Source organism: Bowmanella denitrificans, assembly GCF_002887595.1.
Taxonomy (GTDB): domain Bacteria; phylum Pseudomonadota; class Gammaproteobacteria; order Enterobacterales; family Alteromonadaceae; genus Bowmanella; species Bowmanella denitrificans.
This window is the reverse complement of the sequence record NZ_PEBU01000018.1, coordinates 1-56,483: the sequence shown is the minus strand read 5'-3', so window position 1 is coordinate 56,483 and position 56,483 is coordinate 1. Positions and strand designations below refer to the sequence as shown.

The following is a 56,483-nucleotide window of genomic DNA, read 5'->3' as shown; positions in this document are numbered from 1 at the left end:
TTTAAGTATGCTAGAAGTCCTACAAGCCGCCGCCCTGCGCCCGGAAGACTTTAACGAAAGCGTTGATTTTATTCTGCCCGGCTTCCTGGCCAAGCGGCAAATTACCATGCTGTTTGCCGACGGCGGTAACGGGAAAACCTGGGTTGGTTTTGCCCTGGCCAACTACTGCGCCGCCCAGCGTTTAACCGTTGTTTATATGGACTTTGACAACCCGTTGAGCGTACTGGCCGAGCGCGGGGTGGAACGCAAGCTGGTACGCCGTTACGCCAACCTGCATTACATACAACGCAGTAAAAGCGCCCTGGGTGCCGGGGAGCTGTTGGAACAACTGGCCAACGCCGCCACCGCCAGCCGCTACGAAAACATGGTGTTCATTTTCGACAGCCTGCGTAACTTTGGCGACGTCGCCCACGACAGCCAAATTATGCGCGTCATGGACCGGCTAATGAACATTCGTGAAGCCGGGGCCACCGTTGTGGTGCTGCACCACAGCAACAAAGACGGCCGCAACTACCAGGGCAGTAACAATATTCGCAACTCGGTAGACAACATGTACCGCCTGCGTAAGCGCGAACAAGCCAACGGCATTGGCGTGCTGCTGGAAGCGGTAAAAGAGCGCGCCAACATTCAAAACAAAGCCTTTGATATTTGCCCCACCAGCCTGGCGCTAACTGAAAAAGACATGACCGAAGCCCTGGCCAGCGAAGACGATCTGGAATTTATCCAGGACGTCAAAGCCGCCCTGCGCCAGTTCCCCACCCTCAACAAAACCGACCTGCTCAAAGCGGTAGGCTGCGAAAAAGACGACAAAACCGCCAGGGCACGCCTGGACCGCTACGAAGGCAAACACTGGTCCTGTAGCCGCAAGGGCCGCAGTTGCCACTACAGCTACCTGGCCGAACAACCAACACAACCTTAACAACTGCCACAGTTGTGATAGTTGTTAAGGTTGTACCGGCCTTGACAGCAACCAATTAGAAGCACAGGATCCGCCCCAACCAACCCGCAAAAAAACAGCCTGGAACCCCAAGCCCAGGCTAAACCCGCCCACTCCGCCGCCGCCTTTACGATGGCGGCATGAACCAAGAAAATCCCACACTCTATTACGGCTTAGCTTCCCACCAGGAAGCACTAAACCAAGCCACCCAAGTATGTTCCGTGTTTGGCCACGGGGTAAACGGCTGCGCCATCAACCTGCTGATGGAAACCGCCAGTGCTGAAACCCAGTTAGGCCAGTATCCAGACACCACCCCCAGCAACGGCTTTGGCCTCAACCAGTTTGACCACGTTGGCTTTACCGACTTGCAAAAGCGCACCCGCCAACAAGACAAGCTATTACTCAGCAATATCTGGGGCTATAACCTTGATGCGCTGTTTGCCCTTGACCTGGCCGACGACCCGGTGTTGTCAATGATTTGCTGCCGCCTTAAATACAAGCTGCGTCCCGAAATCATACCCGCCACCCTGCCCGCCCGCGCCAAGTACTGGAAGCGTTTTTACAACACCGAGCTTGGCAAAGGCACCGAGGAACACTACACCGAAAGTGCCAACCGCCTGCTGTACGCCCCAGGGGCGGTAATGTCCGGGAAGTGGTCATGAGCCGCCACAACCAGCAATTTTACGACATGGGCCGCAAGGCCCGTTTTACTGCCGAGTTAACCGCCTGGCAAAGCCAACGCGCCACCCAAATGCCCCTAAGCAGCCACAACGCCACCGCGCACAGCTACTGGCGGCAAGGCTGGAACAGCGTATCGCTGGCCGAAATACAGCAGTACATCAACGCCAACCAAACTGGCCACACGCCCAGCAGCGTATCCTCACCACCACAGCAAAGCCGCCTGGCCGCCCTGCAGGCAGCCCGGCAGCGATTAAAGGAACCCACATGAGCGCAATACTGACCACCCTGCTTACCGCCGGGCCTAGCCTGATTCGTATGTTTGGCCAAAGCAAAGGCGGCAAGGTCGAACAAACTGCCGAGGCCATCGCCGATGTTGTCGAACTGGTCAAAGGCGAACCCCCTGCAGAGCAAGCCAACATACTGGCCACCAGGGTTAAAGCAGTAGACCAGGCCGCCTTAACAGAGCTAAAGCTGGGCCTGGAAAGGCTGGCCGTAGAGCGTGAACAAATTCAGGCCGCCCGTGAAAAAGAGCGCCTGCAGCACGACCTGGGCATGCACCAGGAACAACAGAACACCATCAGAAGTGGCGACAACGCCGAAGACCCCTACGTACGCCAAACCCGCCCCAAAATTGTGCGCCGAAGCTTCTGGGTACTCACCGCCTACATATTTGGGTTTGAAGCCTTGCATGCCTTTGGTAAGGGTACTGGGGCTGACTGGGAGATTGCCCTGGTTCTCGCCGCCCCGGTGTTAGCCTATTTTGGCTTTCGCACCTGGGATAAGGCGGGTAAACCCAGCCTGAGTTTGTTTAAGGGCAAAGCCTGATGGACATCATTGACCGCGCCCAACTGCTTAACGAGCAGTACCAAAAAGCGGCCCTGGCAGGTGTGCGCACCCCGGCCCCGGCCGCACCGTTAAAACTTAGCGCTACCGGCCAGCCTCTGTGCATAGGCTGCGACGCCGACATAACCCAGCGCCGCCTGGCCATGCCCCATACCCAGTACTGCACCGACTGCCAACAACTACAAGAACAAAGGAGCCGTCGCTAATGGAACCCGTGTTTACCCACATCGAAGCGTACAAATTTGTCTATGGCCTGCTGATAACCCTGGCCAGCGGTTTTCTGCTGTACTGGTTAAGCCGCTACTTTGCCACCAAAAGCGATCTGCACCAGCACCGACAGGAAACCCAGCAATCGTTGCAGGCTCAGGCCGCAGCCCTGGCCCAGCATCAGGCCGACTTTGAGCAGCAACGCCAAGACCACGCCCGCATGCGCGAAACCGTGCAAGCCCTCGACGCCCACATTAAGCACCTGCCCACCAGCAAGGAAATTGGCCAGCTACGCGAACAAATGGCCCTGCTAAATGGCCGCCTCGACGGTATTAACCCCCTGTTTAAACAGCTGTTAAACAACGACAACATGCTGATCCAAAACGAACTCAACGGAGGCAAAAAGTAATGTCCCTGGACCAAATCATGGCCGAAAACCAGCGCCTCAGTATACTGCACTGCCTGGCCGCAATGGACGGCTACAGCACCAACAACAGCATTATTCAGGCAGTGTGCCAGCGCTACGGCAACCAGATGACCATGGACCGCATCGGCACCCACCTGCACTGGCTAAAAGAACAAGGCCTGGCCACCCTGGAAAGTCACGAAAGCTACACCATTGCCACACTCACCCAGCGCGGCCTGGACGTAGAAAAAGGCCTGGCCACCCAACCTGGTGTTAAACGCCCAGGACCGAGGGTTTAGGGATGGCCCAACGTAAGACCTGCACAAAGGCCGAAGTGGATGCCATGAACAGCCTAGCTCATGCGTTTGTTATTGAAGACATAGCCAAGGACGTTATGGAACCCAACTACCCGGAACAAGCCGAAGCGTTCCGCAACCATATGCGTTCCCAGTTCCCTCAATACTTCAGAGTGTTAGATGAGTTGCGGGAAGCCATTCCAAGATTGCGTAAAGAGTTCTCAAGACAAATCGCCAGAGATGGCTGGGGCAGCGTAATGCCAAAGGACAAGCCATGACCGATAAACGCACCAGAGGCAAACCCAGCAAAATCGACCAACTCCCGGAAGACATCAAGGCCGAGTTAATCGAGCTGCTGCGCGACAGGTCGGTTACCCAAACCTATGTATTGGAAAAGGTTAACAGCATGATCCGCGCTGCAGGCTTGCCCGAAGAGGAAGAGTTAAGCCGCAGCGGCCTGAACCGCTATGCCACCCAAATGGCCACGGTGGGCAGCAAAATTCAGGAAGCCCGCGAAGTCTCCAAACAGTGGGTTGACCAGTTGGGCGACAAGCCCACAGGTGAGGTAAGCAAAATCCTTATTGAAATGGTGCGTACTCTGGCCTTTGACCAGGTGTTAAAGCTGTCTGAATCAGACAAAGTGGTAGAACCCAAATTTATCCGCCAGCTCGCCCAGGGCGTAAAAGACCTGGAAGAGGCCGCCACCAAGTCGCATAAACGCCAGCAGGAAATCCGTAAAGCCTTTGCTGAAGAGGCAGCAGCTCAAGCTGAGAAGACTGCCAGCGCCGCAGGTATGACAGCCGAAGGGGTAGCACAGATTAAACGCGAGATACTGGGGTTAGCCTGATGAAACTCCCACCCAAGGCCCCTACCGTCCCGCCTGAGATTAGGCCCAGCAAGAGTCAATACCAGCAGGCCATAGAGCAATGCGACAGGCTGGAAACCCGCTTTGGCCTGCCCACCTTTATTCCCTTTGACCCAGACGAACTGTTGCTGGGTTACCAAAAGCGCTGGGTGGCCGATGACTCGCCGCTAAAAATTGCCGAGAAGTCGCGCCGAACCGGCATTACCTGGGCGGAAGCTGCCGACGCCGTGCTCACTGCCAGCCGTGCCCGCAGCGCCCAGGGCACCAACCACTTTTATGTGGGCAGCAACAAAGAAATGGCCCGCGAGTTTATCGACGCGGCCGCCATGTGGGCCAAAGCCTTCAACAAAGCAGCGGGCGACATCCAGGAAGAGGTATTTGTAGACGACGGCCAGGAAGGCAAAGAAATCCTCACCTTTGTTATTCACTTTGCCAGTGGCTTTAAAATCCAGGCGCTGTCATCCAAGCCCAGTAACCTGCGGGGTATGCAGGGCAACGTTACCATTGACGAAGCCGCCTTCCACGAACAGTTAGCCGAGGTGCTTAAAGCCGCTCTGGCGTTAACCATGTGGGGCGCAAAGGTACGCCTGATTAGCACCCACAACGGCATAGACAACCTGTTTAATCAGCTGATTGAAGACAGCCGCGCCGGTAAAAAACGCTATAGCGTGCACCGCATTACCCTGGACGACGCCTGCAACGAAGGGCTGTATCAGCGTATTTGTCAGCGCCTGGGTAAAGCCTGGACCCAGGAACTGGAAGACCAATGGAAAGCCGACCTGCTGCGCGACACAGCCAGCCAGGAAGACGCCCTGGAAGAATACTTCTGCGTGCCCAAACAAGGCGGCGGTGCGTACTTAACCCGAGCTTTGATAGAACTGGCCATGCGCCAGGAATGGCCTGTATTGCGCTATGAGCAAAGCCAAAGCTGGAACGAAATGGCCGAGCATTTGCGCTTTGCCGACGTACAGGACTGGTGCCAGCGCACCCTGTTGCCAGAACTGCAAAAGCTTGACCCCGCTTACCGCCATTGCCTGGGCGAAGACTTTGCCCGCAAAGGCGACCTAACGGTTATCTGGATAGGCACAATTGCCCAGGACCTGAGCCTGACCGTGCCCCTGGCCATCGAACTTAAAAACATACCCTACCGCCAGCAAGAGCAAATCTTGCACTACATCATGGACAGGCTGCCACGCTTTACCGGTGCCGCCCTGGATGCCACCGGCAACGGTGACTACCTGGCTGAGCAAACCGTGGAGCGCTACGGCACTGGCCTGGTGGAAGCGGTAAAACTTACCGAAAAGTGGTATCTGGAAAACATGCCGCGTATGAAGGCCCACTTTGAAGACGGCACCATCACCATTCCCAAAGACGCCGACATTCTGGACGACCTGCGCGCCCTGCAGATCAACGCGCGCGGCATACCCTGTTTACCCAACACCAAAACCGACCAGGGTAAACGCCGCCACGGCGACGCGGCCATAGCCTGTGCCATGCTGGTGTTTGCCAGTACCCTGGACGGCAGCGAAATAGCCTTTACCCCCATACCCAACAAACACAGCCGCTGGTCAGAAACAGACCAGGACGACGACCTACACATTAACCAAGCAGGGTGTTTCTAATGCCACTTTACGAAACCAACGGCACCCGTTTTAAGGTGCGCGACAAGTTTGCCCCCAGCCAGTCACAAACTGAAAGAAGCCCTGCCACCATGGTGCTGAAGCGCGAACGGCCAGAGCACCCCAGCAGCGGCCTAACCCCGCAAAAACTGCACGCCATACTTACCGAAGCCGAACACGGCAACCTGATCCAGCAGGCCTACCTGGCCGAAGACATCGAAGAAAAAGACGGCCACATCCAGGCCGAACTGTTTAAACGCCGGATGGCCGTTTCCAGCGTGCCCTGGATGGTAGAGCCGCCCACCAATGCTAGCGCCCAGGAACGCAAAGACGCCGAGGAAATAGAGCAAATCCTGAAAGACATGGACGAATGGCATAGCCTGTTATTCGGCATGACCGACGCGGTGCTTAAGGGCATATCCAATACCGAAATGGTGTGGCAGCCGTACCACAACTGGCGCATACCCAGCATTTTGGGCCACCGGCCGTTAACCTGGTTCCAACTACATCAGGAAGACCAAAACCAAATTGTACTGCGCGACAATTCCGGCCATGGCCAGTTGCTGCAGCCCTTCGGTTGGATCCAGCACCGCCACCAGGCAAAATCCGGCTACCCGGCCCGTATCGGCCTGGTGCGCCAGTTAGCCTGGCCGTTTGTGTTTAAAAACTACAGCCTGCGTGATCTGGCCGAGTTTCTGGAAATTTACGGTATCCCCATTCGGGTCGGCCGCTACCCCAGCGGTGCCACCGACCAGGAGAAGCGCGCCCTGCTGCGTGCCGTGGTTGAAGTTGGCCACAACGCCGGGGGTATCATCCCCAAGGGGATGGAGCTGGAATTTCACGACGCAGCCAAAGGCGGCGGCGGTGATCCATTCATGACCATGATGACCTGGTGCGAACGAGTACAAAGTAAAGCCATTGTTGGCCAAACCCTAACCGCTCAGGTCGACAGCACCGGCAGCCAGGCCCTGGGCAACGTACACAACGAGGTGCGCCAGGATATTCGCGACCACGACTTAAGCCAGATAGCCAGCACTCTAAACCGCGATCTTATCTGGCCGCTGTTTATGCTCAACGGCAAAAGCTACAAGGGCGACACCCGCCGCAAACCGCGCCTGGTGTTCGACATCCAGGAACCGGAAGACCTCACCACCTACGCCACCGCCTTACCGGCGCTGGTGGGCATGGGTATGCAAATACCGCTGTCGTACGCCCATGAAAAGCTGCGCATTCCCCAGCCCGACGGTAACGAGCCAATACTAAGCCTGGCCAGCAAACCCGCGCCTGACCAACCAGAACAAGAGCAATCCAGCACCAAGCCACTACCGCCCCAGGGTAAAGACGCCCTGCGGTTAATGCTGGCCGCCCTAAAAGCCAACCAGGCCAACAATGCCGACCAGCAGTTAGACAACTTAACCACCCAGCTCCGCCAGCAAGCCGCCCAGCCTATGGAAGCCTGGCTAAAAGGCGCACAGCAAAAAGTCGACCAGGCCGACAGCCTGGAACAACTGCTGCAAAGCCTGCTCGATCTGGAAGGCGAGTTAAGCGAAACCGAACTGGCCGAAGCCATGCAACTGGCCCTGGCCAGTGCTGATTTGGCCGGGCGCTACGACGTAAAAAGGGGGCAATAATGGCTGATATCAAAGTTAAGTGCTGCAGATGCAAGAACAAACACTTGGAGTCTGAAAGGGTTAAGAAGCGAAACCCCAAATACAAGATTGCCGTGTTTGATCTGGTTTGCCCGCGTTGTGGCTGTAAATCGTTCTACAACCTTACTGAGGCCAACCAGTGATCAACGACAAAGACTTTCAGCAGTTGCTAACCCACACCCGCCAATACCTTGGCATAGCCTTGTTTCTGGGGCTGATGTTGCTGGCCTGGCTGATTGATCTGTTGTTTGGTTACCTGTTTGGTGGCGCAGTATGACCTGGGCCAATATCGACGCCTTTTTAGCAGGCCAACAGGCCGCCGCTGAAGGCCAGCCCCACAGCGCCAACCCCTGGCCCATAACCAGCCCCTACCACCAGGACTGGTTAGACGGGTGGCACCATGCCTGAAGCGCAATACGGCAGTTTGCCGTTTACCCAGGCTATTGAGTTTTTCCGCAGCAAACTAAACGTTCCCGCAGAGCGCTGGGCAGATATATGGCGCGACCAGCACAACAGCGCCTTTATGGTGGCCGGTGCCACCAAACGCGATTTAATAGCCGACCTGCGCCAAATGGTCGACGCCGCCATAGCCGAAGGCAAAAGCCTAACCTGGTTTAAAAGCGAGTTTAAACACCTGGTTAAAAAGCACGGCTGGGACCACACCGGCAGTGCCGCGTGGCGTGCCAATATCATCTACGGCACTAACATGCGTCAAAGTTACAACGCCGGGCGCTGGGAACAGCTACAGGCCTTTCCTTATTGGCGCTATGCCCACGGCGACAGCCGTTTCCCCCGTCCCCACCACTTAAAGCACCATGGCCTGATCCTGCCCAAAGACAGCCCATTCTGGCAGGTTTGGTTCCCGCAAAACGGCTGGGGCTGCAAATGCAAAGTGTATGGCGTAACCGAAGCGCAAATGCGCCGCCGTGGCTGGCAGGTTAGCGAAGAACCGGTAATCGACACCGTCCCCTGGACAGACAAAGCCACCGGCGAAGTGCACCATGTGCCGGTGGGGATTGATCCGGGCTTTGACTACGCCCCAGGGCGCACCAAACCAGCCCAGCATATACAGCAGTTAGAAGCGGCCAAGCCAGCCCTGCCAGACCGTTTACCTCGCCGCCTGGTGCCCAGTGCCTTCAGCACAGTAAAAGGTATGGACATACATGGCTTAAACCGCATACTGGCAGAGATTGCGACCAAGCGCCCAGAGCTGGAACAGGTCAGCGCGTTTGTGAAGCGCTACCAAATCAAAACTCTGATCCTCAAGCCAACCGAAATCAGTACCAGCAGTAAACGCATAAAAGACCTGGTAGCCCCTATTGCCGATTATCTGCAGGTTGACGGCTACAAAGCCCTGCGCAGTTGGCCAGTATCGCCGAGTGTGGCGCGCAAAGCGGGCGGCTATACCGCCCACGCATGGCACCACTTGGTTATTAAAGCCAAATCAAATTTGCGCTTGTCCAATGTCACCAATGTAGACGAGCTAATAAACGCCGTAGAGGCTGGCATAGTGGCCCATGCCAACGGCGCGCCCATGTGGACCTTTAGCAGCATAGTGCGCAACTTTGGTGACAGCGGCGAAGCGGGTAGCAGCGTGTTAACCTGGTTGCACGAACTTGGCCACCAAGTGCATTTCAGGGTCATAGATAAGGGCTATAATGCCAGAGGCCTGCCCACCACTTTAACCCGCTATGCCGGGCAAGATGTATGGGAATGGCACGCCGAGCATTTTGTAGCCTGGGCCTTAAACCGGCCCAAGCTGGTAGAGCATCACCCCGACATAGCCGAATACTTTGACAACATCATGAAGGCATTAAATGACTGACATACTAAAACGGGCAGCCAGCGCCAACACCCAGTACAGCCGACAATTGCAAGAGGCCCAGGAATTGCTGCGCAGTAACTTACCCCTGCCCGAAAAAGAACAGCGCCTGGCCGAATTACGCGCCCAGGCCCCCGCCAGCGACAAAGCCTATTTCGCTGATCTGTATTCCACCCTGGCCCGCCAGCAAATAGAGGCCCAGCAGTAATGGCCGGTAGTTTTATCAACGTAGACCTGCAAGGTTTTGACCAGGTAAACCGCATACTGCAGCAACTGGCCACGGCCAGCACCAATTTAAAGCCCGCTATGCAGGAAATAGGCGAATACCTGTTGGAATCGCATCAGCAGCGTTTTGAATTAGAGGTAGAACCCGACGGTACTCCCTGGGAGCCATTGCAGCCCAAAACCGTTAAACGTAAAGGCGGCGACGATAGAATTCTAAAACAGTCCAATATCTTAAAAGACACCCTGCACTACCAGGCCGACGCCAACACCTTACTCTTTGGCACCAACCTGGAATACGGCGCAACCCACCAGTTTGGCCGCGAAGGCGACGGTATCGTAGCGCGCCCGTTCCTGGGCTTAGCCACCGGCCCCTGGGAAGACAGCGACGAGATCCTGGCCATACTGCAGGACCACCTGCAACAGGCCATGCACACCAACTAAGGTGCCCAGCCCTCTTGCATATCAAAGGCCGTCAAAGTACTGCCCTGGTAACTGCAGCTATAACGATAATTGCGCCAGGCTCCCCGCCCGGTTTGCAGCTTGGCCCGCCCCGTTACCATATCCAGGTCCAACCCTTTGCGAGTCGTATCTGTACTCACAATCTCTGCAGTGTACTTGGCCATGCCTTGTACTTTGTCGTGGCATGCGGCTATTTCCTGATCATTGCCACAACCAGTTAACAGCAAAGCCAGCACCAGCATCGTTCCCTTGTTCATCGTTATTCCCCCTTTGCCTGTGTACGTAATTGTTTGGCTTCATCTATTGTCAGCCATTGCCATCCGGCATCTTCGCCCCCTGAAATCAGCGTTTCGCCCCACTCCCAGGTATAACCGCCATCCTGCAATACTTGCTGTTGCACCGACAACGGTGAATGCCAGGTTGGCCAGGGCACAGAAAAGGTACGTGGCTCCACCTCTACTATTCTCCAACTCAGCCACGGCTGCTCTGGCCGATTACGGCCCCGCTGGTAAACCACCGTGCCACATAACGCCCCGTCTTTGTAAATACGCAGTTTGCGCCGCTGCACATCTACCCAGTTCTGCATGCCCTCCCCCAAAAACCGTGCAACCGCCTCAGCGCCATTCTAAGCGCATTAACCCTTTGCACAGCTACCGTTGCTTTAGATTGATCCATTTAAACGATTCTGGAAAGATTTAAACAGCAATTAACAAGGAATGCAGATGGAAAACAACAAGAACAAAACCAGGTTCCCCAAATGGCCGCTGATTGGCCTGGCGGTGTTAATTAGTTTGCTGCTTTTTGTCAGCATGCTGCTGGCGATCCATTTAGGATCATCTGCAGAATGTGGGCCGGACCAAACCCCTTGTTACAGGTACTTAAAGGGAGACCTTGGCACTTTGGGGGATTTTATTGGTGGTGTGCTTAATCCGCTCCTGTCTTTTATAACAATCTGCTTGTTGATTGGGCAGTTACGGTTGCAGTCAAGTGAACTAGCTGCAACCAGAGATACATTGAACGAAACCAAAAACATACATAACGCAACAGCTCTGACTCACGAACGAGCACTACTATTGCAACAGGCCAACGACTACTGGCCTGCCGCAAAAAGCAAAATGAGTCAATTGGTTGATAGAGTAGAAACTCTCTACTATGAAAATGCCATACCTGTATTTCCAGAAGCTGAAGAGGTAACAATTGATCGTCTTGCAAATCAGCATGATGATTCGGAGCTTGTCTGGTTTATGAGTAATGATTCATACGTCGCACTACTTGAGCAAAGCATTGGTGAAATAGTCAGCATCGCTCAGCATTACCTTGATCTAGCCAGAATATGTCGGGAGAAATACCAGATACCCGGAATACTTTATTTTGACGAAATTGCAAAATTAAATGGTCTTGTAAATCACATATATAGCGAACTCAATGTTTACATGGTTAACGATGCTTCCCTGAAGCATTGCTGGATAGAATTAGGGAAGGAAGTATTGGTAACAGAGTCCCAATAGCCCAAACCCACACTAAACCAACCTAACCCCCAAAGCCCGGCAAACTGGCCGGGCTATGAAAAAACATCAACGCCTATACAACTTCGCTTACCCAGGAGTCGGTTATGTAACCGCAACGCCTGCAGCGGCCTTGTCTGTAGCTGCCCTGTCCAACCAGGAACAGCCGCTGGGTATCGCGGCTTGTTCGTTTGCCATTGTCCCTAACCAGTCCTGGCAGCAAATCCTGCCTGGCCAGCCATTCGCCGCTAAAGATGGCCGCCCGTTAGATGTACCCAGCCGCAAGTGGAATATCAACGACGAGTTAGGCCCCCGCCTGGCAGCGCTCCTTAACAGCCGCGCAGCACAGGGCCAGGAACTGCTGTTTGACTACGAACACCAAACCCTGCTCACCAAGGTTAACGGCCAAGACGCCCCCGCCAGCGGTTGGGGCAAACAGTTTGAATGGCGGCCCGGCCAGGGGCTGTTTGCCCAGCTCAAGTACACCCCCAGAGCCAAGCAAAATGTCGCCGACGAAGAGTACCGCTTTTTTAGCCCTGTGGTGATTTACGACACCAGCAGCGGCGACGTGGTTGACCTGCACAGTGTCGCTATCACCAATGACCCAGCCGTACTGGGCATGCAGGCCGCCGCCCTGAATAACCGTTTCGCAACCCCCCAGGAGAAACCCATGAACCAGGCCCTAGCCCTATTGCTGAGCTTTATTGGTGTAGACGTTGACACCAGTAAAGACATTGATGCCGCCGCCCTTAAAGCCACTCTGGAATCTAAAGAAGTTGAACAGAAGCTGGCCGAGCTTAAAACCAAGGTCGACTCCAACAACGAGCAAACCACCCAGATTGCAGCCCTCAAAGCCGACCTGGCCAATGCCAAAGCCGGGCAACTGGATATGAGCCAGTTTGTGCCGGTGGAAACCTACAACGCCGTTATCACTGAAATGGCCGCCCTAAAAGCCAGCAACGACGGCCTGACCGTTGACCAGGTCATTGATAAGGCCCAGCAGGAAGGTCGCTTTATCGCCCAGGCCGAGCTGACCTACTTAAAAGAGCTGGGCCAAAAGCAAGGGGTAGCTGCCCTTAAAGCCACCCTGGACAGTCGCCCCGCCATCGCCGCTCTGGGTGGCCAGCAACAAACCACCCAGGCCAAACCCGACGCCGACGACAAAACCGGCACGGCGGCCCTTACGGCTGACCAAAAGGCCATTGCTGATCAGTTGGGTATTTCCCATGCCGACTACGCCAAAGAGCTAACAACCGACCAGGCCTAATTAACCCTACAACCAGGTAGCTACCAGGAGAACCCGCAATGATTATTACGTCCGCAACGTTAAACGGCTTGCGTACCGGCTTTAAAAAGAACTTTGAAGACGGCAAGGTCAAAGGCCAGCCCATGTTCCAAGAAGTGGCAACCGTGGTGCCTAGTTCCAGCAAATCGAATACTTACGGCTGGTTAGGGCAATGGCCAGGCTTTCGCGAGTGGATTGGTCCCCGTGTAATGAAGTCAATGAAGGAACACGCCTACAGCATCACCAACAAAGATTTTGAAAGTTCGGTGGAAGTAGACCGCAACGACATTGACGACGATAACCTCGGTGTCTATGCCCCTATGTTCAATGAAATGGGTTATGCCGCGTCAGTCTTCCCCGACGAGCTGGTATTTCCTATGTTGGCGGCTGGTTTTACAACTGTCTGTTACGACGGCCAGTACTTCTTTGACACCGACCATCCGGTAAACGCCGAAGTGGATGGCACCGGCGCAGACACCAGCTATGCCAACGCCATTATAGATGCCGGGTACGTGGGTGAAGCGTGGTATCTGCTCGACACCAGCCGCAGCCTTAAACCCCTTATATTCCAAGATCGCAAAGGCATGCAGTTTGTGGCCATGGACAACCCCAACGACGAAGCCGTATTCACCAACAAGATCTTCCGTTATGGCGTCGACTGTCGCTGTAACGTCGGCTATGGCTTCTGGCAAATGGCCATCGGCGTTAAGAAAGCATTAACGCGCGACACCCTGTGGGAAGCCATCAATCTGATGCGCAGCTTTAAGGCCGATGGCGGCCGCCCACTTGGGCTGGGTAAAAACACCCTGACGCTGGTGGTGCCCAGTTCACTGGAAAAGCTGGCTAAGCAAATTAACACCCGCGAAATGATTGACGAGGGCGGCGTATCGGTCAGCAACGAGCTTAAAGGTCAATTTAAGGTTGTTTCGCCGGACTTCCTGTAACCCATAACACCCCGCGACAGCCCACTAGGGCACCACGCAACCAGCGGCTGGTGTAACCGCCAGCCGCTGGACCAGGGGTACAACCATTACAACTGTGACAACTGGGAGACAAATAATGACTAAATCAGCCTTAATAAAGGTCCTGGTGGTGACCGCCCTGGGTGCATCGTTTCGCCGTTGCGGCCATGGTTTTACTGACCAAGGCAGTGCCTTCCCCCTTGATTATTTCAGCGAATCCGACCTCAAGCGGTTGCACAAAGAACCGCGTTTATCTGTGCGGGAAGTGGCCCTTGAAGAACTGGCCGATACCGTCAACACCGACGCTGTGGACCAGGCCGCCTACACCGCCGCCCAGGCCGAAGCGGAAAAAACGGCGGCTAATAAGAAAACCGCCAATCCCAAGGCCGCCGACAAAGCCCCCCCCAAAGATGAAGCTGGCGACGACAAAGCGGCTGACCAACAGGCGGGCGCGTAAATGTACTGCACCGTTGATGGTTTAGTTGCTCGCTTTGGACAACAAGAGTTGGTCGACCTAACCAACCCCGGCCAAAGCCAGGTTGACGCCGCCAAGGCCCAAAAAGCCATAGACGACGCCACGGCAACCATTAACGGTTACTTGGGAGGGCGTTACACCCTCCCCCTTTCTACTGTGCCTGCCGTACTGGTAAGGCTTTGTGCAGATCTGGCCCGTTACTACCTGTACGACAACGCCCCCTCCGAAGTGGTTAGCGCCAATAAGGTAGACGCCCTGGCTTTTTTAAAAAGCCTGGCCAAAGGCGACGTTACCCTGGGCGTTGAAACTTCAACCCCAGCGGTACAACCCGACGACGCCATAGAAATCCAGTCCTCTGAACTGGTATTCAGCCGCCGCAATAGCAAAGGGTTTATCTGATGTTGGCCCTGCTTGAAAGCCGTTTAAAAGCCCTGTCGGTGTTTGACCGGGTCGGCAGCGCCCTGTCAGTGGCCATGGCCATGAAAAATGGCGTAGCCCGCAACATGGAGGCCTTTGTTATCCCACTGCCATCTACCTACAACGAGCGCAGTCAGGACTTAGGCCCCCTAACCCAAAAAGGCGTGAAAGCCTTTGGCGTGCTGGTAGGTATTCGCTCGGTTAACGACCCAACCGGCGCAAACGGCAACGCCAAAATCGACCAGCTAGAGCAAACCCTGCTGGGCAGCCTGCTGGGTTGGCACCCTGGCCCCAACTACGAGCGAGTCAGCTTAACCCGCACCGAACCTGTTGGCATGCCAGACGCCACCTTGTGGCATTTGTACCGCTTTGCTGTCCCTCAATACCTTGCAGAAGGAGTAACCCATGGCAACCCCTAACCCAGCCCCCGCCAAAGGTGGCCGCTACTACCAGGTAGACGGCAAACGTGTCAGCGAGGCGGACTACCTAACAGCCCAGGCCAAGCAAAAAGCTGCTAAGGCCAAACCGCAGGAGAAAGCGTAATGCCTCTTAACGCCAAAGAAGAATACATTCTGTTCAAACTGCAGGCGGCGGCCTATGGCACCGACGAAGCCCTAACCGGCCTGAATGCCATTGCGGTTTACGACATTAACTACAACCCTGAGTTTACCCGCGAACAGCTGCAGGAAGCGCTAGGGTTCCCCGGCGCGGCAGGCGAACAAACCGTTGCCGGCTACCAGGCTATTACCTTTAAGTTTTATGCCCGTGGCGCAGCCGATGGCCAGCCCGCCACCCCAGTGCCGCATGCGCCGCTGCTACGTGCGGCAGGCTTGAGCGAAACCGTCACACCCGACACCAACGTAGCTTATGCGCCCGTGTCGGAAGCATTCGAACACGGCACATTGTATTACTACGCTGGCGGTGCCAATGGCGTGCTGCACAAATTAACTGGTGTGCGCATCAGTGGCCTTAAGTACGTCAGCAAGCCAGGTGCCCTGGATTACTACGAATGCACCGCCATGGGCCTCGACGTAGACCCAGAACCAGCAGGCGCGTTGCCAGCAGTAGATTGGTCTGGCCTAACTGCCCCGCTGCCCACCGCTGCCAACACCGTGGAAACCATGACCTTGTTTGGCAACCCAGTCGGCATGGCCAGCCTGGAGGTCACTTTTGGCAATGTCTTCAGCCACCTGCATGTCACCAACCAGGAAGAGATCGCCTTTGAGGAACGCAATGGCTCTATCAGCATCTCCATTGTTGAACCGGATCCAAGCGCTATCAACTACTGGACCAAAGCAAAAAAAGGCGAATCCGGTGCACTGAACTACCAGCGTGGCAAAACCGCCAGTCACGGCGGCAATATCCACTTGCTGGCAATCCCCAATGCACAACTTGGGCAGGTATCGCGCCGTAACGATGCAGGCCGTCTGTACCTGGATTTAACCCTAACGATCAAGCCGCTAACCAAAAACAGCGACTTTACCCTAACCACCCTGTAAGGCGGCGCTGCCGCCTCACCCAGTTACTAACCGGAGATACCCATGTTTCAAGTCGACGCCCTGGCAAAACAACGTTTTAAAGCCCCGGTAGTGGTACGCATCCCTACCGAAGACATCGACAGCAAAGGCCATACAGTTTACGCCTACGCCCATTTTGTTGGCCTGTTCGAATGCCTGCCCTTGCCCCAGGTTAACGAAGAGCTGGACAAGCTGGTACAGCTGCAAAAAGAAGGTAAAGAACGCGAAGCCCTGGCATGGGCAGATGAGCGTATTGCCACCTATTGGGTAGGGTTCGAAAAACACCCTAAACATGATTTCCCCTTTATGGACGGCGACCAGCAGTTGGCCAACACCCCCGACAACATTAAACGCCTGTTGCAAAGCAAAGAAGTGCGCGACGCGGTTACCCAAACCTACCGCGAAGCCCGCGAAGGAGATCCCCTGGCAAAAAACTCCAGGAAGTAGCCACGTACTGGGCTACCAGCGGCAGCAGTAAAGCCAAAGTGGTGGCCGAGCGCATGAAAGCGCTGGGCGCACCACAGGAACTAATCGACCAGCAGGCCACGGCCCAGGCTGGCCCCGATATTCAGCCAGGCAACCTGCTCACCGTGCGGCTGTTTTACGCCGTGTCAACCCAGTGGCTAACCGCTGGCATGGCAGGCACCCGCACCGGGTTGAACTACCCGGCTATCGATGTAAGGGCCATGCGGATGCCTGACTACCAGGCACTGCCAATCGAGTTAAAGGACGCCGTATGGCGCGGCCTGCAAGTCATGGAACTGGCCGCCCTGGCGGCATGGAGTAGCCAGGAAGGCTAAGGGCAGGATGCCCACCCCATTAATTTACGTACCGGCGCATCCAATGAACGACATGCAGTTAGCAATCAGATTCACCACCGAGGGCGGCAAAGTTGTCGTTCGCGACGTGCGTGATATGTCTGAAGCACTGCAAGACACCAACACCAAGTTAAAGCAAACCCAGGGCGCGGGCCAAAGTGCCAAAGCGGGGTTAGATCAGGCCAAGCGCGGCACCAACGAGCTAACCAAAGGCACCCGTGCGGTTAGCAAAGACATACAGGACCTTAAAGACCACCTAACCGCCATGGTGGGCGTAGGCGCGGTGTTCTACGCCGCCCTGTCTGCAGCCGGAAAGGTCAAAGATTTCGCCCACCTGGCCGACGACTTCAACGTATTACAAACCCGAGTACAAACCGCCACCAAGGCCACCGGCGACTACAACGAAGTCAGCAAGACCATGTACGCCATTGCCCAGCAAAATGGCGCAGCCCTGGACAGCACCGTTGAACTGTTCCAGCGCATGTCTACCGCCCGCAAAGATCTGCAGGCCACCAACGAGCAAATGCTGAACTTTACCGACGCGGTGCAAAAGCTGGGCATCATCGGCGGTAGCAGTACCGACGCCATGAAAAACGGCCTGCTGCAGTTAAGCCAGGGCCTTGGCGGCGGCGTGGTAAGGGCAGAAGAATTTAACAGCGTACTGGAAAACATACCCGAACTGGCCAACCGCATTGCATCCGGCTTTGACAAAACCACTGGCCAACTGCGCCTGCAAGTGCTGGAAGGTAAGCTCTTGTCGCGCGACGTGCTGGACGTGATCCTACAGCAGTTGCCGCAAATCAATGCCGACATGGCCGCCATACCGCTATCGCTGGGCCGCGCTGGCCAAACGTTCGACAACGCCATGGGCATGGCCTTGTCCCGGCTGGACCAGGCCACCGGTGCCACCCAAACCTGGGCAGCCTTGCTGGTAGGTGCCGCCACCACCCTGGACGAAATGGACGCCAGCGAACTACAAAACGCCACGGCCGCTATTACCGCCCTGGCCGGTGGCGGCGCGGCGCTGTTAATCCTGAGTAAGTACGGCGTAGGCTTGGCTGCAGTGGCCGTTGGGGCGGGTAAACTGGTCACCGGCTTACGTGCCTGGTATGTAAACCAAACAGCGGTAAATCGCACTGTCTACAACGCCAACCTGATGATGACGCAAACCGTGCCAGTGGCCAATCGCGCCACTGTTGCCGTTAATTTGCTAAATGCTGCAGGTAAAGGCCTGCGCTCTACACTGGCACTGCTGGGGGGCCCTGCTGGTATAGCGTTACTGGCCGGTTATGCCATTTACGAGTACCTAAACGCCACCGAAGACGCCATTGACCCAACCAAAGAACTAACTAACAAAGTCGAAGGGTTAAACAGCGCCATGAGCGAGTTAAACCCCTTTGCCAGCTTCACCAAAGCCAAAGCCGAAGCATCGCTAGCCCTGTACCAGGGCCAACTGGACTTTGCCGTGCAACTGCTGCAGGAAGCGCGGCAGCGCATGCACGCCCGCCCAGACGACAAAGTAGCGCTGCACTACTTCGACGCCGCCCAGGGCAAAGTCGACGCACTCAGTAAAAAAATCCAGTTCCTGGAACAGCGTTTGGGGCAATTGAACGAGCAGCAGGGTAAAACCAGCACTGGCACCGACGAAGTAAACAAAGAACTGCAAAAGTTGCTGGACACGCTCTACCCCGCGCAAGCGGCAATGACTAAGTACACCGCAGAGCATGAATTGCTTGAGCAAGCGCATAAGTCCGGGCTGCTGTCCTGGGGCGCATATATGGAAGCGGCAACATTGCTAACCGGCAAATACGCCGAACTCACCGCCGAACAGAAAAAAGCCGAGAAACAACAGGACAAAAACACCGCTGCTAATGCTGACTATATAAAACAGCTGCGCGAAGAACTGGGCCTGACCAAATACCAGGGCCGCGAGTTAGCCGTGCAAACCGCGCTGCGCCGTTTAAATGCCGACGCCACCGCCGACCAGGCCCGCGAAGTGGCAGACCTGGCGCGCCAGCTGTATGACGCCCAGCAGCAAGTTGACGACTGGGGCCAGGCCTGGGTATCGGCGTTTGAGCGCATCGACAGCAGTTTTAGTGATGCCTGGTTTGAGGCGCTCAGCGGCCGCGCCGATGACGCCTTTGACGACATTCTGGATGCCTTTAAGCGCACCCTGGCCGAAATGCTGCACTTGGCCATTACCCGCCCCATCGTGCTGCAGATCCAGCAAGCCATTATGCCCATGCTGGGTTTAGGCAGTGGCGGCCTGGCTGGTACGGCATTAAGCGGGGCATCTGCAGCCAGCTCACTGGGCGGCCTGGCAGGGTTGGGCGGATTGTTGGGCGGCAGTGGTATTGGTAATGCCCTGGCCAGCGGTGGTCTGTGGCTTGGTCACAACGCGGGCATTTATACCAACACCTGGGGCAATACGTTGTTTTCCGGTGCTGGCCGCTATGCCAACTGGCAGTATGGCGCTGCTGGGATTCTCGGTGGCCTGTTTGGTGGCACGGCCGGTGGCCAGGGTGCCCTGGGTGGCTCGCTGGGCTCCGCCATCGGGCTAGCTGCCGGTGGCCCCATTGGTGCAGCGGTGGGCGCGGTGCTGGGTGGTGCGTTCGGTTCGTTGTTTGGCGGCAACTGGAAGCAGCACAAGGTAGAGGCCCGCCTGCAGTACGGCGGCAGCGACTTTGACGGCGAAATCTGGAGCCAGGAGAGGAAGAAAAAACTCTGGAAATATAGGTACAGAGACGAATCCAGCGAGATATCTGACGACCCTATCAACGCGATTTTTGATCAAGTCGAGGCGTCGATCCTTTATGCCGCCGACCAGTTCGATATTGAATCTGTTACAACCAGACTGACCACCCGCTTTAACGAGGATTTTGTAGGCAGCTGGCGGCAGGGCTGGTCCCAGATCGTTCAGGATGTTGAGACTCCCATAGAAGAGTGGTTAGCCAATTTCAGCCGCTCCACCACTATTAATATCAAGGACATGAGCCAGGAAGAGGCCGAGGCCGCTATTGCCGACTGGGTGCAGTCAGTCACCGATTCGATGATTAACCAGGTGTTTGGCTCATTCTTAACTGACCTGCAGTTAGAAGGCGAGGGCCTTAGCGATACGCTGCTGCGCGTATCCAACAATATGCAAATCATGGCAGGCCTGGCAGAGCAGTTAAATCTAACCTATGACCTGACTGGCAAATCTGCTGCACTGGCCGCCACCGGCATTGTTGAGATGGTGGGCGGGCTAGATGCGCTGGTGGCCCTAACCGGCACCTATTACCAGGAGTTTTACAGCCAACAGGAACAGTTTGACCGCCTGCAGCAACAGTTAAGTACCACCTTTGACGAGTTAGGCCTAACCCTGCCACAAACCCATGCTGGATTCCGTTCGCTGGTCGAAGGGCTGGACCTGAATACCGAATCCGGGCAGGAGCTGTTTGCGAAACTGATGCAACTGGTGTCGACCATGGACCAGTATCTGGATCAAGTTGAAGCCGCCAAAGATGCCACCACAGGTCTGGGCGACGGGCTAAACAGCGTAACCGCCGCCAGCGCCCAGTGGCTAGCCAGCATCCAGCAACAGCTAGACCGTATCGGCCTGGACGGTGCAGCCCTGGAGCTATACGACCTCGATAAATGGTATCAGGAGCAAATCAACCAGGCTGAAGAGCTGGGAGCATCCACCACGTTACTGGAGCAACTGCACGGCCGTAAACGCCAGGCCGTAATCGACAAATATCTGGAGCAAATCAACGCAGATACCGCAAAACAAATGGATGCACTGGCCGCCGAGCATGAGCGTGCGGTTGCAGATGTAACTAGCCGTTTTACCCAGCTGTTTGATGCCATTCGCGCAGCCTCAGCGAGTCTGGCAGATAGCATGCTGCAAGTCCGCCGTCAGGGGGCAAGCTGGGATGAGGTTGGCTACCAAACGGGCCAAATCAGCACACTGCGCGGCCAACTGGATAGCGGCACTCTGGAGCAACAGGTAGAGCTGATTGGCCAACTGCAGTCTGCAATCATAGCCCGTTACGACGCCCAGGTAACCGGACTGAATGACACCATTGCGAATCATCAGGCAAAGTTGGGCGAGATCCAATCGGCCTATGAGGCCATTAGCAATGCCATTGCTGGCTTTAGATCCCAAGTTGATGATGCGGTATTGGCAGTCCGCCGCGCCATGCCCGGCTGGGATGAGATTACGCACCAAGCCCAGCGCGTAGCCCAGCTCAAAGGGCAACTGAGCAGCGGCAGTATTGAGCAGCGTTTGAGTGCTGCCGACCAACTACTGGATGCCACCAACGCATGGTATGACGCGCAGATTGCCCAGCAACAGGAGCTGGCGAACGCCGAGCTTGAGCGCTTCAATCGTCTGCGCGACGCTATCAGCGGCCTTAACGAATTTGCATCAGGCCTGGGCACTAGCAATCTAAGCAACCTGAAATCAGGTGATCAACTGGCATTGCTGGCCGCCCAGTACAATGATTTGCTGGGCAAAACCCAGGCGGGTGATGCCAATGCGGCGGGTAAACTACAGGGCGTATCGTCTGACTACCTGACACTGCTCCGCGATTACTATGGGGCAGGCAGTGCCGAATACAACACCCTGTTTAACCAGGTTAAGGACGCCCTGGGTGCCCTGGATGCACCAGAAGAATCAGAGTTGCCCAGCGAAGTATTAGCCCATCAAACTGCAGTGGAGCAACTGCAGCAGGCCCAACTGACCGAGTTACTAGGCCTGCAAACGCTTGCACAGCAACTGCAACAGCAGGCAGACGCACAGCAACAATATGAATCAGCCCTGACCCGCGCCGCCATTGCCAGTGCGCAATCGGCATTGGTGGACGTACAGCAGCAGGCGTTAACCGAGTTGCAAGATCTGCAAACGCTCCTGGACGAGCTAAACAGCCAGGCCATCATCGAGCAGACCAGCGCCCTGGATGAGCTACAAAAGGCGTTTGAGGCCAAGCAGGACGAGTTGAAGGCGCTACAGGAGCAACAAATTGCAGAGCTGCAGGCCATTGCAGCCAGTAACGCCGAGATAGCCGCCAATAGCCCACCAGTTATCAATGTAGAGGTGGTGGTAACCCCACCGCCGCCGGTTGTTATAACCGTGCCACAACAAAAATCCACTGGGGTCGAGCAACAGCCCGTGCAGCCCAAACAACCCGACCCAAGGCCTAATGTCGTCTCGGACCCTGAGATTGTCCGCCAGTTGGAACAACTCAACCGCACGTCAGAGCAACAAACGCGCGCATTTAAAGATGTGTCAGACCGACTCGACGGCGGCAGGAGGATTGCCTGATGTACGCCGACTGGATTAAGAGTTTAGGCAAAGAAAGGTGCTACCTGGTAGAAGCAGAGTACGAACTTGGCAGCGCGGTGCACACGCTGCGCCTGTCAACCCATCCATACCGCAGTGGCCCGACGGATACCCCGGCCTGGACTGCCTACCCGGACTACATCCTCAACCCCGGCACATTTGACCGCCAGATGAGCGAGATGTTTACCGGCCAGAGCATTCTGGGCTCAACAGAGATTGAGCTATTTTTACACCCCGACGATATCCAGCCACTGCTTACAGAGGCCGACTTTGGCGGCAGGTCCGTAACAATCCGTTGTGGGGACAAGTTTTGGCCGCTTGCTGAGTTTGGCCTGATTGCTACCGGCGCTATCGCAGATAGCCTGGTGCAAAGCAGCGAAACGACAGCAGTTTTAAAGCTGCGCGATAGAGCGGCGATATTTGATAAACCCATCCTGACCGAAACATACGCCAGCGGGCCAAGTGAAGGGCGATTGATCCCCCTGGCCCTGGGTAACTGCTTTAACGTAAAACCTGAGCTGATTGATGCTAACAATCACACATACCAGGTAAGCACCGGCCCGGTGTCGGCAATTGGGCCAGTGCGCGAGAACGGCCACGCCATCCCACACACTGTGGATTTAGCCACTGGCAAATTTACCCTGATCAATGCTGCGGCGGGCACAATCACATGCGATGTGGCGGGGATTATCTCCGGCAGCTATTTGCAATACCCCGCCCAGATTATCAACTGGCTACTGGCCCGCCTGGGCCTGCCAGCGTCCGCTAACCAGGGCTGGCCTAATGTGCCCGTAGGTCTATATCTCAACAGCGATAGCAGCGACCTATCGTACCGCGCAGCATTTGACGCATTGGCCAAGTCGCTGGCGGCCGCCTGGTATTTTGACCGTTACAGCGTGTTAAAACTGCATAGGTTTAATGGGCTGCCCGCCGACCCTGAAAGTAGTCTGCAGATTGAAGAGCCACCCGGCAGCGGCAATTATGTGACTGTGCCTGTTACCAATGCCGATTTATCCGGCGAAATAGAGCGCGGCTCACTTCGCCCCCGCCGCCGCATTCCACCGCTCAAAACGCTCAAACTGGGCTACAGCCGCAACTGGTCGCCGTTAAGCACTATTGCGGAAGTTGTGCGCGATACGGACCCGGTGCTGGCCACGCGCCTTGAGAACCAATACAGCTACGTCGACGACAACAATAACACCGCAAGTCTTGATGCCGCAGACGTCACTACCGACACGCTACTCACCACCAAAGCCGCCGCCACAGCAGAGTGCAGCCGCCGCCTGGGTTTGGCTGTAAATGCACGTAACATCTATGAGCTAACCGCCGCGGCCGGGCCATTTGCCATGGAGCTAGGTCAGGTCATCAGCATTGACTACCCTGGCACGTTTGCGGGCGGAAAGTATTGTTGTGTCACGCGCTTGAGCGACGAGCTGAGCCGCGATGCATGTCAGTTAGAGGTGCTGCGATGAGCAACGTGCGCATCATCATGGATAATTTGTTTGATCAGGCTGCCCTGGTATTGGCTGATGCAACAGCCATTGCCCAGGCACCGGTGCATCATCTGCAAAAATATGGTCATAGCAAACGCTTTGTGACGCCCACGCTAACTGGCGCGCGTATCCTCGGCGATTTTACCCGCCCCATGTTTATCAGCGGCTGGAATCTGGACAGACACAACATCAGCGCCCTGGGCACCATCCAGATCAGAGGTTACAGCGGGCCGGGCCGGGGTGGTGACATTATGTTTGATACCGGGGTTGTACCTGCAGGCCGGTACAAGCCGTTGGGTGACTTTATCTTTGGTCTGGACCCATTTGGCGAAACCGAGTATCTGCGCTGGGAGTGGGCCTCAACTGCTATCTGGCTAGATGAGGCAGTAGTTGTACAGAGCTTCGAAATCATCATCAATGACCCAGACAATCCGCAGGGTTACATCGAGATAGACCGCATCCACGCCGGGCGTTATCTCACGCCGCGTTTCAATATCAACTATGGCCATAGCCTGGGTTTTGACGGCAGCAACACCGCGCCCCATCGCACCCAGGATAAGAGCCTGCACAGTGTGGCAGAGCAACCCGCCAGAGTGCTGAATTTTACCCTGGCCCATCTGGACGAGAGCGAGCGCAGCACATGGTTTGAGCAACTCATGTACGTGGGCAGACACCGGGATATCTATATTTCTGTATACCCAGCCACGCCAGGCGCTAAACGCCGTGATTACAGCATGCTGTGCAAATTTCAGTCCCTGCCGGATACCACCGGCAATTATCACAACAACTACCAGCAGCCGTATGTGCTGAGGGAGGCTTAATGGCAGCAAAAATCCCCGAATCCGGGCGCTTTAAAGTCCCTGATTATGAGTATGTGCAAAAGCTCAACACCCTGATTGACACATTCAATGGTTTGATTGACGACTTTGCCGCCCTGGGCATCAACATCCAGGCCGCCCTGGACATTGGCCAGGATCTGGAAGCCCTGGTCGGCGGTAACGTAGCCACAGAGGCAGACGTTAAAAAAGCCACCGATGTCGCCACGCTGGCCATGTTTATTTAGGAGGGTCCATGCCGTTAAACACCAGCAATATTGTATCCGTTGCGGCCAGCATCGCCGGGGGTAACCTCAGCGCGCTCAGCACCCCCGCCCTGGGGCAGTTGTACATCACTGGCCGGGTTGGGGCTAACATCGCCGCATTTGAAACAGAGCTGCAGAATCGCATCAGCGCCCTCACACCGGCCAGCGACCCGGTTGACATTGCCATCCTGGCAGGCATTGCCAGCGACATTAACGCCGCCGCTGCCGCCAAAATCAACACCATTGCCGAGCGCACGGATGTAGCCACATCCTCGCGCGCCACCCCGGCACAGGTCACCACTGCGAAAACCGACATTATCAACGAGCTGAGCCGCACCACGGGCGGTAGCCTCTACGCCTTGCTGTCATCGGTGATTAACAGCGCCAGAGACAGCGTTAAAGACGGCATCACCGTTAAACAGGCGCGCGATGCCGTGATGGCCGAGCTTGTGCGCGAAACGGCGGGCAGTCTGTACAGCTTGATTAAAGCGCGGCTGGACTTGTTGCCAACTAGCGTCATTAAGCCTGTGCAGCGTGGGGTTGTATCGGCAGGCTCCACAGGAGCAATCTCAATTAGCCCGGTTGATGTCAACAAAACCGTTGTATTGGCAACCTACCGCAGCGGCCACAGTATAAATGAGGGCACCAACTCGTACGCGATGAGCATCTCAGCCAGTGTGCATCTAGCCAGCAGCACCGCCATAGACATTCAGAGAGGGTCGTACCATGGCCAGCTTGATACCTTTCCCATTATTTACTGGCAACTACTCGAATTCGTATAAGGGGGCACTATGTGGCATTACTACGCACTACTGAATGATGCTGGCGTTGTTTACAGCGTACAACGCCGCACCGATGAGTATACCGGCCCCAACGCGGTTGCGCTGCAATCTGAGCAGACCGAACTGTTGGGCATGTACTACAACGGCACGGAGTTTGTTGACCAACAAACCAACAGCCCACCAACCATCACGCACTACCACACCGCCGCCGAGGCCATTACCGTTGACGGCAATGCCGCCCAGGGCTTTGGCAATACCTACTACGGTACAGCCGCGGTGGTCACGCAGTTTAGTGCAGACCTGGTTGATGAGCATGGCGCAGTGCAAACCGACATAGACGCAGCGGCCCTGGGCTACCCCCCAGTCCTGAAAATGCCGGTGCAAAAGATCGCAGGCGGCGCTAACGGCACACTGGTCGACGAGGTGTATTTTGACGTAACCCTGGTCAATGGCCATGTGACCGCTACCGGCACCATCCCCAGCAGCGGCAGTTGGTATTTGTTGATAGACCGCATCAATTTGGCCCTGGCCGCCATCAACGCCGATTGGCGTATCGAGCGCGCCAACGTGGTGATGTTGGTGTAGCTATGCAAGTCATTTATTGCCGCAACAATCATCCCCTCAGCCTGTTTGTGCGCTGGTTTACCTGGAGCCGCTGGAGTCACTGCGGCATCGTATTGGATGGCGACGTCATCCACGCCACCGCCGCCCAGGGCGTAGTTTGCCAGCCCCTAACCGAGTTTGTGCGCCAGTACCCTACCTATCAAATCTGCACAATGCCGGGTACAGCGCACCTGGCGATAGACCAGTTAGGTAAACCCTACGATTGGGGCGGGGTGCTGGGTATTCGTTGGGGGAAATGGGACGACCATAACCGCTGGTTTTGTAGCGAGCTGGTAGCGTACTGCAGTGGCCTGTTTCGGCCCAATCGCCGTAATCGCGTTACCCCTGAGCATTGCTGGATGGTGAGCAAATGAAAATAGTTGCCCAACAAATCCCGCCAGGCTCCACAGCAGTTCGCGTCTGCACAGACGACGGCGGGGCGCAGTTTGTCTGCATCGTCACCCCTCGCTCGGACCACGCCTGGGTGTGGCTCGGCGCAGGCAAATTAAACCCGCGCATCAGCTCAACGCTATTTGCCTATCTGCGTGAGCGTGGGCACAGCATATTGCGGTTTGAGCGACTGGAGCCAGACGGCAGCATGAGTCTGCATCGCATTAATATTGGGAGGGCATCATGACAGTATTAGTTGGTGCACTGGGCGCACACTCTGCGCCGCTAAACGGTGGGGCCTCGCCGGGCCGCACATTTTTTGATTTCGCGAACCCCGTAGCAACAGCCGGGACAGCGAGCCTCTTAGACATCCCTCTCCCAACCGGTGGCGGCGGGCTTAAAGTAAAGCAGTGGCGGCCAAACGCCGGACAACTCGTTTACATTGCCGAATCTACACTACCGGATTTAGCAACGACTAATACAGATGTGCCGCTAGACACGCCCCTAAACCTGGTGGTTGGCGATATTATTGCTTTTTTTGTGCCATCTCCGGGCGCGTTGCAGTTGTCAGCGGCGGCAGGGGCAACGGCTGGGGTACGCTATAGCGGCGCGAGTGACATTTCTGCCGATATCCCTAGCGTCGGTTTGTCAGCACAACTCAATTACAGCATTAACTACCAATTGAAATCGACTGGCGGGGTTGGTGGTGGTGATCAAGTTACCCTAAACAACATTCCAGCTGCGCATGTGCGTAACCGGCTGACAGGGCAAATTACGATTGCACTGAGCGGCACATATACGGGCAGCCCCGCATCTTTGCAGATGCGGATGCATTACGCCGACAATGACGACGTAGTGCCAGGTTTTGATTGGGCAACGTATATTGCAAGCCCATCTGACGGTGAGTTTAGTGGTGCCCCTATTGTGCTGCCGTCTACCACGCGCGGCTATTACGCTGCGGTGCGATTTAGCAACGAAACAGCGGTGATTGGCACCACCAACTCGACGGTGGTTGCCGTTAAAATCGTAGTGTACGGCGAAAGCTTGGCCCGTGATATGGCGCTGGTTGGCAGCGCAGTGACCCCGGCGCCAGGCGTGTATTATATTGACCGTGACACTGGCGCGCTGTCAGTTCCAGCTGCAGGTGATGGTAACGTGACGGCGGCTAATCTGCTCGCAGCCGCTACAGGTTACGGCGTAGTTGTAGCTACATCTGGCAGTGGCGGCATGGCGATGCTGCCTGTAAACAATGCGGCAAACTACATGCACAACGCCGTTACTCCAACGGCCAACTACAACAATCTGCTCGCTGCGTATGCCGTGGGCGGTGAGCCGATAGCGATGATACTATTGGTGGGAGCAAACGATAGTTACTATGCCAACTCCACCCCCGCTGAGTACTATCAGGTTTATGTAGATCACTTTGCGCAACTGCGCGCCGATACCAGGGCCGATTTACCAATTTTCGCCAGCCTGGCAGGCGTGCATACGTCAGCACCAGATAGTGAGGCTTACGGCCAACATGTTATGGCCCAACAAGCTGCATTCGATGCCACGGATAACTTATGGTACGTGTGCCACCTTGATGTAGACAGACAGGACGCAGTGCACCCCAGCGCCGTTGGCTACCCAATCCTGGGCACGCGCTTCGCAAATGCGATTATTGATCAGGTGCTAGGCGGTAATGCTCCATGGCAGCACCCACGTATATTAAGTGCTGTGCAAACTGACTCCACTCATACGGTGCTTACGCTGGATTTGGGGGATGCAGACGATGTGTCGGCTGCTACAGCAATCACAGGGGTAACGCTATCTGCTGACGGGTCCACATTTGATGTGACTGTGGGCGATGTCAGCGGGTCTGCCAGTAATCAGCTGACGGTTACGCATGCATCCGCGACGGTTAGCCACTACAGGCTGCTGTTTGGCAGCAACCCCGATGTTAGCAACCTATTAATCAGTAATGGCCTGCCAGTTATGCCGTCACAAGGCACAGTGGCAGGCCCTGCGCAGCTCAATTTAACTATCGCAGGCATACCAGATGGGCAGCACAGGTTAGTGTTGGATTACGCCGAAACACGGGTATTTGCCGGTAGCGTAACGTTTACTGGTGAAACTGCACAAGTAACCGGCTTGTTTGTACCCGCTGGGGTCAGACTGTTCGGGTACTGGGCGGGTGACAATGCGCCTGCTGACGGGTGCGGAGTAACCGGAGTCACCGAATAATGTGGAACGAATCGGCAGGCTGGAACGCACTGCAACAGTCTAATCAGTTGCCAGTAGCAAACGCTGGTGCTGACAAATCAGTTACTGAGGGTGCAACGGTTACGTTGACAGGCGCAGGCTCAGACAGCGATGGCAGCATTGTTGGTTATGCATGGACGCAGCTATCTGGCCCTGCCGTGACTATCAACAACGCCAATACGGCAGACGGCAGTTTTACCGCTCCGCTGGTGACGGCTGACACAGATTTTGTGTTTAGATTGACCGTGACAGACGATGATGGCGCGACGGCAACGGATGACATCAGAGTAACAGTGCAGGACATACCGCCACCCAATCAGGCCCCAGTCGCACAGGCAGGCACTGACACAACAATCGCCCTCGGCCAGGCTGTGACACTAGACGGTACCGCAAGTAGCGACCCGGACAACGACAGCCTCACATATGCATGGACCATAGAATCAGCCCCGGCGGGCAGCGCGGCGACAATCACAAATGCTAATGCTGCAACTGCATCAATAACACCAGATGTACTGGGTAGCTACGCGATTGGGCTAGTAGTCAACGACGGCACAATTGATAGCCCCATGGATGTACTGACAATCACAGTACAAAGCGCCAACGTGGCCCCGATTGCCAATGCAGGCCCTGACCAAACCATACAGATAGGTGCCTCAGTCACCCTCACAGGCAGCGGCACAGACGCCGACAACGATACCCTGACATACATCTGGAGCATCCAAAGCGCCCCCCAGGGCAGCCTGGCGCAAATCACCGGCGCAACGCAACAGTCAGCGCAGTTCACCCCCGATGCGGTTGGTGTTTACGTGCTCGGCCTGGTGGCACACGACGGCACCGAGTCCAGCACTATCGACACCATGCAGTTAACTGTTAATCCCGACTCAGGAGGCATCATCATGCCCGAGCGTTATTTTGTCACGCCAGTCAACATCGTAGACGTTGATCGAACGTGGAAGATACAGCATGACCCGCAAAACATAGAGTTTTACCCAGTTGAATTTGACGACTGGCTGGTTGGCGAAACGCTGGCCACTGTCGTGTTCACTGTGCCCCCGGAGACAGGGCTGAACAAAGATGGTCAGGTTCAGGAAATCGACAGCACAGTCGCCGCAGTGCGCCTATCAGGCGGCACGCCAGGCACCCACACCATCGACGTACTGGCAACGTCCAGCGCAGGCCGTCGCATCAACCGCAAAGTGAAGCTAATTGTCGCCGACGTATAAAGAAAAGCCCCGCCAACGTCGCGGGGCATGACAAGAATAGAAGGTGTCCCAAGGACAAAGGTAAGTGTAGCACATGGCCCGATTTTTGAAGGGAAAATGGGTTCAGTTGGCTACGTCAATAAATCGACGGAGGTAATGCAACACGTAAACAACTGTTCAATGAGTGTTTAAACAAAGGAGAATCACATGAGAAAATTGATTGCACTAATGCTGGTTACCATGTTTGCTGGCGCTGTTGTTGCAGCACCGGCAGATACAAGTCAGGATCCATCACATATTAAACCCCGCTCAGTGCGCGTTTAAGACAATTTTAAAAACCAAAGAAAAAGGCGCTTAAAGCGCCTTTTTTACAGCAGAGCGTCGGGTTGTCGCGCTTCTAGTTTAACCATCCGATATGCTGCAATAATCCACCACAGCCCAACCGAGTTGCTAAGTATGGCATCCAGTACCAGGTAACTGGGGTGTCCAGCTGCAAACAGGGCATGCAACGGCCCCCAGTACCAGCCCAATGCGTTGCGCAGCATGCCATCATTAATCAGGTAGGTGGCGTTTTCAAACTGCATAACAGTTGCATACACCCGGTCTTCTATGCCCAGTCCCATACCCATGGCATATACATAAAGCCATGCCGCTATCACTATGTAGCAAACCAGAAACAAACGCATGATCCCCATGATCATCAGCTCCAGCTCTGTTACCCTGGTGCGGGTCAGTATCCGGTAGGCCAGCGCCGGTCTGGCGGCAATCATGCGGGTAACCCGGTGCCCAAATATTGGCAGTGCTGAAAACGGCTTCAGCACATAGTCAAAATAATGGCCATACTTGCCCAGGTTCTTGGCCAACCAGCACACTACATCAACCCGGTAAAATGCGATTAAAAAGAACGGGCAACAGGCCAGTACCTGCACGCTAAGCAACATATAAAGGTTGTCTTTAACGACATCAGCCAGCGTAAAGTAAATGGCGTATTCAATAGTTGCAGTGCCAGCAAACAAAGCAGCTACCATTTTGTTATTGGATCCTCTGGCATAAATGCCTACAAGGAAGATGGCCATCCAGTATATGTGGAAGCTGACCAACGAGATCCAATCCCACTCAGTGGGGTCTTCCACAGTTTCCGGCCAGGTCAGCAAATAGTCAGGCCCAAACACATAGAAAATCACCAGTAGTACCGCAAAACTCACCAGCCGGTATGGCTGGCCCAAGGTAATTTTTAGCAACTCCATTATTGGCCTCCTAACAGCTGTTTTAGGCGCTTTACAGCAGTGACAGCAAAAGTGTCCTTCACAGCATCGCCTATGGCTGCAATCTGGTCTTTTTCTGCCGTCACAATGGCAATGGCCCTGTAGCGGTTGATTAAGTACTGCGTGGTATTTGCAGTATTGGTTTCCATCGCGCTTATCGTCGTACGGCTACACCCGCACAGCTCAGCCATTTTCTCCTGACTAAGGCGCGCCCGCCTTCTCAGTCTCAGCAGTTCACCCGCCTGGCGCTGCCCCTCAACGGCGTCCCAGTCAACGGCGTCCCAGTCTATTGGTTTATCCTTCTTCATTGGTTCCTCCCCTCACTCGTTACGTGATGTAACCCACACCACCAGCCAAGTAAACATATTTTTATGTGATCACCTGCAATTCGTCCAGAATATTGGACCACATTTTTATGTGTTCCCATCTGTACAGTTTGCTGTATGGCGTCCAAGCCGAAACGGCGCTAGGGTCTGCATCAAACACCAAAGGGACAATAACAATGACAGCAACAGCAGGCATGCAGCACCTACCCCTGGCCGAAGTTAAATTCCTTTTAAGGTGCGCTCATGCAGCGTTTAACCACGGTTTAAACAACCGCGATGCCAGCCAGGTGGCCAAGGTTTTTTGGTTCATTTGGGAAACGTACGAACGAGCCACCCTGCCAGGCATTAACACCGCCAGACTGGCGCTACTGGATTCAGCTAAAGAGTTGGTATTGCGGCAGGACGAAACAGGCCAGTTCCATGGCCATGCAATAGTAGAGCTAACCATGCTCGCCGCAGGGGTCACCCCACCATACTGTGATTACGGCTAATAGGCGCGGCCTCAAATTACCCCGCGAAAGGCCTCAAATTACCCGCGCGGCTACACCCTGCACGGGATATAAAAGAAAAAGCCCCGTCCAACAGGACGGGGCTTTTTCTTTTATATGGCGGTGAGGGAGGGATTCGAACCCTCGATACGTTGCCGTATACACACTTTCCAGGCGTGCTCCTTCAGCCACTCGGACACCTCACCTAATTCTGTTTTTTAGCCGCTTTTTTAACTAAACGATAAAAATAACAATGCGGCTTGCTGAACTTTTAAGAGCCATTTGTCTGACCCTGACCATCCAGCGCCGCGTATGGTAGGGAATTCATTTTGCTTAATCAAGCAAAATATCCGCCTCAGTGGTTGATTGCTGAGTTTATAGGCATATCGGTTAAAAAACGCGGATTATGTCGGCTATTTGCACATTGGTCGCCAGCAAGGCGCTGGGCAGTGATAACACACCGACGCCCTTTGCATATACAACCCTTTGATTTATGCCACTAGCTACGGCTACCATCAGAACTGATACGGCTGGCGATAGCACCTTTCTGATCTTTGTATTTCGCATCCTGGCGCGCGTTATAGGGTTTCTCAGCAAAGTCCGACAACACTTCAAAGCTAAGCGCGCCAATCTTCATATTCGGTCTGAGCGCCAGTGGTAACTTACCGCTGTTAAAAAACTCCAGCACAATGTTCCCTGACCAACCTGGGTCGATACGGTGGGCTGTAACATGCACCATCAGTCCCAATCGGGCCAAAGACGAGCGGCCATCCAGCCAGCCGACTACATTAGCTGGCAGCGTTACCGACTCCAGCGTAACTGCCAGTGCCAGTTCACCCGGGTGCAGGAAGAAGGCTTTACCCTCGGCAATTTCTATTTCATCGCTCATCACCGATTCCAGCGCCGCTTCCATTTCTTCCCGGCGACCACTTAAATCGATATAAGGGGCAGCATGATCCTGAAATACCCGGAATTTACTTCCCAGCCGGATATCCACGGTCACCCCGCTGATCATATTATCTTCCGGCACAGGTACTATCTGGATCTTGCCGTCGTTTAACCAGGTTTTAATATCTTTGTCGCACAAGCGCATTAGGATGTCCCATTTGGAAATGCTGTTAATTGCCGTCTAAATGCAAAACACAAGGTGCCTGTTAAAGGCTTGCTGGCAGGTAAGTAAAGTGTTGGCACTATTATTCCCGCCAAGTCAGCTTGCTTCAATCATTTAATCGGTGATTTTTTGCTGACTATCCAATATCTATGGCCTGTACACGATTGAGTCCGGATTGATACAACTGCATAGCCAGAGCCCTGGCAGCCTGAGCGTATGCTTGACTGATAGGGCTATCCGGTTTTTCCACTATTAGCGCCTTGCCCGCATCGGTATATTCGCGGATATGAATATCAAGAGGAATATGGCCAAGCAGCGGCACTGCGTTTTGCTGGCTGATTTGTTCACCGCCCCCCTGGGCAAACAAAAATTCCTTATGGCCGCACTGCTCGCATTGGTGATAACTCATGTTTTCCAGCACCCCCAATACCGGCACATTGACCTTGTTAAACATGGCAATCGCTTTTTGTGCATCCGCCAGAGCGATATTTTGTGGGGTCGTTACCACCAACGCACCACACACCGGGATCTGCTGTGCCAGGGTTAATTGAATGTCCCCGGTGCCTGGCGGCATATCAATCAGTAAATAATCCAGTTGTGGCCACAAGGTTTCATTCAGCAGTTGTTGCAGTGCTTTACTGGCCATCGGGCCACGCCAAACAGCAGCATCATCAGCAGGCACCAGATAACCAATACTGTTGGCCACCAAACCATGCGCCTGCAGGGGCTGCATATGCCGATTGTCGCTGGACTGCGGCTGCATCCCGGCATTCCCCAGCATCAGCGGAATACTGGGGCCGTATATATCGGCATCCAGAATACCGACCCGTGCACCTTCACGGCGCAGGGCCAGGGCTAGATTGACCGTAGTGGTCGACTTCCCCACCCCACCTTTGCCAGAGGCCACCGCCAGCAAATTGCGAATACCACGATGGCCCCGCTTAGCATCACCGCCAAACGCAACATTCTGCCGGATTTGCACCTTGTCGCCCCCATCAAGGTTGTTCAACGCATCTCGTAGCGCCTGATGGCGGGATGCACAGGCAAATGGCAGATTCAGGCTTAGCTGCCCACCATCCTGCATAAACCAGCCATTGACGGTCTGTTGTGGCATCCCAAAAAAGTTTGCCACACACTCAACCAGGGCAGAAATATCCGTAGCGTCTTGGCGTTTTTTAAAAAACAACGCAACTCTCCTTATTACAACAATAGAGAACTATGATTAGGGCGCAGTTTTGGGTAACATTTGCGTCTTTTCAAACTCCACTCTCTAACACGATTCTTAAGGCGGTTATGGCAGATTCGCAACGTAAAATTCTGGTTACCAGTGCCCTTCCCTATGCAAATGGCTCCATTCACTTGGGCCACCTGCTGGAACATATTCAAACGGACATCTGGACCCGTTTTCAGCGAATGCGCGGCCATCAGTGCTACAGCGTCTGTGCCGACGATGCGCATGGTACACCGGTGATGCTCAAAGCCCAGGAGCTGGGTATCAGCCCTGAGCAGATGGTGGAACAAACCCGTACCGAGCACCATCAGGATCTGCTCGATTTCCATGTAGAGTATGACAACTATTATGTCACGCACTCGCCGGAAAACCGCGAACTGTCGGAACTGATCTACCGCCGCCTGAACGATGGTGGCTATATTAGCAAACGCACCATCAGCCAGCTATACGACCCGGAAAAACAGATGTTCCTGCCGGACCGCTTTATCAAAGGCACCTGCCCTAGCTGTGGTGCAGAAGATCAAAACGGCGACAGTTGTGACGTATGTAGCGCCACTTACAGCCCAACGGAAGTCAAGAATCCCCGTTCAGTGGTATCAGGCGCGACGCCGATTCTGAAAGACTCAGAACACTATTTCTTCGACCTACCACAATTTGAAGGCATGCTCAAAGACTGGCTGAAAAGCGGTGCCATTCAGGAAGAAATGGCCAATAAGCTGCAGGAGTGGTTCGAAGACGGCCTGCAACAATGGGACATCAGCCGTGATGCACCCTATTTCGGTTTCGAAATTCCCGATGCGCCAGGAAAGTACTTCTACGTGTGGGTAGACGCGCCGGTTGGTTATATGGCCAGCTTTAAAAACTACTGTAATACCCATGGTGTGGATTTTGACAGTTTCTGGAACAAAGGCGCTGACACTGAGCTATATCATTTTATCGGCAAGGATATCACCTATTTCCATTGCCTGTTCTGGCCAGCCATGTTGGAAGGCGCTGGCTTTCGTAAGCCTACCGGCGTCAACGTGCATGGTTTTGTGACCGTCAACGGCGCCAAAATGTCCAAGTCGCGCGGTACCTTTATTAAAGGTCGCACCTATTTGGATCATCTGAACCCAGAGTATCTGCGTTATTACTTCGCCAGTAAGCTAAACGAAGGGGTCACCGATATTGATCTGAATTTCGAAGACTTCGTGACAAAGGTCAACTCAGATTTGGTCGGCAAAGTGGTCAATATCGCCAGCCGCTGTGCCAGCTTTATCAGCAAAAAGTTCGACGGCAAACTGGCCGCAACGTTGCCCGAACCGGCCTTAATTGCCGAGTTCCAGGCTGCCAGCGATTCCATTGCCCAGGCTTATGAAAAACGCCAGTACAATCGCGCAATTCGCGAAATTATGGCGCTGGCCGATAAGGCCAACCAATATATCGATGCCCAGGCCCCCTGGGTGACCATTAAGGACGAAGACAAACAGCTGCTAACCCAACAGGTCTGTTCACTGGGCATTAACCTGTTCCGTATCCTGCTGGTGTACTTAAAACCTGTACTGCCAAAATTGGCTGAGCAGGCCGAGCTGTTTTTAAATGACCAACTGACCTGGGCCTCCGCTCAGTCAGTGCTGACCGACCACAACATCAATGCGTTTAAAGCCCTGATGCAGCGCGTCGACACCGACAAGGTAAATGCCATGATTGACGCCTCCAAAGAAAATCTGCAAGCCAAAGCAACTGGGCCAGCACCGGACAGCCCCCTGGCCAAAGATCCCATTACAGAAACCATCAGCTTTGAGGATTTTGCCAAGGTCGACCTGCGTATTGCCAAAATCGCTAAAGCCGAGCACGTGGAAGGTGCTGACAAACTGCTGCGCCTGCAACTGGATCTGGGTGGCGAGACCCGTCAGGTATTTGCCGGGATCAAATCAGCCTATCAGCCGGAAGATCTGGAAGGTAAGCTGACCGTGATGGTGGCCAACCTGGCCCCGCGTAAGATGCGTTTTGGCCTGTCAGAAGGTATGGTACTGGCCGCCGGCCCCGGCGGGAAAGATTTGTGGATCCTGGAGCCCCACAGCGGTGCCCAGCCAGGAATGAAAGTAAAGTAATCAAAGCGCCTCAGGGCGCTTTTTTTATATATTGGCCTGCTTGGCAATAAAAGCCGGCTTGGGTGCCCACTTGGGCTTTTGCAGCGACAGCGGTATTTCACGCTTTTTGCCAATTAAAATATAAACAGAACCAAACCAACGACAGTAGTGACTGGCCCAGCGCTGAAATTTATTGTCCGGATTAACCTGACGCTCAAACAACAATTCTGTATGCAGCAGGCACTGCTCCTGAATAATTTCAAAGCCCAGCAGGTTCATCCAGTCCTTGATCCGCATCATGGAAAAGCAGCGGGCATCGTGCAGTAAACTGTCGCCACGCAAGGGAATGTACTTGGCCAAACCTGCCAGGCTCATAGGGTTAAAACCAATCAGGGCCAGGTGACCATCCGGCATCATCACCCGGTTGACCTCACGTAAAATCTGGTGTGGATCCTGGGCAAAGTCCAGTTCAAATGCCAGTACACAGGCATCTATACTGCGCTCAAGAATCGGTAACTGGCGGGTTTTCGCTTTAACCCCGGGCGCACTCCCCAATCCGTTATGCAAAGAGACCTGATGTTTAATCGGGCAATCAGGAAAACACAGCTCGGCGCTCAGTTGCCCGACTTTTAACAAATGATAACCAAACCACTGGCGACTCGGCTCAAGCAAGCGCTCGGCTACCACATTCTGCAATAGCTCACCACTTGGCAATTCTTGCCAGGTGTTAGGATATCTGGGCTTTTTGCTGGTCAGAGCCGGCTTCATGGGAACCGATACATGTTGGCGCAGTCATAAGGCCTAGCATATCAGTTTTATTCCCTGTTACGCTGTTAGCCTATATGTTTTTTACCTGGATACCTGCCAATTTATGCTCAACGTCGTCGCTATTCCAGCCTTTACCGACAATTACATCTGGTGCTTGCAGGACAAAGGCAAAGCCATTTTAGTCGACCCTGGTGAAGCGCGGCCTGCCCTGGTGTATCTGCAAGCTCACAATCTGCAACTTACTGATATTTTGGTAACCCATCATCATGCCGACCATATTGGTGGCATCAATGCGTTGCTCGATATATATCCTGATACGGTGGTACATGGGCTGAAATCCCCCAGAGTGCCGCAAGTCAGCCAGGTTGTTGTGCCGGAAGAAAACTGCTATTTGCCAAGCCTGGGGCTGACATTTGACGTGTTGCTGCTGCCCGGACATACCCGCGACCATATTGCATTTTATCATCAGGAAGTGGGCCTGTTTTGCGGTGATACTTTGTTTAGTGGCGGCTGCGGCCGTTTGTTTGAAGGAACGCCAGAACAAATGTATCGCTCGTTAAGCAGACTGTCGGCACTAAAGGACGAGACTAAGGTTTATTGTACCCACGAATACACCCAGGCAAACCTGCGCTTTGCCAAAACCGTGGAGCCAGGCAATCAGGCCCTGGCCCGGTACAGTGACTGGGTGGACCAGCAGCGCAGCAAGCAGTTGCCGAGTTTGCCCTCCAGCATTGGCCAAGAGCGGGCAATCAACCCCTTCCTGCGCTGTACTTCAGCACAGATACGCCAACAGGCAGAACAATACCGGGGGATAACGTTACCCACACCAGAGGCGGTTTTTGCTGCACTCAGGGACTGGAAAGATCATTTTTAATCTTTACAATGGCTTCACAACTCGCCTTTGCTAAGTGAAGCACAGAAATTGACGGCCGATAAGATTCCAAGGAATTGCCTGGTTGCGTCACAACAACAAGAGAATCCGTGAGCCTATGAAAAAGCTGTTATTTATCTTCCCACTATTGGGTTTAAGCGCCTGTGTATCCACGGTGCAAACCAGCCAGTCGGACATTCAGCAGGACAAGGAACTGGAAATTGCCGCTCAGGTTCTGCAAGCCTGCGAGGAAGCTGAGCACAACAGTGAAAGTTGTCAGGTGGCACAGGAAGGCACGATTCCGATCACCCATCCGGTGGAAGAGATTAACCATCCTATCGAAACGGTGCCTGAGCTGATTGATCATCCCGAAGAAGTGCAACAGATCACTAACCTATGGTCGCGTATCGGCTCGCAGTTGAGCTTTGAAGTACCGGATGACAGACGGGTTAAGGTGCAGCAGGACTGGTATCTTAAACATCCAGCCTATATGGACAGAGTCAGTAAACGCGCGGCGCCCTTTTTGTACCTGATTGTCGAAGAGTTGGAAAAGCGCAATATGCCCATGGAACTGGCCTTACTGCCGATAGTGGAAAGCGCCTTTGATCCATTCGCCTATTCCCATGGCCGGGCTGCCGGTATGTGGCAGTTTATTCCAGGGACAGGCAAGCGTTTTGGTCTGCGCCAAAGCTGGTGGTATGACGGTCGTCGTGATGTTCTGGCATCCACCACGGCGGCAATGGATTATCTGCTATATCTGAACGAGATGTTTGATGGCAACTGGCTGCATGCTCTGGCAGCCTACAACAGTGGCGAAGGCAGAGTGGCAAGGGCAATTAAAGACAACAAACGAAAAGGCAAAAGCACCGATTTCTGGTCACTTGACTTGCCCAGGGAAACCCGGGCATATGTGCCTAAACTGCTGGCCCTGGCCAATATCCTTAAAAAGGCTGACGAGTGGGATGCCAAATGGCTACCCATTGAAAATCGCCAGGTTACAGGTGTGGTGGATGTCGGCTCACAAATTGATTTGGCCCTGGCGGCCGATATGGCTGGCCTGAGCGTCGAAGAACTACATGCCCTGAATCCGGGCTATAACCGCTGGGCCACCGATCCGAAGGGCCCACATACCCTGCTGCTGCCTATAGATAAGGTCGACAGTTTTATGATTGCCCTCAATGATCTGGATGAATCCAAACGCCTTAACTGGGTACGCCATCAGGTCAAAAGCGGCGACAGCCTGCTGAAACTGGCGAAAAAGTATCACACCTCGGTCGATGTGATTCAGCAGGTCAATGAAGTGGACGGCAATATGATCCGCGCTGGCGATCACCTGCTTATTCCAGTCGCTCTGAAGTCCATGGACTATTACAGCCTGTCGGCCGAGCAGCGTCTGGCCGAAACCCAGGCTAAGCCTCGTGCTTCTTACCAACTAAGCCATCAGGTTAAAAGTGGCGATACCTTATGGGATCTTAGCCGCAAGTATGACGTCAATGTACGTAGCCTGGCCAAATGGAACGGTATGGCCCCCACAGATCCTTTAATACCGGGTAAAAAGCTGGTGATTTGGGTGAATAAAGTGTCCAGTACGCAGTCTGACAATGCCATTATGCGTACCGTCACCTATACGGTCAGAAACGGTGATTCACTGGCACGTATTGCCGGTAAGTTTAAGGTGGCGATTGACGATCTGGCCCGTTGGAACCAGCTCAACGCCAACAAATATCTGCAACCCGGTCAGAAACTCAAAGTCCATGTGGATGTCACCAGGATCTGAGTGAGACAATACATTGTTCACCGCAAAGCCGCAGAGGACTCGGAGTAACAAAAGCTCTTAACTCTGTGTGCTCTGCGAAAGTAGAGTAAACAAGCATGCTTAACTTCAGTTTAAAGCGATTAAAGGAGAGCCATGAAGGCACCTGGCTTTTGCTGGACTTAGTGATGCTGGGTTTGTTGATCCTTAATCTCACTCTGATTCTGTTCGACTCTTTATACGCAACCGAGCTGGTCCGCCACTCTCTGAATCAGGTTTCTCCTGCCCTGTTGGACTGGTACAAACCTGTGCATGCCAACTTTATTCTTATCGATCTGGTGTTTGTCGGTATCTTCCTTAGTGAGTTTGTATTGCGCTGGGCGGTGGCGATTTATCGCAAAGACTATCTGCGCTGGTATTTTTACCCTTTTATTCATTGGTACGATCTGGTCGGTTGCATCCCGGTTGGTGGTGCCAGAATCCTGCGCTTTTTGCGCATATTTTCGATTTTGTACCGATTGCAGAAGTACAAGATCATCGATATCAGAGATACCGCCTTGTACCGTTTTTTTGCCTTCTACTATCAGGTGTTTGTGGAAGAAGTCAGCGACCGGGTGGTGATCAAAGTATTATCCGATGCCCAGCAAGACCTGCGCCAGGGTTCACCGCTGCTGGACGATATCGTGACACAGGTACTGGCGGCTCGCCGTCCGGTGTTGTGCCAATGGCTGGCCGCATTACTGGTGCATTCGGGCCACACCCTGGCCGATGAACAAAGCGGTGAAGTCATTCGCCAGCATGTGCAGCAAAGTGTCACCAAAGCGGTGCGGGACAATCCCCAGGTTGGCCGTTTACGCCTGGTACCAGTGCTGGGCAGTGGCGTGGAAAAAATGCTGGAAAACGCCGTTTCGGGCATCGTGATTGAAACCTTGGCGAATCTGCTGCTTGATGTTACCCCGGATAAAATTGACCAGTTGCTACAACATGGTCTGGGTGCCAGTAATCAGCAAGAGCAAGCATTGGATCAGGAAATGCTGCTGGTGGTGGATGAATGCCTGGAACTGCTGAAACTGCATGTAGGTAAACAGCGCTGGAAAGATGCCTTATAAATTGGGTCATGTACGGGCTTTTTTGGCCTGATACATGCGGCTGTCAGCCACCCGCAATAAGGTTTCTTTACAATCACCATGATCAGGATAAATAGCCATGCCAATACTGGCAGACATGTGCAGTTGTAACTCTCCTAATATGAATGGCGTTTGCATGGCTTCCAGGATCTTCTCTACCACCAGCTCCACATCACTTTGATCTTTGATAAAGCTTAGCAATAGGGTAAATTCATCGCCGCCCATACGCCCCACTGTATCCGAACTACGTACCGCCTGTTCCAGTCGGCGCGAGGTTTCCACCAGCAACATATCGCCCACATCATGGCCAAAGGCATCATTGACCTGTTTGAACTTGTCCAGGTCAAAAAACAATAAACCGAGCCTTGACTGTGCGCGGGACGCTTGTTTTAAAGCCATATCAAACCTGTCCATAAACAGCATACGGTTGGGCAGATTGGTAAGAATATCATGACTGGCCAGATAAACCAGTTTCTCCTCGGCCTGTTTGCGGGCAATAGTAGCGGCAACCTGGGTACAGACAAATTGCAGTAATTGCTGTTCATCCCTTCCCAACAGATGATTATGGCAACTGACGATTAACGCTCCCAACACCTGGCCCTGGGCACGCAATGGCAGGGCTATCCAGTCACAGTCTGCAGGAATGGAACTGCCCGGTTGTTGTCGATGCCGTCCTAGTGGTTCACCACTGGCTACCACCTGATACACGGCCGGATCCAGTTTAAGCACGGAAGCATCTTGTGGTCCCTGTTCATCGCCGGCATACACCAACTTTAACTGATGATTGGCGGTATCTAATAACGCCAGAGAAAACTCACATTGCTCCAATAAACCAGCAATCACCTTATGAATACTGTGATAAATGGATTGCAGGTCCTGCACACCGTAAGCGGTTTCAGTAATCTTGTAGACTGCCGCCTTAACCCGCTCAGCCCGTTTAATCACAGTGACATCCCGAGCCACCGCAACGCGCACCCGTTCATGCTCCAACCATCGGGCAGACCACATAATATCAATGACGCGGCCGTCCTTGCGGATATAGCGGTTTTCAAAATGACGCTTGGGTTGACCATTCATAATCTCACCCGCTGCATCCAAAGTACGTTGACGGTCGTCAGGGTGAACCAGCTCAAGCATAGGACGGCCCAGTAATTCCTGCTGGTTGTAGCCAAGAATATCTTCACAGGCTGCGCTTAAAAACAAAAAACGGCCCTGCTCGTCCACCACACAGACGGCGTCCAATAACTGGTCAACAATGCCACTCACAAGGGTTTGAATGTGTTGCGTCACACCTTCACACGATAGCAGATACTACAGATAACTAGCATGCCGCATTTACATGGCTTTGCCTACCGAATTTCCGCCGCCCAACATGTGCCATCTAGAAATCATAAATGTGTTCAAGCCGGATCTGCTTTTGCGCCAGTTCATTCAGCAGCGCATGCAGTTGTTCAACCTGAACCCACAAATAGGCTTGCCGCGTATCGGCCGTGGCCACCATCGGCAGGCTGAACATCAGTTTGCCATGCTCAAGCGGCATTTCGCCATCCATAAGCACCGACACACTAATACGCTTATTGCCGGAAATATCAATAAAGCGCACCCCAGCAGCGGCTAAGTCCGGCATCAGGCGGCTAAAATCCCCCCACCTTGGCAGGCTCAAAATAGCGGCATCATCCTGTTGGTATAGAATCTTGACCTTGTCTGGTAGCTGAATATGTTCCGGCACATAGGCGGACAAATATACCAGCCCTTCGGCCGGCTCGTAGGTAGCCGCCGCCGCGTAGCCAATTAACGCCGCATAGCCCTGCTTAAAACCAAACTCCAGGGTAAAGGCCAGCTTACGTTCCAGCTTGCGAATAAAATTCTCGCCCCAAAAATCGGTATCCTGCCAGACTTTGTCTATCCAGTAAGCAAAGTCAAACTCATACCAGGCCTTGTCAAAAATAAGCTCGCTGTAGGCCTGATGGGCGTTGGCGATTACCGCTTCTTCGGGAGTCGGCGCGCTGGCGGTCCAATGGCTGAAACGGCCGATGCTTTGCTCGTAGGCCCATTTAACCAGATATTCCACTGTGGTGCTGACGCCGATAACCTGCAGCATGGTCAGATATTCGTCATTGTGCGGATACCTGTCCTTTGTCATGGCCACCACCCTATCGTACAGCGTCCAGTAACGGTCGATGCTGTCCAAAAAGGGAAACTCACTGGGATGCTGAGCGGATGCCAGAAACGCGGCGTACTCTTTAGGATTAAACACCAGGTACCATTCGGGAATGGTCAGTAAGGTTTGTTCCTCGCCGCGCTGATACTGGGCAAAGCGGGCTTGCTGATTGCCACGAATAGCCTCGCCCGGATAATGCTGTCGCCACAAACTGTTGCGAAAGCGATAATTCGGATCGAGTCGCTGCTTGAGGGCAAAATATTCAGGTGCGCGCGGATACGCTGCCAGAAACTGGTTTTCGTCAGCAAACACCTGATAAGGCAAATAGTAACTGCCACCCACAGATACCACCGCATCAATCATCTCGCGGCTCCAGGCCTTCACCTTTTTCATCGCCTCGCGGTCGGTACCTTGCTGGTAATACACCACAAAGGCAAAGGTTTCGGTTCTGGCCCAGGCCAGCAGGCTGCCAGGGTCGGCCTTGGCATGACGGATAGAGACATTGATAATATTGGCCTGGTGGCGCTGAAAAATCTCGGCCATTTTGGCGGCGAAGCGATCAAACTCTTGCACCGGCACAAAGTACTCCCGCAGCGCATAGGTGACATCCTGCCTGTCCTGCGGCTCCAGTTCCATCACCGAATAACTGGCTTCGTAATTACGCCACTCGACTTTGTCCGATGCATACACCAGGGGATCAATCAGATTCTCCCGCAGCCACTTGCCACTGTCGTAATCCGCCACAATGCTTGCCAGCTTCGGTGTCCAATAGTAGTTATCCTGCTTGGGAATAAGCCGCTCATTGACGGTCAGAGCCTTGTCGGTTTTCAGCCAGTTGACCGCCCGCACCCGGGTAAAATCCGGTGGATAAATATCGGCGTTATGAAAAACCAGATTGGCATCATCACGCAGTGTGGCAAAGAAATAGTCCTTATAATCGGCCAGAGGCATTTTCTGATCCTGGCGCTCGACCCGGCTGTTGTCGGTCAGCCACAAGGTGGCTTCCACCAGCACCCCCAAGCCGCCATAACCGCCTATCACACCAAAAAACACATCAGGATTTTGCTCTCTGGACGCGCTGATCAATGAACCATCGGCCAGCACCACCTTTAAAGCCTTAACCGAATGGGCCAGCGGCCCTTCGCCAATATAGCGGCCATGGGCATTGACGCTGATTGAACCACCCACAGTGAAATTGGCATAGGTTTGCATAATACGTATGGACAAATCATGCGGGTCGATGACGTCCTGCAAGTCACGCCAGGTAATACCCGGCTGTACGGTCACTTCCTTGGCTTGCACATCCAGATTCAGCACCTGCTTAAACTGGCGCATATCCAGATGCAAACTGTCGGGATAGCTGACCTGACCGCCCTGACTAAAGCGGCCGCCACCGATGGACACCGGCCCCTGACTGTCCTGCAGCGCGCTGACAATGTCTTCGATGGTGCGTGGCGTCATCACTTTGGTGACCGCCGCCGGATTTAACTGGGTCACATCGGTGACCAGGGGTTGGCCCGGCTCCGGCAGAAAATGGCTGTCACCACTTGACCAGATCACCGCGGTGGTAGCAATACCCAGCAACAAAATTGCGATTCCGCCCCATTTCAGCAACTTTAATGGCAGCTTGAGAAGTTTTTTCAGCACAGTGCCCATGCGGCGGTCCTTCTGATATGATTTATGCAGCTTCCAGCAAGGGATATTAACATGCGGTTGAACCGGCGCCAGTTTCTTGAATTATCGGCCCTGATACTGGCCGGTATGGCCACCCGGGCATCGGCAAAAGCTACCGCGTCCGGCAGCGTGGGCAAGGCCGAGCAATTAGTCGGTAACTTTCGTTATATCTACGCCGATAAAACCCGCCGCGAAGAATTCCTGCCGTTTTTACAAAATGTCTTTCACCTTTACCCCGAACAACAATTGCAGGCATTGATTCATCAGGCGGTGCAAGAATTTGGCAGTGACAAACAGGTATATGGCTTTTTACAGCAGCAACTGGATGAAATCCGTCCGCTGCTGGCTGACTTACGCTACGCCTTACCCGCCCTGCAAAAACAAAAGCAGGTGATGGCCGAGCAAACCCGTAGCTTATTGCCGGATAAGCGTTTTGAGGGATACCTGGAAATCGGCAGCAGTGGCCGCTATATCGACAGTCTGGAAGAAGTACTGGATATTCAGGGCCAGCGGCTCTTTATCAGTGAGCGGGCCCCCGGCTATTCACTGGCGGATATGCTGGACCGTGGTCAAGTCCCCCAGGCCGGAGACTGGCTTGCACTCAATGACTACGCACCGGCGCTTGACCAGATAGCAGATCAGTCACTGGAACTGATTACCGTGTATATCGGTTTTCACCATTGCCCTGTCGATTTGCGTGAACAGTTTATCGGTGGCTTGCGGGACAAGCTTAAACCCGGTGGCTGCCTGATCCTGCGCGATCATGATGTGCATAACCGCCATATGTGGCATTTGGTGGCGCTGGCCCATGATGTGTTTAATATGGGTACCATGGAAAGTTGGCAATACAATGCCGACGAGCGCCGGCACTTTTACGCATTGACAGAGTTGCAGCAATTTATGCATCAGTTTGGTTTTAAACAGCAGGGCCAGATGCTGCGTCAGCCAGGTGATCCCACGTTAAATACCCTGATGCTGTATCAGCGCGCCTGATATCGCTAATTAAGGCTTACTGGCAGACACGGGTTTTATACCTGCGGGTAATTCGGTTGCAACAGGCCGCTCAGCATAGGCCCAGACACTGTCCTGTGGACCACAGCGTGCGCGCCGGTGCATCTTTATCGCCATATTGGCAAATATCAGACTAAACAGCAGGGCCGTCACCTCCACCATCGCCAATCCGGCATGCCACCAATGTGGCGGGCCAATCAGCCAGGCAGCCAAAGCACTTAGCACAATGCTAAGGCAAGCCAGGGCACAAAGCACCAGTATATGCACAGCCCCTTTGGCCGGGCCACAAATAAAGGCCCAGGCCAGCGCACTTAAAAACACCAGATAATACACCCACAGATAGGCGCTGTTGGCATCACCGCCGGTGGCACTTACCCACTTACCTATGCTCATCGCCAAGGCGACACCGGCAACCGAGCCCCAGCAAACGCCTACGGTGGCCGAGGCCATTAAACGGGCGTTTTTTTGCTGCTCTACCACTTGTCCGGCTTCGCGCTGTTTGCGCCTGCGACTTTCAATCCAAAGCAGGTTACCGCTATAGAAAATAAAGGCACCGGATAAGCCCAGCATGAAGTACACCCAACGGATGGTGTCACCACCGTAGCTGCCAAAATGCAGGGCAAATACCGCGATTACCATATCCAGCCAGCCATCTTCATAACCTGGCAGGTAATCCTTATCCAGTACCTCGCCGGTGTATGGCTGCAAGCTGACAAAGCCAAACGACGGAGCACGTACCATATGCGCTTTATCACTGCCAGCAATGCGTACCGACGGCGTGTTACCCTGCACCCTGGAATAACTGGCTTCGTATATTTGGAAGTTTGCTGACAATTTAGTAATGACCGGCGCCATTTGCGTCGGCATCAGCAACTCCGCGGTATTAAAGACAGGCGCATCCGGGTCAGCTTCGGCACGGGCAAACGCAGGTTCGCCCTGATACACCAGCGCTTCCAGACCGTCATAAATCTGGTCATGGAAGGCGAATACCACCACAGTCCAGGCAATCAGGATATGAAACGGCAAGCTGGTAATGCCGATAACATTGTGGGCATCCAGCCAGAAGCGTTTGCTGGTTTTCTGCCGCCTGAGCAGCAGGAAATCCTTCACCAGGGAAGGCAGCAATAAAATAACCCCGGATAGCAATGCCAGTCCATACAGGAAACACACGGCTCCCATCACATACACGCCCCACATATGGTGGCCTTCACCGGGTATACCAGCGGTCTGATGCAGCATGTCCACCAGATGGGCCAGTTGGGAGGGTTCATGCTGGCGCACCATCAGGCGGTTATCCGCATCCAGGCTGGCCAGCCAATAGGTGCTGCTATCGTCTTTGCTGCGTATCCGCCAGCTCATGGGCGCCTCAACCCCTTCGTTGTGCTGCACATGCAAAGTGAAGCTGTTGGCAGCTTGCGGGTGTTCAGCAATGGCTTTTTCCACCAGCAGAGACAACCGACTTTCTTCCACCCAGGGCAGTTGCTGCACTGGCGGACTAACCCAGCGATCCAGCTCGGGTTTGAACATGGTCAGGGCACCGGCAAAAAAGCAGATAAACAGTGCCATACCGCCAATCAACCCTGTCCAGGTATGCAGGGTTTTATAGGTCTTAAGAATATCACCGCGCATCAGGCGCCTCCTTGCATCAACAACTGAGTAGCAACTAACAAACTCCACACCGCAATGCTGGCACCGCCCAGCCATAACCAGGCCTTAAGACCGGTACTGAACAAATAAACGCAGGCGAACAGCACCATCCAGATAAGCGCACTGATCCACATATTAAACTGTATTTTGTTATCGGCATGCAGACCACCCGGGCCAAGCCAGGCAAACAAACCGGTAATCCCTATAGCCAGGACAAAACCCAGCAACACGCCAGCCAGACTTTTGCTCCACCAATGCGGCTGAATACGCTCACGCCTTGCCATGTTGCTCTCCTTTGTGAATAAGCAAACTGACAAAGGGCAACAAGCCCAGCAGCAACATGGTGCACACCAGCGCCGCGAAAAATCCGGCCTTAGCGTCCATCATCCACATCCACAGGGCAAAAGACGCCACCAACACCAGCCAGGAAAGCCAGCGCCAGGGACGAGCCGATAAAGGTCTCGCCAGCCACTGCTGGTTGTTCAGGCTCAGATAAAACAACACACAACCGCTTAGATTGAGTAGAAATGCACACAACATCATTCTTATTATCCTTACACTCAGCCCGCAGGCTGACCTGCGGACTGCTCCATTAATGGTTACCAGTCGTATCTGGCGCTAAGGGTCCAGTTTCTCGGTGTTCCCCATACGACACTGCCATCCCAGGACGAGATGCTGTTAAAGTACGCTTTATCAAACAGGTTGTTGATGTTCAGCGACAGGCTAATCTGTTCCGTCAGCCTGTATCTGGCCATCAGATTGACCAGAGCAACCGCTCCCTGCTCGCGGCGCTCGGGAGTAGTAATCACATAGCCGTTCTCATCCCGGCCAAGACCTGCTGGTTTTTTACTATTAACGAAATAGGCGGACTGCCAGTGAATACCGGCTCCCAATACCAGATCATGCCAGGCACCAGGGAGTTGATAGGTGGTGTTTAAGTTGAACAGTTTGCGCGGTATCTCGGTTCTGATCGCCTGTCCCTGGTTGTCTTCGGTTTTAGCATAAGCGTAGCCACCAAACACGTTCCAGCCATGTACCACCTCGCCTGATACTTCCAGCTCGTAACCTTGGGTTTTATTGCCTTTGCCGCTGCTGCGATATGGGGTATTACCGCCTGGTGTCAGATAGTCGAGCGGAAATGACGTATCGCGCTCCGCCACGTTGTCCTGCTCGGATTCAAAGTAGGCGGCTGACAGGTTCAGTAAATCAAACTCTGCCTTTACGCCACCTTCATAGCTGCGGCCGCTCACAGGATCGAGAATATCGTCGTTGGCATCATAGTAATTTTGCGGTCTGAAGGCGTCGGTATAGCTGGCGTACAGGCTGACATTATCATTTACCTCATAGACTAAACCGGCATAGGGGGTGAGTTCCCGGTCAACCTCATATTCACTGCGGGTCATGCGATATTCACCGCTGTTGGGATCATACATATGTGTGCGGGTTTGCCAGTTAGTCAACCTGGCGCCGGTGATCAACTTCAGTTCATCGGTAAAGTGCAGACGGGTGGCAATAAAGGCACCGCCGCTGCTGTTTTTATTCAGACTGCTGCGACCAGAATCTTCAAAGGGGTAGCGCGCTACATCCCCGGTCCAGGTATTGTAATTCAGGCCTTCCAGTGAAATCGTGGTCTGGTCGGCTTGGTTGCCAAAACTGGTCCTGTCGCGGTTAAAGTAGCTGTAGCCCAGGACTAAGTCATGCTCACGTCCCAGTAACTCGTAAGTGCCCTGCAGGGTCACATCAAAGGTTTTTTGCTGGTCTTCACTGCTGCTGATCACGGCACTGTAACCAAAGCCCAGACGGCTGCTGCCATCGGGATCCATATAATCCTCTGGATACACAAAGAACAGCTCGCCGCCCTGCATATCGATAGTGTTGTAAGTGGCAATGGCGTTTAACTGCCAGCCATTGTCAAAGGCATGATCGACACCAACAAAGTAGGTTTTCTCCTTAATCGGCCAGGCGCTCCAGTCAGCAGACATACCGGTCATATTGCGGCTGGGATTGACCAGACTGCCATCGGCGTAATAATAGTGCACCGCGTGGGTGTTAATCACGCCGCGGGACGCAGTGTCAGCATATTCAATCCCGCCGCGTACTAAAGTGGCATCCCCCAAATCCGCTTCCACCGTGGCATAAACCGAGGTTTTCTTCTGACCGTAGCGGTCAATGTAAGAATCCCTGTCGTAATGGGCTGCGGCAATGCGGGCTCGCACATCACCGTCTTCGGTCAGCGCAGTGGCCACATCTGCTTCGATACGCTGATAGCCCCAGCGTCCGCCACTGATCCCCACATGAGCATCGGTATGTCGACTCACGGCACGCTTTCTTACCAGGTTGACGGTGGCGGTGGGATCGCCCACCCCTGTCATCAAACCATTGGCACCGCGCAGTATCTCCACCCGTTCAAAGGCGACGGAATCACCGTTTACGTCAGGGCGGCGACCACCGGGAAATTGCTGTACGCCATCGATTTGAATCAGATTCGCTTCACCACCCCGTACCATAAATGAAGGGCGCTCTTCACCTGCGCCAAAATTGGTGTATACGCCGGTACTGTGCTGCAAAATATCCTTGATATTAACCGTGTTCCAGTCTTCCAGAAACTGGCGGGTGATCACCGACACCGACTGTGGTGTTTCGCGCAGTGACAAAATCATTTTGGTCGCTGACTTGGTGGCGGCGTCAGAATAATTGCCTTCTGTGGATGCGGTAACATAAATACGTTCATATTCCTGGGCGCGGGTTTTACTGGTACCGTCGGGATCATTTAGGGCATTTTGACTTTTATCGGCGCCAGTTGCAGACAAGTCTTCAGCAGCCATCACCGGCGCAGACAAGGCCAGAATGGCCAGCATAATGGGACTGAGTGATAATTGATAAGCCTTGGTAGCGGTGGATTGAAGCCTGGATGTTTCCATAATTCACGTGTTCCTGTGTGTTTAAGTATGTGCCAGCAAAATCGCCCGGCAAAAAACCCGAAGCGAATAGTAACGATTCTCATTAATTCAAACAACTGGGATTTATAACGGAGCGGCACATTACAAACATCGACCAGGCCGATACTGGAAACCTTTTATTTCTCAAAAGTTTACAAATCGAACACAGATGGAACTGGCGTGTTCTGAAAAGAAGGGGAAATTGGTTGGTGTTGTTGATGTAAGGCTTACCAACGGTTGGTTGCAGGACTGAACACGCCAGCTCTACCCTGCATAGTCATCGCATTAGCCTATCAATGTTTTTTCTTTTATCAGGCCAAGATGGCCTTTGCCCATACAGTAGCGCGGCGTCCCTGCCGCGAAACGATATCAGCGGAACAGAACTTTTTCCTGATTAAACCAGTACACACAAAATGCGATCAGCGCGCCGGCAATCAACATACTGGAGCCAAAGATGGCAAACAGCGATACATAATCCATGGTGCCTTTGATCAGTTCTTTAATCGCCAGTGCCACATTGGTAATAGGCACCCAGGCCCAGCCACCTTTAAGATCAACCCCCGGCATCATGGCCATAATAATAGGCAGAATGGCCACCATGATCAGACTGCCCATATAGCTTTGTGCTTCTTTAAAGCTGCGTGCATAGATAGACAAGCTCAGCAGCAAAGCGGCAAAAATGGCTGCAATGGGCGCCAGCATCAGGAACATCAGCACAAAGTCCAGTGCACTGATGGCGCTCATAAACTCCCCTACCACCTTAATCGCCATGCCCTGGCTGAGCACAACGCCCCAAATAGCCATGCTGAGTATGGTAATCAGTGCGCAGGTTACCCCGGCAAAGGCAATGGTCAGGAATTTGCCCAGTACCAGTTTGTGTCGTTCGGTGGGTGAAGTCAGTAAGGTTTCCAGGGTGCCACGTTCCTTTTCACCCGCCCCCATATCGGTGGCCGGATACATCGCCCCCTGCAAACACAGGATAAAGAGTATATAGGGCAGGAAACCGCCGATTTTTTCCCCCCAGTTCTCGCGGCTGTCGGCCACATCATCTTTCTCAATGACTACAGGTTTAAGCAATGCCGTTTGCTGAGCATCATCTAATGTCAGGGCATCAAAGGCCTGGCGGCGCTTATACTCAACCTGGTTATCAACCAGATCCTTGACCCGAGACTGCACCATATTTAAGCCCGCATCATTTAAGACCAGTATCAGAGTCGCCTGGCCACCTTCCAGCAATGGCTGGTCGTAGTTGCTGGGCACTTTGAGGGCAAAATCAATGCTTTCATCACGGATCAATTGCTTCAAGTCTGCATCTGGCGACACATCCACTAATTCAAACTTATCGGTGGCGGCAGCCAGCGAGGCGCTTAACCCCTGGGCGTATTCCCCGCCAACTATGGCATATTTCAGCACTTTGGTTTCGGCCTCCTTAAACGCTTTACTGGCAAAAAAGCCAAACGCACCGAAAATCAGTGGAAACAACAACAGCGGAAGAGCGATCATAAAAAACAAGGTTTTGCGGTCGCGCAGCAGTTCCAGTAACTCTTTTTTAAATACTAACCACATTATGCAGCTCCTTTTAATGTCGCCAGAAAAGACTCATGCATAGAGCCGGATGACAGCGCTTTAAAGTCAAGCAGACTGCCATCGAAACGAGTACGACCTTGATCAATCACCGTTACCTTGTCACACAGCTCGTCGACTTCATCCAGATGGTGAGTGGAAAAAATCACCGGCGTGCCCTGGGCTTTGAGACGACGTATAAAATCCAGCACGGTTTGCGTAGCCATAATATCCAGCCCGGTAGTCGGCTCATCCAGAATAACCACTTCGGGTTGATGTATGACCGCCCTGGCAATGGAGGTTTTCTGCTTCATGCCAGTCGAAAAGCTCTCACTGCGCCTGTCCAGAAAACTATGCATATCCAGCAGATCAGCCAGCTCATTGATACGTTGTGCCAGGTCGTTTTCACTGACACCGTGCAAACGCCCGAAATACTGGATATTTTCCCGGCCGGTTAATCTGCCATACAAACCGGTGGAGCCTGACAAGAAGCCTATTTTTCGTCTGGCCAGCAAAGGCTCAGCTAATACGTCTGTGCCCCGGATACTGACGCTCCCACTGGTTGGTTTAATGGCAGTGGATAACATACGCAAAGTTGTGGTTTTACCCGCCCCATTGGGGCCAAGCAAACCCAACACCTGCCCTTCTTCACAATTGAAGCTGACATCTTCAACCGAATGAAAAAATCGGCCTTTTAAGCGCGGATCCAGCTTCTCCTGGTCGCTGAGCTTTTTGAGGTTTTCCACCACAAATTTTTTGGCTAACCCTCTTATTTCAATCATAAACGACAGTTCTCCTTTTCCCTTCAGTGCTTATTATTATGTTTGGTAAATCTTGTGAAGATCAGCATCACAGCAGCTATAGTCTTGCGCCAACAAAATAAATAACAGATTTTTTATTTTCTTTTCGGCATGAAGTAATCGCTATTGCGGTAGAAGTCTGCTTGTTGATTATCTGACCACCATCCAGGCACGCCGAGCAGCGGTAAGGGTGACAATACACCTTTCTCGCCAAGACAGTTTTCTTGTGCCAAGCGATGCTGCAAGTGCTGATCAACCCACCTCAACTGCTCCCATTGCGGCCAGTCAAAATAACATGCCGGCACCTGAATCCCCAGCCACTTACCTGTCAGGCCGATGTAGGGATTTAATAGCATTTCATAGTTAGCATGGCCAAAAATCAGCGCCTGCACCTGTTTTCCCCAGCTTGAACGATGTTGCCAGAAGGCCTCAAGCCATTGATGGTCCTTTAATAACTGGGCAATGACAGGGTCACTGTATACCAGCAATACGCCACATTCATCAAAGTGGGTAATGCGGTTACGTCTGGGGGTGCGTTGCAACGTGCCGTGCGCCTTGATGTCTGCCATATGCAACCGATTCAGTGCTGATTTGCTTAACGGAAACTGTCGCCAGATAAGGGCATTAAAAAAGTCATGCCAGTTGTGCTGGCGAGTCGGTACCTTGCTATGAGTCGCAATAAAAGACTCGTAACATAAAGATTGCAGGTCAAGGCAGTGCTGCGGCACAAAGGCCACTGACAACTTAGCATCTTGATTAAGCCATTGATAATCTGGCCAATTCATGATCTCACGCAATGCAAACAACGACGCCAGCCAGGAAAATGGCGCGTACTTAAACACCTCTGGCATCCATTGCTGAGGCAATGAATCGGCAAATCGCCTGGCAGTAGGCTTGTTTTTTATAGCATTGGTCGCACAATGGGCTGGTTTTGGTCGGTTGTCCAACATAGGCTGTCTGGTCTTGATCCTTGTATTTACCTATACTTGGGCCGAATTTTACGTGATGCAAAACGAGATGATAATGAAAAAAAACCTACTGGCTGTAGCCATTGCACCACTTTTTATGGCGCTTGGCTGCACTTCTACCACGACAACACCAAATAATTTTCCCGCCGCCTATGACAGCATCAGCGCCGCCGAGTTGGCTGAGCATACCAAAGTGCTGGCATCTGATGCATTCGAAGGCCGCTTGCCAACCACATTAGGTGAACAAAAAACCGTGGATTATCTGGTCAGCGAGTTTAAACGTTTGGGCCTTAAACCCGGTAATGGTGATAGCTATCTGCAACCGGTAAATCTGCTGGAAATTACCGCCGACCCAAATGTTTCCCTGCAACTTGGCAGTCAGACCCTGACTTACAAAGAAAATATGGTGGTCGCCACCAAACGCGAACAAGAAACGGTTTCTTTACATAACTCTGAGCTGGTGTTTGTCGGCTATGGGGTAAATGCACCGGAATATGACTGGAACGACTACCAAGGCCTGGATGTTAAAGGTAAAACCGTGGTGATCCTGGTTAACGATCCCGGATTCGAAAACCCGGATAGTGGCAAATTCCAGGGTAAGACCATGACCTATTATGGGCGCTGGACCTACAAATATGAAGAAGCCAGTCGTCAGGGCGCAGCTGGCGCGTTAATTATCCATGAAACCGAGCCCGCTTCTTACGGTTGGTCAGTGGTAGGAAATAGTTGGAGCGGTCCACAATATAGTCTGGCATCCGCAGATGGTAACGCTGGACGCGTGGCCGTTGAAGGCTGGATTGACCTGGAAGCCGCGAAAAAATTATTCACAGAAGCAGGCCTAGACTTTGCGCGAATGAAATCCCAAGCACAGCAGGGTCCGTTTGCCAAACCCTTAGGACTCACAACCTCGGTCACCGTAAAAAGTACCCTTAAACGCTCTACCAGCAATAACGTTATCGCCACCCTGCCCGGCAGCAAGCGCCCGGATGAGCATATTATCTATACGGCTCACTGGGACCATCTGGGTAAAGACGACAGCCTCAATGGTGACCATATTTACAATGGCGCCCATGACAATGCCACTGGCACCGCTGCGTTGTTGGAAATGGCCGAAGCCTTCACCACCTTAGAACAAGCCCCTGAGCGTTCTGTGACTTTCCTGGCGGTGACGGCCGAAGAGCAAGGCTTGCTGGGTTCAGCTTACTATGCAGAACACCCTGTTATTCCATTGAATAAGACCGTTGCTAACCTGAATATGGATGCCATGAATATTCTCGGCCGTACCAAAGATGTTGCCGTGGTGGGTAAAGGTAAGTCTGAACTGGAAAATTATCTGGACAAGGCTGTAAAGGGCCAGGGCCGTTATCTGACCCAGGAAGATCGCCCTGAAGCGGGCTATTACTACCGCTCTGATCATTTCAGCCTGGCCAAAAAGGGCATACCAGCATTGTATGCCAAAGGCGGCGTTGACAGTTGGGATGAAGAGACAGCCAACTATCGCAAACGCACGCAAGTCATCACCCGCGGTTGCTACCATCAGGTGTGCGATCAATTTCGCGAGAGTTGGGACTTTAGCGGTGTAGAACAGGACACAAGGATGTTCTTCGAAGTTGGTTTTGATATCGCCGACAGCCAGGACTGGCCAAAGTGGCTGCCGACCAGTGAGTTCCAACGTTAAAACTAAGTGAGTTGGATGCCGACGTGAGTTACGTCGGCATCTTTGTTTCAACCTATTTGGCCAGGAGGCTGAGTAGCAAAGCTGCCGCCACAGGAACGTTAACTCCGGCAGAAGGGATGTAGCAGTGATCCTGGATAAGTTAAAGCAACGGATCCGACGGCGTTTTTATACGGATTTGCTGTTTGTCGTTATTACTACTGCTGCGGTGTTTGCCTGGCTGGGCAATATCGATATGCTTGAGTTGATTTATCATTATTCCAGAGAGTATGAATCCTGGGAATTGGATGAATTGGTACCCACTGGTTTTTACCTGATTCTGGCGTTATGTTTCTTCTCTATCCGCCGATGGCGTGATGTGCAAACCTTGTCCCGGTTAAGTGAAGAGCAATCACTTCGTCACAGTATTACCCGCTACCCCAATCGCAGAGCACTGGACAGGCTACTGGTCAGTAAAGTTCGACAAAGCGATTTTCCACTCACACTACTGATGATCGATATCATCGGCTTGCGACAGGCCACCATGAATTATGGGCTGTCTATGGGTGATGAGTTACTGGAAAAAGTCATGCAGCAAGTCAGCGAGCGACTTCACAGTAATGAACTGCTGGGCCACTGGAGCAGTGAACAATTAATGCTGTTTGCCCCGGCGATTAACGATGACAGGCGCCGCGAGCTGAAGCAGGCCATTGGCAACCTTTCTATCAGTTTATCTCCAGAAGGGCCTGCCGATATTCACTTTATCTGTGTCAGCGTGGTAGTAGAAAGCAGGGCCAAGCTTCAACTTGGTCTGGAACAACTGGAAGATGCCCTGTATCTGTCACATGCCCGGTATATTCGTGAGGCTTAGGGCAGTTGGCAGTTGGCAGTTGGCAGTTGGCAGTTGGCAGTTGGCAGTTGGCAGTTGGCAGTTGGCAGTTGGCAGTT

61 protein-coding genes and 1 tRNA gene (1 of these 62 running past the window's edge) are annotated in these 56,483 nt (G+C 53.6%); 45 read left to right on the top strand and 17 right to left on the bottom strand.

Translation table 11 applies throughout. The features are described 5' to 3' along the window. From CSR04_RS23250 to CSR04_RS23180, 17 genes are all read left to right on the top strand, one after another. Window positions 1-5, top strand: the final stretch of a protein-coding gene (locus CSR04_RS23250; RefSeq protein ID WP_102798747.1) for a hypothetical protein. It extends 340 nt beyond the left edge of the window; only the last 5 of its 345 coding nucleotides appear in the window; its start codon lies off the left edge, out of view; it ends in the stop codon at window positions 3-5. Between the two features lie 2 nt (window positions 6-7). Then, window positions 8-919 (top strand): AAA family ATPase, encoded by a 912-nt coding sequence (locus tag CSR04_RS23245; RefSeq protein ID WP_102798746.1) that lies wholly within the window; start codon window positions 8-10, stop codon window positions 917-919. A gap of 158 nt (window positions 920-1,077) precedes the next feature. After that, window positions 1,078-1,599, top strand: coding sequence for a hypothetical protein (locus tag CSR04_RS23240; protein ID WP_102798745.1), 522 nt, complete (start codon window positions 1,078-1,080; stop codon window positions 1,597-1,599). Beyond that, entirely contained in the window at window positions 1,596-1,886 is a 291-nt protein-coding gene (locus CSR04_RS23235) for a hypothetical protein (RefSeq protein ID WP_102798744.1), read from the top strand. The genes CSR04_RS23240 and CSR04_RS23235 overlap by 4 nt, the downstream gene beginning before the upstream one ends. Further along, complete coding sequence (locus tag CSR04_RS23230; RefSeq protein WP_102798743.1) at window positions 1,883-2,443, top strand: hypothetical protein; 561 nt, start codon at window positions 1,883-1,885, stop codon at window positions 2,441-2,443. Before CSR04_RS23235 ends, CSR04_RS23230 begins: the two co-directional genes overlap by 4 nt. Beyond that, on the top strand, window positions 2,443-2,667 hold the full coding sequence (locus tag CSR04_RS23225) for a TraR/DksA C4-type zinc finger protein (RefSeq protein ID WP_102798742.1): 225 nt from the start codon (window positions 2,443-2,445) through the stop codon (window positions 2,665-2,667). Before CSR04_RS23230 ends, CSR04_RS23225 begins: the two co-directional genes overlap by 1 nt. Further along, entirely contained in the window at window positions 2,667-3,077 is a 411-nt protein-coding gene (locus tag CSR04_RS23220; RefSeq protein ID WP_102798741.1) for a DUF2730 family protein, read from the top strand. Before CSR04_RS23225 ends, CSR04_RS23220 begins: the two co-directional genes overlap by 1 nt. Continuing rightward, on the top strand, window positions 3,077-3,373 hold the full coding sequence (locus CSR04_RS23215; protein WP_102798740.1) for a VpaChn25_0724 family phage protein: 297 nt from the start codon (window positions 3,077-3,079) through the stop codon (window positions 3,371-3,373). The genes CSR04_RS23220 and CSR04_RS23215 overlap by 1 nt, the downstream gene beginning before the upstream one ends. 2 nt (window positions 3,374-3,375) lie before the next feature. Further along, window positions 3,376-3,648 (top strand): hypothetical protein, encoded by a 273-nt coding sequence (locus CSR04_RS23210; protein ID WP_102798739.1) that lies wholly within the window; start codon window positions 3,376-3,378, stop codon window positions 3,646-3,648. Next, the gene (locus CSR04_RS23205; RefSeq protein ID WP_102798738.1) at window positions 3,645-4,217 is read left to right on the top strand and encodes a DUF3486 family protein; all 573 of its coding nucleotides are present in this window, start codon (window positions 3,645-3,647) and stop codon (window positions 4,215-4,217) included. The genes CSR04_RS23210 and CSR04_RS23205 overlap by 4 nt, the downstream gene beginning before the upstream one ends. Beyond that, window positions 4,217-5,857, top strand: coding sequence for a hypothetical protein (locus tag CSR04_RS23200; RefSeq protein WP_102798737.1), 1,641 nt, complete (start codon window positions 4,217-4,219; stop codon window positions 5,855-5,857). The genes CSR04_RS23205 and CSR04_RS23200 overlap by 1 nt, the downstream gene beginning before the upstream one ends. Continuing rightward, window positions 5,857-7,485, top strand: a complete 1,629-nt coding sequence (locus CSR04_RS23195; RefSeq protein WP_102798736.1) for a DUF935 domain-containing protein — start codon at window positions 5,857-5,859, stop codon at window positions 7,483-7,485. The genes CSR04_RS23200 and CSR04_RS23195 overlap by 1 nt, the downstream gene beginning before the upstream one ends. A gap of 157 nt (window positions 7,486-7,642) precedes the next feature. Continuing rightward, window positions 7,643-7,780: a hypothetical protein gene (locus CSR04_RS25050; protein WP_172449468.1), complete on the top strand. Its 138-nt coding sequence runs from the start codon at window positions 7,643-7,645 to the stop codon at window positions 7,778-7,780. Continuing rightward, a complete protein-coding gene (locus CSR04_RS25465) occupies window positions 7,777-7,911 on the top strand; it encodes a hypothetical protein (RefSeq protein WP_281259810.1) in 135 nt (44 codons plus the stop codon). The genes CSR04_RS25050 and CSR04_RS25465 overlap by 4 nt, the downstream gene beginning before the upstream one ends. Then, complete coding sequence (locus CSR04_RS23190; protein ID WP_102798735.1) at window positions 7,904-9,328, top strand: phage head morphogenesis protein; 1,425 nt, start codon at window positions 7,904-7,906, stop codon at window positions 9,326-9,328. Before CSR04_RS25465 ends, CSR04_RS23190 begins: the two co-directional genes overlap by 8 nt. After that, on the top strand, window positions 9,321-9,533 hold the full coding sequence (locus tag CSR04_RS23185) for a hypothetical protein (RefSeq protein ID WP_102798734.1): 213 nt from the start codon (window positions 9,321-9,323) through the stop codon (window positions 9,531-9,533). The genes CSR04_RS23190 and CSR04_RS23185 overlap by 8 nt, the downstream gene beginning before the upstream one ends. After that, complete coding sequence (locus tag CSR04_RS23180; protein WP_102798733.1) at window positions 9,533-9,991, top strand: phage virion morphogenesis protein; 459 nt, start codon at window positions 9,533-9,535, stop codon at window positions 9,989-9,991. The genes CSR04_RS23185 and CSR04_RS23180 overlap by 1 nt, the downstream gene beginning before the upstream one ends. Here the strand turns inward: CSR04_RS23180 and CSR04_RS23175 are convergent. Together CSR04_RS23175 and CSR04_RS23170 are read right to left on the bottom strand one after the other, a co-directional pair. Beyond that, window positions 9,988-10,266, bottom strand: coding sequence for a hypothetical protein (locus CSR04_RS23175; protein ID WP_102798732.1), 279 nt, complete (start codon window positions 10,264-10,266; stop codon window positions 9,988-9,990). The two genes, CSR04_RS23180 and CSR04_RS23175, sit on opposite strands and share 4 nt — an antisense overlap. A gap of 2 nt (window positions 10,267-10,268) precedes the next feature. Further along, window positions 10,269-10,595 (bottom strand): hypothetical protein, encoded by a 327-nt coding sequence (locus CSR04_RS23170; RefSeq protein ID WP_102798731.1) that lies wholly within the window; start codon window positions 10,593-10,595, stop codon window positions 10,269-10,271. A gap of 136 nt (window positions 10,596-10,731) precedes the next feature. Here CSR04_RS23170 and CSR04_RS23165 point away from each other — a divergent pair, with 136 nt between their 5' ends. From CSR04_RS23165 to CSR04_RS23075, 20 genes are all read left to right on the top strand, one after another. After that, window positions 10,732-11,517 (top strand): hypothetical protein, encoded by a 786-nt coding sequence (locus CSR04_RS23165; protein WP_102798730.1) that lies wholly within the window; start codon window positions 10,732-10,734, stop codon window positions 11,515-11,517. Window positions 11,518-11,572: 55 nt separating this feature from the next. Beyond that, window positions 11,573-12,781: a phage protease gene (locus tag CSR04_RS23160; RefSeq protein WP_102798729.1), complete on the top strand. Its 1,209-nt coding sequence runs from the start codon at window positions 11,573-11,575 to the stop codon at window positions 12,779-12,781. Between the two features lie 38 nt (window positions 12,782-12,819). Then, window positions 12,820-13,743, top strand: a complete 924-nt coding sequence (locus tag CSR04_RS23155) for a Mu-like prophage major head subunit gpT family protein (protein ID WP_102798728.1) — start codon at window positions 12,820-12,822, stop codon at window positions 13,741-13,743. A gap of 115 nt (window positions 13,744-13,858) precedes the next feature. Continuing rightward, entirely contained in the window at window positions 13,859-14,218 is a 360-nt protein-coding gene (locus tag CSR04_RS23150) for an HI1506-related protein (RefSeq protein ID WP_102798727.1), read from the top strand. Continuing rightward, on the top strand, window positions 14,219-14,635 hold the full coding sequence (locus CSR04_RS23145) for a gp436 family protein (protein WP_102798726.1): 417 nt from the start codon (window positions 14,219-14,221) through the stop codon (window positions 14,633-14,635). Continuing rightward, window positions 14,635-15,072 carry a phage tail terminator protein gene (locus CSR04_RS23140; protein ID WP_102798725.1) on the top strand — a complete coding sequence of 146 codons (438 nt, stop codon included), beginning with the start codon at window positions 14,635-14,637 and terminating at the stop codon, window positions 15,070-15,072. The genes CSR04_RS23145 and CSR04_RS23140 overlap by 1 nt, the downstream gene beginning before the upstream one ends. Then, on the top strand, window positions 15,059-15,196 hold the full coding sequence (locus CSR04_RS25045; RefSeq protein ID WP_172449467.1) for a hypothetical protein: 138 nt from the start codon (window positions 15,059-15,061) through the stop codon (window positions 15,194-15,196). The genes CSR04_RS23140 and CSR04_RS25045 overlap by 14 nt, the downstream gene beginning before the upstream one ends. After that, window positions 15,196-16,152 carry a hypothetical protein gene (locus tag CSR04_RS23135; RefSeq protein WP_102798724.1) on the top strand — a complete coding sequence of 319 codons (957 nt, stop codon included), beginning with the start codon at window positions 15,196-15,198 and terminating at the stop codon, window positions 16,150-16,152. The genes CSR04_RS25045 and CSR04_RS23135 overlap by 1 nt, the downstream gene beginning before the upstream one ends. Window positions 16,153-16,194: 42 nt before the next feature. After that, a complete protein-coding gene (locus CSR04_RS23130; protein WP_102798723.1) occupies window positions 16,195-16,617 on the top strand; it encodes a hypothetical protein in 423 nt (140 codons plus the stop codon). A gap of 53 nt (window positions 16,618-16,670) precedes the next feature. Then, window positions 16,671-16,970 carry a DUF1799 domain-containing protein gene (locus CSR04_RS23125; protein ID WP_102798722.1) on the top strand — a complete coding sequence of 100 codons (300 nt, stop codon included), beginning with the start codon at window positions 16,671-16,673 and terminating at the stop codon, window positions 16,968-16,970. 7 nt (window positions 16,971-16,977) lie between these two features. Then, entirely contained in the window at window positions 16,978-22,293 is a 5,316-nt protein-coding gene (locus CSR04_RS23120; RefSeq protein ID WP_102798721.1) for a tape measure protein, read from the top strand. Next, complete coding sequence (locus tag CSR04_RS23115; RefSeq protein ID WP_102798720.1) at window positions 22,293-23,783, top strand: hypothetical protein; 1,491 nt, start codon at window positions 22,293-22,295, stop codon at window positions 23,781-23,783. The genes CSR04_RS23120 and CSR04_RS23115 overlap by 1 nt, the downstream gene beginning before the upstream one ends. Further along, window positions 23,780-24,625 (top strand): hypothetical protein, encoded by an 846-nt coding sequence (locus CSR04_RS23110; protein ID WP_102798719.1) that lies wholly within the window; start codon window positions 23,780-23,782, stop codon window positions 24,623-24,625. The genes CSR04_RS23115 and CSR04_RS23110 overlap by 4 nt, the downstream gene beginning before the upstream one ends. Next, entirely contained in the window at window positions 24,625-24,867 is a 243-nt protein-coding gene (locus CSR04_RS23105) for a hypothetical protein (RefSeq protein WP_102798718.1), read from the top strand. Before CSR04_RS23110 ends, CSR04_RS23105 begins: the two co-directional genes overlap by 1 nt. An 8-nt stretch (window positions 24,868-24,875) precedes the next feature. After that, window positions 24,876-25,667, top strand: coding sequence for a hypothetical protein (locus CSR04_RS23100; protein ID WP_102798717.1), 792 nt, complete (start codon window positions 24,876-24,878; stop codon window positions 25,665-25,667). 9 nt (window positions 25,668-25,676) lie between these two features. Beyond that, window positions 25,677-26,252 (top strand): hypothetical protein, encoded by a 576-nt coding sequence (locus tag CSR04_RS23095; protein WP_102798716.1) that lies wholly within the window; start codon window positions 25,677-25,679, stop codon window positions 26,250-26,252. 2 nt (window positions 26,253-26,254) lie between these two features. Then, window positions 26,255-26,644 (top strand): YiiX/YebB-like N1pC/P60 family cysteine hydrolase, encoded by a 390-nt coding sequence (locus tag CSR04_RS23090; RefSeq protein WP_102798715.1) that lies wholly within the window; start codon window positions 26,255-26,257, stop codon window positions 26,642-26,644. Continuing rightward, window positions 26,641-26,907 carry a hypothetical protein gene (locus tag CSR04_RS23085; protein WP_102798714.1) on the top strand — a complete coding sequence of 89 codons (267 nt, stop codon included), beginning with the start codon at window positions 26,641-26,643 and terminating at the stop codon, window positions 26,905-26,907. Before CSR04_RS23090 ends, CSR04_RS23085 begins: the two co-directional genes overlap by 4 nt. Next, entirely contained in the window at window positions 26,904-28,886 is a 1,983-nt protein-coding gene (locus CSR04_RS23080; protein ID WP_146027236.1) for a hypothetical protein, read from the top strand. The genes CSR04_RS23085 and CSR04_RS23080 overlap by 4 nt, the downstream gene beginning before the upstream one ends. Beyond that, entirely contained in the window at window positions 28,886-30,127 is a 1,242-nt protein-coding gene (locus CSR04_RS23075) for a PKD domain-containing protein (RefSeq protein ID WP_102798712.1), read from the top strand. The genes CSR04_RS23080 and CSR04_RS23075 overlap by 1 nt, the downstream gene beginning before the upstream one ends. A gap of 347 nt (window positions 30,128-30,474) precedes the next feature. On the opposite strand, the gene CSR04_RS23070 is transcribed toward CSR04_RS23075, so the two are convergent. Both CSR04_RS23070 and CSR04_RS23065 read right to left on the bottom strand, forming a co-directional pair. Then, on the bottom strand, window positions 30,475-31,353 hold the full coding sequence (locus CSR04_RS23070) for a hypothetical protein (RefSeq protein WP_102798711.1): 879 nt from the start codon (window positions 31,351-31,353) through the stop codon (window positions 30,475-30,477). Then, window positions 31,353-31,679 carry a helix-turn-helix domain-containing protein gene (locus tag CSR04_RS23065; protein ID WP_102798710.1) on the bottom strand — a complete coding sequence of 109 codons (327 nt, stop codon included), beginning with the start codon at window positions 31,677-31,679 and terminating at the stop codon, window positions 31,353-31,355. The genes CSR04_RS23070 and CSR04_RS23065 overlap by 1 nt, the downstream gene beginning before the upstream one ends. A gap of 194 nt (window positions 31,680-31,873) precedes the next feature. Here CSR04_RS23065 and CSR04_RS23060 point away from each other — a divergent pair, with 194 nt between their 5' ends. Further along, window positions 31,874-32,188, top strand: a complete 315-nt coding sequence (locus CSR04_RS23060) for a hypothetical protein (protein WP_146027235.1) — start codon at window positions 31,874-31,876, stop codon at window positions 32,186-32,188. A gap of 115 nt (window positions 32,189-32,303) precedes the next feature. Here the strand turns inward: CSR04_RS23060 and CSR04_RS23055 are convergent. The 3 genes from CSR04_RS23055 to apbC form a co-directional block, all read right to left on the bottom strand. Further along, window positions 32,304-32,391 (bottom strand) — tRNA-Ser (locus CSR04_RS23055). A gap of 293 nt (window positions 32,392-32,684) precedes the next feature. Further along, window positions 32,685-33,278, bottom strand: coding sequence for a dCTP deaminase (gene dcd / locus CSR04_RS23050; protein WP_102798708.1), 594 nt, complete (start codon window positions 33,276-33,278; stop codon window positions 32,685-32,687). 154 nt (window positions 33,279-33,432) lie between these two features. Continuing rightward, complete coding sequence (apbC, locus tag CSR04_RS23045) at window positions 33,433-34,482, bottom strand: iron-sulfur cluster carrier protein ApbC (protein ID WP_425427718.1); 1,050 nt, start codon at window positions 34,480-34,482, stop codon at window positions 33,433-33,435. A 107-nt stretch (window positions 34,483-34,589) separates the two neighbouring features. Here apbC and metG point away from each other — a divergent pair, with 107 nt between their 5' ends. After that, window positions 34,590-36,620, top strand: a complete 2,031-nt coding sequence (gene metG, locus CSR04_RS23040) for a methionine--tRNA ligase (RefSeq protein ID WP_102798707.1) — start codon at window positions 34,590-34,592, stop codon at window positions 36,618-36,620. Window positions 36,621-36,644: 24 nt separating this feature from the next. On the opposite strand, the gene CSR04_RS23035 is transcribed toward metG, so the two are convergent. Continuing rightward, window positions 36,645-37,367 (bottom strand): class I SAM-dependent methyltransferase, encoded by a 723-nt coding sequence (locus CSR04_RS23035; protein ID WP_102798706.1) that lies wholly within the window; start codon window positions 37,365-37,367, stop codon window positions 36,645-36,647. Window positions 37,368-37,470: 103 nt separating this feature from the next. On the opposite strand from CSR04_RS23035, the gene gloB reads away from it, so the two are divergent. From gloB to CSR04_RS23020, 3 genes are all read left to right on the top strand, one after another. Beyond that, window positions 37,471-38,241: a hydroxyacylglutathione hydrolase gene (gloB, locus tag CSR04_RS23030; protein ID WP_102798705.1), complete on the top strand. Its 771-nt coding sequence runs from the start codon at window positions 37,471-37,473 to the stop codon at window positions 38,239-38,241. A 115-nt stretch (window positions 38,242-38,356) separates the two neighbouring features. After that, complete coding sequence (locus CSR04_RS23025; RefSeq protein ID WP_102798704.1) at window positions 38,357-40,015, top strand: lytic transglycosylase; 1,659 nt, start codon at window positions 38,357-38,359, stop codon at window positions 40,013-40,015. 95 nt (window positions 40,016-40,110) lie between these two features. Beyond that, window positions 40,111-41,100 (top strand): ion transporter, encoded by a 990-nt coding sequence (locus CSR04_RS23020; RefSeq protein WP_102798703.1) that lies wholly within the window; start codon window positions 40,111-40,113, stop codon window positions 41,098-41,100. 6 nt (window positions 41,101-41,106) lie between these two features. Here the strand turns inward: CSR04_RS23020 and CSR04_RS23015 are convergent, their stop codons facing one another. Next, complete coding sequence (locus CSR04_RS23015) at window positions 41,107-42,408, bottom strand: diguanylate cyclase domain-containing protein (protein ID WP_216362621.1); 1,302 nt, start codon at window positions 42,406-42,408, stop codon at window positions 41,107-41,109. A gap of 91 nt (window positions 42,409-42,499) precedes the next feature. Beyond that, the gene (locus CSR04_RS23010) at window positions 42,500-44,935 is read right to left on the bottom strand and encodes an FAD-binding oxidoreductase (protein WP_102798701.1); all 2,436 of its coding nucleotides are present in this window, start codon (window positions 44,933-44,935) and stop codon (window positions 42,500-42,502) included. Between the two features lie 51 nt (window positions 44,936-44,986). Here CSR04_RS23010 and CSR04_RS23005 point away from each other — a divergent pair, with 51 nt between their 5' ends. Then, window positions 44,987-45,946 carry a hypothetical protein gene (locus tag CSR04_RS23005; RefSeq protein WP_102798700.1) on the top strand — a complete coding sequence of 320 codons (960 nt, stop codon included), beginning with the start codon at window positions 44,987-44,989 and terminating at the stop codon, window positions 45,944-45,946. Between the two features lie 9 nt (window positions 45,947-45,955). Here CSR04_RS23005 and CSR04_RS23000 read toward each other — a convergent pair whose 3' ends face one another. From CSR04_RS23000 to CSR04_RS22970, 7 genes are all read right to left on the bottom strand, one after another. Then, window positions 45,956-47,593, bottom strand: coding sequence for a PepSY-associated TM helix domain-containing protein (locus tag CSR04_RS23000; RefSeq protein WP_102798699.1), 1,638 nt, complete (start codon window positions 47,591-47,593; stop codon window positions 45,956-45,958). Further along, window positions 47,593-47,895, bottom strand: coding sequence for a hypothetical protein (locus tag CSR04_RS22995; RefSeq protein WP_102798698.1), 303 nt, complete (start codon window positions 47,893-47,895; stop codon window positions 47,593-47,595). Before CSR04_RS22995 ends, CSR04_RS23000 begins: the two co-directional genes overlap by 1 nt. After that, a complete protein-coding gene (locus tag CSR04_RS22990; protein ID WP_102798697.1) occupies window positions 47,882-48,154 on the bottom strand; it encodes a hypothetical protein in 273 nt (90 codons plus the stop codon). Before CSR04_RS22990 ends, CSR04_RS22995 begins: the two co-directional genes overlap by 14 nt. Before the next feature lie 56 nt (window positions 48,155-48,210). Further along, a complete protein-coding gene (locus tag CSR04_RS22985; RefSeq protein ID WP_102798696.1) occupies window positions 48,211-50,532 on the bottom strand; it encodes a TonB-dependent siderophore receptor in 2,322 nt (773 codons plus the stop codon). A 387-nt stretch (window positions 50,533-50,919) separates the two neighbouring features. Beyond that, window positions 50,920-52,116 carry an ABC transporter permease gene (locus tag CSR04_RS22980; protein ID WP_102798695.1) on the bottom strand — a complete coding sequence of 399 codons (1,197 nt, stop codon included), beginning with the start codon at window positions 52,114-52,116 and terminating at the stop codon, window positions 50,920-50,922. Beyond that, window positions 52,116-52,895, bottom strand: coding sequence for an ATP-binding cassette domain-containing protein (locus tag CSR04_RS22975; RefSeq protein WP_102798694.1), 780 nt, complete (start codon window positions 52,893-52,895; stop codon window positions 52,116-52,118). The genes CSR04_RS22980 and CSR04_RS22975 overlap by 1 nt, the downstream gene beginning before the upstream one ends. Window positions 52,896-53,008: 113 nt before the next feature. Continuing rightward, a complete protein-coding gene (locus CSR04_RS22970; protein ID WP_102798693.1) occupies window positions 53,009-53,863 on the bottom strand; it encodes a DUF3025 domain-containing protein in 855 nt (284 codons plus the stop codon). Between the two features lie 73 nt (window positions 53,864-53,936). Between CSR04_RS22970 and CSR04_RS22965 the strand changes: the two genes are divergently transcribed. Together CSR04_RS22965 and CSR04_RS22960 are read left to right on the top strand one after the other, a co-directional pair. Then, window positions 53,937-55,559 (top strand): M28 family metallopeptidase, encoded by a 1,623-nt coding sequence (locus CSR04_RS22965; RefSeq protein ID WP_425427717.1) that lies wholly within the window; start codon window positions 53,937-53,939, stop codon window positions 55,557-55,559. A gap of 124 nt (window positions 55,560-55,683) precedes the next feature. After that, window positions 55,684-56,406: a diguanylate cyclase domain-containing protein gene (locus CSR04_RS22960; RefSeq protein WP_102798692.1), complete on the top strand. Its 723-nt coding sequence runs from the start codon at window positions 55,684-55,686 to the stop codon at window positions 56,404-56,406. Window positions 56,407-56,483: the final 77 nt, after the last annotated feature.

Bases quoted from the DNA above. Each gene is read 5' to 3' on its own strand.
- CSR04_RS23235 (WP_102798744.1), top strand. From the start codon at position 1,596: ATGAGCCGCCACAACCAGCAATTTTACGACATGGGCCGCAAGGCCCGT.
- CSR04_RS23240 (WP_102798745.1), top strand. From the start codon at position 1,078: ATGAACCAAGAAAATCCCACACTCTATTACGGCTTAGCTTCCCACCAG.
- CSR04_RS25045 (WP_172449467.1), top strand. From the start codon at position 15,059: ATGGCAACCCCTAACCCAGCCCCCGCCAAAGGTGGCCGCTACTACCAG.
- CSR04_RS23160 (WP_102798729.1), top strand. From the start codon at position 11,573: ATGAAAAAACATCAACGCCTATACAACTTCGCTTACCCAGGAGTCGGT.
- CSR04_RS23020 (WP_102798703.1), top strand. From the start codon at position 40,111: ATGCTTAACTTCAGTTTAAAGCGATTAAAGGAGAGCCATGAAGGCACC.
- CSR04_RS23060 (WP_146027235.1), top strand. From the start codon at position 31,874: ATGACAGCAACAGCAGGCATGCAGCACCTACCCCTGGCCGAAGTTAAA.
- gloB (WP_102798705.1), top strand. From the start codon at position 37,471: ATGCTCAACGTCGTCGCTATTCCAGCCTTTACCGACAATTACATCTGG.
- CSR04_RS22995 (WP_102798698.1), bottom strand. From the start codon at position 47,895: ATGGCAAGGCGTGAGCGTATTCAGCCGCATTGGTGGAGCAAAAGTCTG.
- metG (WP_102798707.1), top strand. From the start codon at position 34,590: ATGGCAGATTCGCAACGTAAAATTCTGGTTACCAGTGCCCTTCCCTAT.
- CSR04_RS23025 (WP_102798704.1), top strand. From the start codon at position 38,357: ATGAAAAAGCTGTTATTTATCTTCCCACTATTGGGTTTAAGCGCCTGT.
- CSR04_RS22990 (WP_102798697.1), bottom strand. From the start codon at position 48,154: ATGATGTTGTGTGCATTTCTACTCAATCTAAGCGGTTGTGTGTTGTTT.
- CSR04_RS23170 (WP_102798731.1), bottom strand. From the start codon at position 10,595: ATGCAGAACTGGGTAGATGTGCAGCGGCGCAAACTGCGTATTTACAAA.
- CSR04_RS23105 (WP_102798718.1), top strand. From the start codon at position 24,625: ATGGCAGCAAAAATCCCCGAATCCGGGCGCTTTAAAGTCCCTGATTAT.
- CSR04_RS25465 (WP_281259810.1), top strand. From the start codon at position 7,777: ATGACCTGGGCCAATATCGACGCCTTTTTAGCAGGCCAACAGGCCGCC.
- CSR04_RS22985 (WP_102798696.1), bottom strand. From the start codon at position 50,532: ATGGAAACATCCAGGCTTCAATCCACCGCTACCAAGGCTTATCAATTA.
- CSR04_RS23065 (WP_102798710.1), bottom strand. From the start codon at position 31,679: ATGAAGAAGGATAAACCAATAGACTGGGACGCCGTTGACTGGGACGCC.
- CSR04_RS23225 (WP_102798742.1), top strand. From the start codon at position 2,443: ATGGACATCATTGACCGCGCCCAACTGCTTAACGAGCAGTACCAAAAA.
- CSR04_RS22965 (WP_425427717.1), top strand. From the start codon at position 53,937: ATGAAAAAAAACCTACTGGCTGTAGCCATTGCACCACTTTTTATGGCG.
- dcd (WP_102798708.1), bottom strand. From the start codon at position 33,278: ATGCGCTTGTGCGACAAAGATATTAAAACCTGGTTAAACGACGGCAAG.
- CSR04_RS23150 (WP_102798727.1), top strand. From the start codon at position 13,859: ATGACTAAATCAGCCTTAATAAAGGTCCTGGTGGTGACCGCCCTGGGT.
- CSR04_RS23035 (WP_102798706.1), bottom strand. From the start codon at position 37,367: ATGAAGCCGGCTCTGACCAGCAAAAAGCCCAGATATCCTAACACCTGG.
- CSR04_RS23185 (WP_102798734.1), top strand. From the start codon at position 9,321: ATGACTGACATACTAAAACGGGCAGCCAGCGCCAACACCCAGTACAGC.
- CSR04_RS23230 (WP_102798743.1), top strand. From the start codon at position 1,883: ATGAGCGCAATACTGACCACCCTGCTTACCGCCGGGCCTAGCCTGATT.
- CSR04_RS22975 (WP_102798694.1), bottom strand. From the start codon at position 52,895: ATGATTGAAATAAGAGGGTTAGCCAAAAAATTTGTGGTGGAAAACCTC.
- CSR04_RS23005 (WP_102798700.1), top strand. From the start codon at position 44,987: ATGCGGTTGAACCGGCGCCAGTTTCTTGAATTATCGGCCCTGATACTG.
- CSR04_RS23205 (WP_102798738.1), top strand. From the start codon at position 3,645: ATGACCGATAAACGCACCAGAGGCAAACCCAGCAAAATCGACCAACTC.
- CSR04_RS23180 (WP_102798733.1), top strand. From the start codon at position 9,533: ATGGCCGGTAGTTTTATCAACGTAGACCTGCAAGGTTTTGACCAGGTA.
- CSR04_RS23120 (WP_102798721.1), top strand. From the start codon at position 16,978: ATGCCCACCCCATTAATTTACGTACCGGCGCATCCAATGAACGACATG.
- CSR04_RS22970 (WP_102798693.1), bottom strand. From the start codon at position 53,863: ATGTTGGACAACCGACCAAAACCAGCCCATTGTGCGACCAATGCTATA.
- CSR04_RS23010 (WP_102798701.1), bottom strand. From the start codon at position 44,935: ATGGGCACTGTGCTGAAAAAACTTCTCAAGCTGCCATTAAAGTTGCTG.
- CSR04_RS23195 (WP_102798736.1), top strand. From the start codon at position 5,857: ATGCCACTTTACGAAACCAACGGCACCCGTTTTAAGGTGCGCGACAAG.
- CSR04_RS23080 (WP_146027236.1), top strand. From the start codon at position 26,904: ATGACAGTATTAGTTGGTGCACTGGGCGCACACTCTGCGCCGCTAAAC.
- CSR04_RS23110 (WP_102798719.1), top strand. From the start codon at position 23,780: ATGAGCAACGTGCGCATCATCATGGATAATTTGTTTGATCAGGCTGCC.
- CSR04_RS22980 (WP_102798695.1), bottom strand. From the start codon at position 52,116: ATGTGGTTAGTATTTAAAAAAGAGTTACTGGAACTGCTGCGCGACCGC.
- CSR04_RS23075 (WP_102798712.1), top strand. From the start codon at position 28,886: ATGTGGAACGAATCGGCAGGCTGGAACGCACTGCAACAGTCTAATCAG.
- CSR04_RS23125 (WP_102798722.1), top strand. From the start codon at position 16,671: ATGAAAGCGCTGGGCGCACCACAGGAACTAATCGACCAGCAGGCCACG.
- CSR04_RS23210 (WP_102798739.1), top strand. From the start codon at position 3,376: ATGGCCCAACGTAAGACCTGCACAAAGGCCGAAGTGGATGCCATGAAC.
- CSR04_RS23115 (WP_102798720.1), top strand. From the start codon at position 22,293: ATGTACGCCGACTGGATTAAGAGTTTAGGCAAAGAAAGGTGCTACCTG.
- CSR04_RS23245 (WP_102798746.1), top strand. From the start codon at position 8: ATGCTAGAAGTCCTACAAGCCGCCGCCCTGCGCCCGGAAGACTTTAAC.
- CSR04_RS23145 (WP_102798726.1), top strand. From the start codon at position 14,219: ATGTACTGCACCGTTGATGGTTTAGTTGCTCGCTTTGGACAACAAGAG.
- CSR04_RS23190 (WP_102798735.1), top strand. From the start codon at position 7,904: ATGCCTGAAGCGCAATACGGCAGTTTGCCGTTTACCCAGGCTATTGAG.
- CSR04_RS23090 (WP_102798715.1), top strand. From the start codon at position 26,255: ATGCAAGTCATTTATTGCCGCAACAATCATCCCCTCAGCCTGTTTGTG.
- CSR04_RS23200 (WP_102798737.1), top strand. From the start codon at position 4,217: ATGAAACTCCCACCCAAGGCCCCTACCGTCCCGCCTGAGATTAGGCCC.
- CSR04_RS23220 (WP_102798741.1), top strand. From the start codon at position 2,667: ATGGAACCCGTGTTTACCCACATCGAAGCGTACAAATTTGTCTATGGC.
- CSR04_RS23070 (WP_102798711.1), bottom strand. From the start codon at position 31,353: ATGGAGTTGCTAAAAATTACCTTGGGCCAGCCATACCGGCTGGTGAGT.
- CSR04_RS23085 (WP_102798714.1), top strand. From the start codon at position 26,641: ATGAAAATAGTTGCCCAACAAATCCCGCCAGGCTCCACAGCAGTTCGC.
- CSR04_RS23140 (WP_102798725.1), top strand. From the start codon at position 14,635: ATGTTGGCCCTGCTTGAAAGCCGTTTAAAAGCCCTGTCGGTGTTTGAC.
- CSR04_RS23135 (WP_102798724.1), top strand. From the start codon at position 15,196: ATGCCTCTTAACGCCAAAGAAGAATACATTCTGTTCAAACTGCAGGCG.
- CSR04_RS23100 (WP_102798717.1), top strand. From the start codon at position 24,876: ATGCCGTTAAACACCAGCAATATTGTATCCGTTGCGGCCAGCATCGCC.
- CSR04_RS23000 (WP_102798699.1), bottom strand. From the start codon at position 47,593: ATGCGCGGTGATATTCTTAAGACCTATAAAACCCTGCATACCTGGACA.
- CSR04_RS23130 (WP_102798723.1), top strand. From the start codon at position 16,195: ATGTTTCAAGTCGACGCCCTGGCAAAACAACGTTTTAAAGCCCCGGTA.
- CSR04_RS23095 (WP_102798716.1), top strand. From the start codon at position 25,677: ATGTGGCATTACTACGCACTACTGAATGATGCTGGCGTTGTTTACAGC.
- CSR04_RS23175 (WP_102798732.1), bottom strand. From the start codon at position 10,266: ATGAACAAGGGAACGATGCTGGTGCTGGCTTTGCTGTTAACTGGTTGT.
- CSR04_RS23155 (WP_102798728.1), top strand. From the start codon at position 12,820: ATGATTATTACGTCCGCAACGTTAAACGGCTTGCGTACCGGCTTTAAA.
- CSR04_RS23215 (WP_102798740.1), top strand. From the start codon at position 3,077: ATGTCCCTGGACCAAATCATGGCCGAAAACCAGCGCCTCAGTATACTG.
- CSR04_RS23165 (WP_102798730.1), top strand. From the start codon at position 10,732: ATGGAAAACAACAAGAACAAAACCAGGTTCCCCAAATGGCCGCTGATT.